Annotated in this window: 7 protein-coding genes (2 of these 7 running past the window's edge); 6 read left to right on the plus strand and 1 reads right to left on the minus strand. The window is 70.2% G+C overall.

The window, feature by feature from the left end; genetic code table 11:
* Positions 1-144: the beginning of a cytochrome P450 gene (locus OWM54_RS01965; RefSeq protein ID WP_223751033.1), read on the minus strand. It extends 1206 nt beyond the left edge of the window; 144 of the gene's 1350 nt are visible here — the first part of the coding sequence; the start codon lies at positions 142-144; its stop codon lies off the left edge, out of view.
* Between the two features lie 378 nt (positions 145-522).
* On the opposite strand from OWM54_RS01965, the gene OWM54_RS01970 reads away from it, so the two are divergent.
* The 6 genes from OWM54_RS01970 to OWM54_RS01995 all read left to right on the plus strand — a co-directional run.
* Positions 523-6987, plus strand: a complete 6465-nt coding sequence (locus OWM54_RS01970; RefSeq protein WP_267696483.1) for a MupA/Atu3671 family FMN-dependent luciferase-like monooxygenase — start codon at positions 523-525, stop codon at positions 6985-6987.
* A gap of 7 nt (positions 6988-6994) precedes the next feature.
* Positions 6995-11575 (plus strand): type I polyketide synthase, encoded by a 4581-nt coding sequence (locus tag OWM54_RS01975; protein ID WP_267696484.1) that lies wholly within the window; start codon positions 6995-6997, stop codon positions 11573-11575.
* Positions 11576-11594: 19 nt separating this feature from the next.
* A complete protein-coding gene (locus OWM54_RS01980) occupies positions 11595-16271 on the plus strand; it encodes a beta-ketoacyl synthase N-terminal-like domain-containing protein (RefSeq protein ID WP_420715307.1) in 4677 nt (1558 codons plus the stop codon).
* Between the two features lie 31 nt (positions 16272-16302).
* Positions 16303-17601, plus strand: coding sequence for a glycosyltransferase (locus OWM54_RS01985; RefSeq protein WP_267696486.1), 1299 nt, complete (start codon positions 16303-16305; stop codon positions 17599-17601).
* Positions 17602-17621: 20 nt separating this feature from the next.
* On the plus strand, positions 17622-21995 hold the full coding sequence (locus tag OWM54_RS01990) for a type I polyketide synthase (RefSeq protein ID WP_267696487.1): 4374 nt from the start codon (positions 17622-17624) through the stop codon (positions 21993-21995).
* A 106-nt stretch (positions 21996-22101) separates the two neighbouring features.
* Positions 22102-57671 carry the 5' portion of a non-ribosomal peptide synthase/polyketide synthase gene (locus OWM54_RS01995; RefSeq protein WP_267696488.1) on the plus strand. 9880 nt of this gene lie beyond the right edge of the window, so 35570 of the gene's 45450 nt are visible here — the first part of the coding sequence; it begins with the start codon at positions 22102-22104; its stop codon lies beyond the right edge, outside the window.

A 57671-nucleotide genomic window follows, 5' to 3' on the forward strand; every position in this document is an offset into this window, starting at 1 on the left:
CGTGTCGAAGCGGACCACGTCGCCATACTTGCGGAACCCCTGGGTGAAGTAACCCAGCGGGTCGTGCTCCTGACGCAGGACATTGAGCCAGACGGGAAGACCCCGGGGGCCGGGGGCGGACGAAGGTGCTTGAGGCGATGCCATGAGGTCTCGCGAGCGAAGTTCTCCAGTTTATCAGAAGAGCCTGACCCCCTGACAAACCAAGGAGTTAGAGCGGTTCGTGGCTGACTAGACATTCCAGATAAAACAAGGGATGAAGGCAGAGGGCATGCTTCACCTTCGACCTAATTTTCCTCACTCACGGCTCCGGACGACGGTGCCGTGCCGGCGTGCGGTAGCGGGCCACTCGCGGCAGAGCCAGGGGCGGATCGGGACAGCGTCCCCCCTGAGGCGCCGCGGCGTTTCGTGTCGTCGCTGTTAGACGCCAGACCCCCACCAGCCACCAGGACGTGAAGCGGTACCGGGACGGCCACGCCCGGGCCCGCGGTACCACCATCGCGAGTCGTCCGCCGGGGAGCACGCATGAAACAGCACCATGAGACGTCCGCGGGGGACTTCCACCACCTCGTGGACCTGCTGTGCCATCGGGCGGGCACCCAGGGCGACGCGCTGCTGTATCGCTTTCTCGAAACGGGAGACGTGGACGGCCCGGTGGAGGAGTGGAGCTACGCCCGGCTGGACGCGCGAGCGCGGGCGCTGGGCGCGCTGCTGCGGGCCTCGGGCTCACCGGGAGACCGTGCGCTCCTGCTGTATCCGCCGGGGATGGAGTTCGTGGCGGGCTTCATGGGCTGCCTGTACGCGGGCGTCGTCGCGGTGCCGTGCTATCCGCCAGACCCGACGCGGCTGGAGCGCACCCTGCCCCGCCTGCGGGCCATCGCGCAGGACTGTGGCGCGCGCTACGTGCTCACCACGAGCTTCATCCTGGAGATGTCGGAGCTGTTCAAGCCGCAGGCGCCGGAGCTCGCCGCGCTGCAGTGGCTGGCCAGCGACGCGGTGCCGGAGTCGATGGCGGCGGACTGGCGGCGGCCGGAGCTGACGGGCGGCACGACGGCGTTCCTCCAGTACACCTCCGGCTCGACGGGCAACCCCAAGGGGGTGATGGTCAGCCACGCCAACATCCTGCACAACGAGGCGCTCATCACCCGGGGCTTCGGGCTGGAGGCGTCGCGCTCGTCGGGGATGGGGTGGCTGCCCATGTTCCACGACATGGGGCTCATCGGGAAGGTGCTCCAGCCGCTGTACCTGGGCTTCCCGTGCACGCTGATGTCGCCCATCTCGTTCCTCCAGCGTCCGCTGCGCTGGCTGGAGGCCATCTCCCACTTCCAGGCGACGTGCAGCGGCGGGCCCAACTTCGCGTACGACCTGTGCGTCCGGAAGGCCACCGACGAGGACCGCGCGAAGCTGAAGCTGGGCAGCTGGGAGCTGGCGTTCAACGGCGCGGAGCCGGTGCGGCGAGAGACGCTGGAGCGCTTCGCGGAAGCCTTCGCGCCTTGTGGTTTCAAGCGCACGGCATTCTACCCCTGCTACGGTCTGGCGGAGGCCACGCTCATCGTCACCGGCGGCACGCAGGGCGAGGCGTTCGTCCACGGCGACTTCTCCGCGGACGCACTGGAGCAGGGTCGCGCGGCGGCGCCCGGGACGGGTGACACGCGGGCGCGGACGCTGGTGGGCTCGGGCGTGAGCGCGGTGGACCAGGAGGTGCTCATCGTCCAGCCGGAGACGCGCGAGCGGCTCGGCGCGAACCAGGTGGGCGAGGTCTGGGTGCGCGGGCCCAGCGTGGCGACGGGCTACTGGGAGCGTCCCGAGGAGACCGCGCACGCGTTCGACGCGCGGCTCGCGTCGGGCGAGGGGCCGTTCCTGCGCACCGGTGACCTGGCCTTCCTCTCGGAGGCGGGGCAGCTGTTCGTCACCGGCCGGCTGAAGGACCTGCTCATCATCCGCGGCCGCAACCTGTATCCCCAGGACCTGGAGCTGGAGACCGAGCGCGCGCATCGCGCCATCCGCGCGGGCTGCTGCGCCGCATTCAGCGTGGAGGTGGAGGGCGAGGAGCGGCTGGTGGTCGCGGCCGAGGTCGACGTGCGCGACGGCTTCGACGCGGGCGTCGTCGTGGCCGCCGTGCGCAAGGCGCTGGCGGAGCAGCATGCCGTCCACGCGCACGCCGTCGTCCTGCTCCAGGCGCGCAGCATCCCGAAGACGTCGAGCGGGAAGATCCAGCGCCGCGCCACGAAGGCGGCCTGGCTCGCGGGTGAGCTCGAAATCGTCGAGGCCTCGGTCGCCGCCGCGGAGCCCTCGCCGAGCGTCCCCGAGTCCACCATCCCGCTCAAGGAGCAGCTGGCCACGGCGGAGGACGGCCAGCGGCTCGCGCTGGTGGAGGACTTCCTGCGCCGGGCCGTGGCGCGCGCGCTGCGGCTGGATGCCTCGACGCTCCCGGGCGACACGGAGCTCGCGGGCCTGGGGCTCGACTCGTTGATGGTGCTGGAGGTGCACGGCCAGCTGGAGTCGGAGCTGGGCGTGGCGCTGCCCGCTGCATTCCTCTGGGTGAGCCCCACGCTGGAGGCCGCGGCCCTGCGGCTCCTGGAGGCGTGGCGTGGCGTCCGGCCCGAGCACTCGCTGGTGGCGCCGCCGCTGAGCGCGGGACCTCGCGAGGGCGAGCATCCCCTCTCCTCCGGTCAGCTCCGCCTGTGGTTCCTGGACCGCCTGGTCCCCGACAGCGCGCTGTACAACCTCCACTTCCAGCTCCGGCTCACCGGTGCGCTGGACACCGGGGCCCTGGCGCGGAGCCTGGATGGGCTCGTCGAGCGTCACCCCGTGCTGGGCGCGGCGTTCCCGGAGGTCGACGGACAGCCCCGGCTGCTGGTGCGCGCCAGCGTGAAGCTGTCGTTCCCCGTCGTGGACCTGCGCTCCATCGCGTCCGAGGCGCGTGACGCGGAGCTGCGCCGTCTGTCGCTGGAGCAGGCGCGTGAGCCCTTCCGGCTGGCCGAGGGCCCCGCGGTGCGCGCGTCCCTGGTGACGCTGGGCGAACATGAGCATGTGCTGCTGATGACGCAGCACCACATCGCCACCGACGGCTGGTCCATCGGCGTGCTCGCGCATGAGCTGGCGGCGCTGTACCGCGCGCAGGTGACGGGCGCGGCCACCGAGCTGCCCACCGTGAAGCTCCAGTACACGGACTTCGCCCGGTGGCAGCAGGGCCTGGGGCCGCTGCTCGACGCGCAGCGCGCATACTGGGGCAAGCAGCTTGCGGGGCTGCCGAGGCTGGAGCTGCCCACCGACTTTCCGCGTCCGCGCGAGCCCGGGTTCCAGGGCGCGCTGCATCACCTCACGCTGGAGCGCTCGCTCGTCGAATCCCTGCGCGCGCTGGGGCGTCGCGAGGGCTGCACGCTCTTCGTCACGCTGACGGCCGCGTGGACGGCGCTGCTGCACCGCTACAGCGGACAGGCCGACTTCGCCGTGGGCACCGTGGTGGCGAACCGCGAGCGTCCGGAGCTGCGCGACGTGGTGGGCTTCTTCGCGCACACGCTGGTGCTGCGCGCGAACCTCTCCGGCACGCCGAGCTTCCGCGAGCTGCTCTCCCGCACGCGGCAGACGTTCCACGAGGCGCTGGCGCACGCGGACCTCCCCTTCGAGGAAGTCGTGGGCGCGGCCCGTGCGCCGAGGGGCGGCGCGGACAATCCGCTGTTCCAGACGGCCCTGCTGCTGGAGGCGCTGCCCCCGACGAACCTGTCGGTGCCCGGCATGCAGTGGCGTCCGGTGCTGCCGGTGCCGGATGGCGCGGTGGAGGGCACGTCGAAGTTCGACCTCCAGCTCTCGCTCGCGGAGGGCGCGGACGGCCTCACCGGCGCGCTCGAGTACCGCACCGACCTGTTCACCCCCGCCACCGTGGCGCGGCTGGCCCGACAGCTGGAGACGCTGCTGCGCGCGGTCGTCGACACCGTGGAGACGCGGGTGGACGACCTGCCGCTGCTCGGCGCGGACGAGTCGCGACGGCTGCTGGTGGACTGGAACGACTTCACGCCCGCGAGCACCGAGGACACCTCCATCCACGCGCAGTTCCGGGCGCAGGTGGCCAGGACTCCCGACGCGGTGGCGGTGGCAGGTGACGACGCGACGCTGACGTACGCGGAGCTGGACGCGCGCTCCAACTCGCTGGCGTGGCACCTGCGCGCCCAGGGCGTCGGCACCGAGACGCGCGTGGGGCTGTGCGTGGAGCGCTCGGCCGCCATGGTGGTGGCGATGCTGGGGGTGCTCAAGGCCGGCGGCGCATACGTGCCGTTGGACCCCGAGTATCCCCGCGAGCGACTGGCGTACATGCTGGAGGACTCGGGCGCGCCGGTGTTGCTCACGCAGACGCACCTGCGCGGCGCCATCCCCACGGGCAGCGCGCGCGTCGTCGCGTTGGAGGACCTGTCCCTGACGGAGGGCACGCAGCGGGACACGCCTCCGCCGTCGACCACGGGCGCGGGGCACCTGGCGTACGTCATCTACACGTCCGGCTCCACGGGCCGCCCCAAGGGCGTCATGGTGCCGCACGGAGGGGTGGCCAACTTCTTCTCGGCCATGGACACGCGCATCGGCCATCCGCCCTCGGGCACGTGGCTGGCCGTGACGAGCATCTCCTTCGACATCTCCGTGTTGGAGCTGCTGTGGACGCTCACGCGCGGCTTCAAGGTGGTGGTCCAGGGCGAGGGCGCGTCCATCAAGGCGCCGGCCCGGGCCTCGGCCGCGCGCGCCACGCCGATGCAGATGAGCCTCTTCTACTTCGCGGACGACGCGGAGGCCTCGGCCGGCGACCGTTACAAGCTGCTGCTGGAGGGCGCGAAGTTCGCGGACCGTCACGGCTTCGCGGCGGTGTGGACGCCGGAGCGTCACTTCCATGCCTTCGGTGGGCTGTATCCCAGCCCGTCCGTGGCGGGCGCGGCCATCGCCGCGGTGACGGAGCGCGTGGCCATCCGCGCGGGCAGCGTGGTGCTGCCGCTGCACCACCCGGTGCGCGTCGCGGAGGAGTGGGCGCTGGTGGACAACCTGTCGCGAGGCCGCGTGGGCATCTCCGTCGCCTCCGGCTGGCACGCGAACGACTTCGTCTTCGCGCCCGAGCGCTACGAGCAGCGCCGCGAGCTGATGCTGGAGGGACTGGACACGGTGCGCCGCCTGTGGCGCGGCGACTCGCTGCGCTTCCCGGGGGGCGCGGGCGCGCAGGTCGACGTCACCCTGCGGCCGCGGCCGGTGCAGCAGGAGCTGCCGGTGTGGCTCACGGCGGCGGGCAACCCCGACACGTTCGTCACCGCGGGGCGCCTGGGCTGCAACGTCCTCACCCACCTGCTGGGGCAGACGTGGGAGGACCTGGAGAAGAAGCTGGCCCTCTACCGTGAGGCCTGGCGCGCGGCGGGACACGCGGGCGACGGACACGTCACGTTGATGCTGCACACGTTCATCGGTGAGGACGTCGCGACGGTGCGCTCGGTGGTGGAGAAGCCCTTCCGGAACTACCTGCGCAGCTCCGCGGACCTGATGCGCGGACTGGGCCGCACGCTGGGCGTGGACCTGGACACCGCCACCGAGGCGGACCTGGACCGGCTGGCCGCGCAGGCCTTCGAGCGCTACTTCGAGACGAGCGGACTGTTCGGCACGCCGCGCTCCGTGCGCGAGCGGATGGAGCAGCTGCGCGCCCTGGGCGTGGACGAGGTGGGCTGCCTCATCGACTTCGGCATCCCCGCGGACACCGTGCTGGCCAGCCTGCCGCTGCTGCACGAGGTGAAGTGCCAGGCGGACCGTGACGGCGCGCGCCAGCGCACCGCGCGCTCCATCCCGCTCAACCTGCGTGAGCACGCGGTGACGCATCTGCAGTGCACGCCCTCGCTGGCGCGCGCCCTGCTCGCGGACTCCGAGTCCACCGAGGCCCTGCGTGGCCTGAAGCGGTGGATGGTGGGCGGCGAGGCCCTCCCCTCCTCCCTGGCGACGTCGCTGCGACAGGTGCTCCCCGAGGACGCGCGGCTGCTCAACATGTACGGCCCCACGGAGACGACCATCTGGTCCTCCACGCACGACGTGCGCGGCGAGTCGGGGCCGGTGGTGTCCATCGGCACGCCGTTCCTCCGGACCCGCTTCTATCTGCTCGACGCGCGGCTGCGGCCCGTGCCCGTGGGCGTGCCGGGCGAGCTCTACATCGGCGGCGCGGGCGTGGTGCGCGGCTACCTGTCGCGTCCGGAGCTGACGGCCGAGCGCTTCGTGCCGGACCTGTTCTCCTCCGAGCCGGGCGCCCGGCTGTACCGCACCGGAGACAGGGCCCGCTGGCGCGACGACGGCACGGTGGAGTTCCTGGGCCGCGTGGACCACCAGCTCAAGGTGCGCGGCTTCCGCATCGAGGCAGGTGAAATCGAGGCGGTGCTCAGCGCACGCCCCGAGGTGCGCGAGGCGGTCGTCGTGGCCCGCGAGGACTCACCGGGCGACGTGCGGCTGGTGGCCTACGTGGTGGCGCGCGACGGGCAGACGGTGGACGCGACGGCGCTGCGCGACGCGGTGGCGCAGAAGCTGCCCGAGCACATGGTGCCCTCCGTGGTGGTGGACCTGCCGGCGCTGCCGCTCACGCCCAACGGCAAGGTGGACCGCAAGGCCCTGCCCGCCCCCAGCGCGACGCGGAGCTCACGCGCGGCCTTCGTGGCGCCGCAGGGTCAGCTCGAGCAGCAGATCGCCGACATCTGGAAGCAGGTGCTCAAGGTCGAGCAGGTCGGCGTGAACGACAACTTCTTCGACCTGGGTGGGCACTCACTGCTCATGGTCCAGGTCCACGCGCGGCTCAGGGCGGTGCTCGGTGGGGAGCTGCCGCTGCTGAAGCTGCTGGAATACCCCACCGTCAGCGCGCTCGCGCGTCACCTGCGCCAGGGCGCCACCACGCCGCAGGCCAATCCGGTGGAGACGGCGCAGGACCGCGCGAAACGCCAGCTCGAGAGCCTGAAGCGACAGCAGCAACGGGCAAGGAAACAGGGATAGGTCCGTCATGGGTCGTCGTCACAAGGTGTACGAGGGTGACTCGGGGCTGGCGGTGGCCATCGTCGGCATGGCCGTGCGTGTGCCCGGCGCCGCGGACGTGGACGCGTTCTGGCGGATGCTGCGCGACGGAGTGGAGGGCATCACCCTCTTCTCCGACGACGCGCTGAAGTCCCTCGGGGTCGACCCGTCGTTCCTGGCCAACCCGAACTTCGTGCGCGCCGGGGCCGTGCTGGAGCGCCCGGGCCGCTTCGATGCGGGCCTCTTCGGCTACGCCCCTCGGGAAGCGGAGCTGCTGGACCCGCAGCACCGCGTCTTCCTCGAGTGCGTGTGGACGGCGATGGAGCACGCCGGCTACTCCACGGGACGGCTCCCGGGCACCTCCACGGGCGTCTTCGCGGGCTCGAGCCTCAGCAGCTACCTGCTCTTCAACCTGCTGTCGCGCGAGGAGTTCCAACGGGCCGAAGACACCTTCCCGGCCATGGTGGCCAACGACAAGGACTTCCTCGCCACGCGCGTCGCCTACCACCTGGACCTGCGCGGCCCGGCGCTGACGGTGCAGACGGGCTGCTCCACGTCGTTGGTGGCCACGCACCTGGCCTGCCAGTCGCTGCTCGGCTACCAGTGCGACATGGCCGTGGCCGGCGGCGTCTCCGTGCACATGCCGCAGCGCACGGGCTACCACTATCAGGAAGGCGGCATCACCTCTCCGGACGGGCACTGCCGCGCGTTCGACGAGCGGGGCCAGGGCACCCTGTTCGGCAGCGGCGCGGGCGTGGTGGTCCTCAAGCGCCTGGCGGACGCGCTGGCGGACGGCGACACCATCCACGCCGTCATCCGTGGCTCGGCCATCAACAACGACGGAGCCCTCAAGGTCGGCTTCACCGCGCCGGGCTTGAGCGGACAGGCGGAGGTCATCGCCCGGGCGCAGAGCCTCGCGGAGACGCCGGCGGACTCCATCACCTACGTGGAGGCGCACGGCACGGCCACGCCGCTGGGCGACCCCATCGAGGTGCAGGCGCTCGACATGGTGTTCCGCCGGAGCACCGACAAGCGCGGCTTCTGCGGGCTCGGCTCGGTGAAGACGAACGTCGGACACCTGGACGCGGCGGCCGGCGTGACGGGCCTGGTGAAGACGGTGCTCGCGCTGGAGCACGCGGAGCTGCCCGCGAGCCTCCACTACGAGAAGCCCAATCCGCGCATCGACTTCGCGAACAGCCCCTTCTACGTCAACACGAAGCTCACGCCCTGGCCCGAGGGGCCGACGCCGCGCCGCGCCGGCGTGAGCTCGTTCGGCATCGGCGGCACCAACGCGCACCTCATCGTGGAGGAGCCGCCGTTCACCCAGCCGGGCGACGCTTCTCGCGCCTGGCAGTCGCTCGTGCTCTCCGCGCGGACGCTGACGGCGCTGGAGGCCCAGACCTCGGCGCTGCTCGCCCACCTGAAGGCGCATCCCGAGCAGCAGCTCGCGGACGTGGCGTGGACGCTGCAGACCGGCCGCAAGGCCCTGGACCTGCGCCGGGTCATCGTGTGCAAGGATCGGGAGGACGCGGTGCGGGTCCTGGAGACGCGGGATCCGCAGCGGTTCTTCACGCACTCGCCCGGCACGACGTCGGCATCGCTGGTCTTCATGTTCCCCGGGGGCGGCGCGCAGTACCCGGACATGGGCCGTGGCCTCTACGACGCCGAGCCCGCGTTCCGCGAGGCGGTGGACCACTGCTGCAAGCTCTTGCGGCCCAAGCTGGGCTTCGACCTGAAGCCCGTGATGTACCCGGACGCGGCCTCGGCGCAGAGCGCGGGCCAGCGCCTCAAGCGCACCTCCCTGGCGCTGCCGGCGCTGTTCACCATCGAGTACGCGACGGTGAAGCTGTGGGAGTCCTGGGGCGTGAAGCCGGAAGCGGTCATCGGCCACAGCCTGGGTGAGTACATGGCGGCGCACCTGGCGGGAATCTTCTCGCTGGAGGACGCGCTCGCGCTGGTGGTGATGCGCGGCAAGCTCTTCGAGGAGCTGCCCGGTGGCGGCATGCTCAGCGTGCCGTTGCCCGAGTCGGAGGTCCGTCCGCTGCTCGGGGAGACGCTGTCCCTGGCGGCGGTGAATGGCCCCGCGCAGTGCGTGGTCGCGGGCACGGTGGAGGCCGTGGAGGCCCTGGCCGCGGAGCTGACCCGCCGCGAGGTGGAGTTCCGTCACATCCCCATCGACGTCGCCGCGCACTCGTACGTGGTGAACCCGATCCTCGACCGCTTCAGCGACTTCATCCGCACCATCAAGCTCAACCCACCGACGAACGTGCTGTTCCTGTCGAACCTCACCGGCACGTGGATCGACCTGGATGACGCGCTGGACCCGTCGTACTGGGTGAAGCATCTGCGGCAGACGGTGCGCTTCGGCGACGGAATCCGCGAGCTGGCCAAGGACCCCGCGCACGTCTACCTGGAGGTCGGTCCGGGCCGGACGCTCAGCACGCTCGCGCGGCTCCAGGTCAACGGCCCCTCCGCGCCGGCGGTGCTCTCGTCCCTGCGCCACCCGCAGGATCCGGTGGCGGACGAGGAGCACCTCACCGCGACGCTCGGGCGACTCTGGGCCGCGGGCGTCGAGGTGAACTGGACGGCCGTGCGCGGCAAGGCGCGGCGGCTGCGCGTCCCGCTGCCGACGTACCCCTTCGAGGGACAGGACTACTGGCTCGCGCCCCAGGCCCCTTCCGCGCGTCGGCGGTCCGCGGCGAACAAGAGCGCGGATGTCTCCAACTGGTTCTATCTGCCGTCCTGGAAGCGCGCCCCGCTGGCGCCGCCGCGCGCCGGGGCCGTCACGCCGAAGGACTGGGTCGTGTTCCTGGACTCCACCGGCGTGGGCTCGGCCCTGGCGATGGCGATGGAGGAGCAGGGACATCGCGTCGCGCGGGTGACTCCGGGCGCGAGGCTCGAGGAGCTGGGCGAGAACCACTTCAGCCTGGACCCGGCGGATGCCGACGAGCCGGGCTTCCTGCTGCTCGCGCTGAAGTCGAAGGACTTCAAGGTGGAGAACATCGTCCACCTGTGGAGCCTGGATTCTCGCGAGGGCGAGCAGGACGCCTTCGGCAACGAGCGCTTCGAGCAGGCCCAGGCGCGAGGGTTCCATCCGCTCCTCCGCCTGACGCGGGCGCTCATGGAGGCGGAGCTCCCCGGCCCCGTGGAGCTGACGGTCGTCGGTCGTCAGGCGCTCGACGTGGAGAGCTCGGATGAAGTCGCCCCCGAGCGCGCCACGCTTCCGGCCCTGTGCAAGGTCATCCCGCAGGAGCACGACTTCCTCTCCTGCCGCTACGTGGACCTGGGCCGTGGCCCGGTGGCGCTCGACACACGGGCGCTGCTGCAGGAGGTGACGAGCACGGCCACGGAGGCTCGCGAGCCCGTCGTCGCCTGGCGCGGGACGACTCGGCTGGTGCAGACGCATGAGCCGGTGCGGCTGGAGGCGGACACCCAGCCCGCGCGGCCCTTCCGTCACCGGGGCGTCTACGTCATCACCGGCGGCCTGGGCGGCGTGGGCCTGATGATCGCCCGCTACCTGGCGCGCCAGCATCAGGCGCGGCTCGTGCTCGTGAGCCGGTGGGGTCTGGAGATGGACCGCGGCGGCCACAAGCGCCACGCGGTGAGGGAGCTGGAGGCGGCGGGCGCCGAGGTGCTGCTGGCTCGCGCGGACGTGGCGGATGACATGCTGCTCAGCGTCGCCATCACCCAGGGGGCGATGCAGTTCGGCGAGGTGCACGGCGTCATCCACGCCGCGGGCCTCGCGGGCGAAGGCGCCGTGGCGCTGCTCTCCGGATTGGATGCCGCCGCGTGCGAGCCCCACTTCCGCGCGAAGGTGCAGGGCACGTACGCGCTGGAGCTGGCGCTGGCGGGCCGTGAGCTCGACTTCGTGATGCTGGTGTCGTCCAACGCCTCGGTGCTCGGGGGCCTGGGGCTCGCGGCGTACGGCGCGGCGAATGCCTTCCTCGACGCGTTCGCGACCTCGCGCTCGAAGCAGGGGCTGACGCGCTGGGTGAGCACGAACTGGGATGGGTGGCCCTCGGTGGACGAGGAGTCCCGTGAGACGAAGACGAGCCTGGACGCATTCGCCATGACGGAGGACGAGGCCGTGGAGGCCTTCCGCCGCGTCGCGGAGTCCTCTCTGGGCGGGCAGGTGGTGGTCTCCACCGGAGACCTGGAGGCGCGCGTGGCGCGCTGGTTGAAGCGCGAGGGTGTGCAGAAGAACCAGGACACCTCGGGCGGCGCGACGCACGAGCGGCCGCAGCTGGGCACCGAGTACGTGGCGCCCACCGGCGACCTGGAGCTGGCGCTGACGAAGGTGTGGCAGGAGCAGCTCGGGCTGTCGCGGCTGGGCATCCATGACAACTTCTTCGACCTGGGCGGCAACTCGCTCCTGTGGCTCAAGATCGTCGGACGGCTGAAGCGGGAGCTGGGGCGCGAGGTCCCCCTCACCTCCGTCTTCGAGGCGCCCACGGTGGCCGCGCTGGCGAAGAAGCTGGGAGCGCTCGGCGCCCCTTCGGACCCGCCCGGGTTCGAGTCGAGTCAGAACCGTGGAGCCGCGCGACGCGAGCGGCGCAGCCGCCGTGAGTGAAGGAGCGGACGCCGTGGACGTGAAGCAGCCGTCAGACATCGACGACGCGGACCTCGCCATCATCGGCATGTCCGGGCGCTTCCCTGGCGCGCGGAGCACGGCCGAGCTGTGGGCGAACCTGCGCGGCGGCGTGGAGTCCATCCGCTTCTTCACGCCCGAGGAGAGCCTCGCCGCAGGCGTCGCTCCGGAGCAGGTGGCGGACCCGGACTTCGTGCGCGCCGCGGCGGTCATGCCCGAACCCGAGTCCTTCGACGCCGCGTTCTTCGACATGCCGCCGCGTGAGGCGGAGCTGACGGACCCGCAGCACCGCGTCTTCCTGGAGGTCTGCTGGGAGGCGCTGGAGCACGCGGGCTACTCGCCGCGCGACTTCCCGGGCGCCATCTCCGTGTACGGCGGCGCCACGCTCAACACGTACCTGCTGATGAACCTGGCGCGCAACCCGCGCGTGCTGGAGTCGGTGGAGCCGGTGCAGGTGAACATCGGCAACGGCACGGACTTCCTGGCCACCCGCGTCTCGTACAAGCTGAACCTCCGCGGCGCGAGCCACGCGGTGCAGAGCGCGTGCTCGACGTCGCTGGTGGCGGTGCACCTGGCCTGCCAGAGCCTGCTCAACGGCGAGTGCGACATGGCGCTCGCGGGCGGCGCCTCCGTCAACGTGAGCTTCCTCCATGGCTATCGGCACGTGGAGGGCGGCATGGCGTCTCCGGATGGACGCTGCCGGCCCTTCGACGCGAAGGCGCGAGGCACGCTGTTCGGCAGCGGCGCGGGCGTGGTGGTGCTCAAGAAGCTGAAGGCCGCGGTGCGCGATGGCGACACCGTGCACGCGGTCATCAAGGGCTCGGCCATCAACAACGACGGCTCGCTCAAGGCGGGCTACACCGCGCCGGGCGTCGAGGGTCAGGCCCAGGTGGTGGCCGAGGCGCTGGCGGCCTCGGGGCTGGAGGCCGACGACATCGGCTACGTGGAGGCGCACGGCACCGCGACGCCGCTGGGTGACCCCATCGAGGTGGAGGCGCTCACCCGCGCCTTCCGCGCGTCCACGCAGCGACGGCGCTACTGCGCGCTCGGCTCGGTGAAGGGCAACCTGGGCCACCTGGACGCGGCGGCCGGCGTGACGGGCCTCATCAAGGCGGCGATGGCGGTGAAGCACGGCGAGCTGCCGCCCAGCCTCCACTATGAGCGGCCCAACCCGGCCATCGACTTCGACAACAGCCCATTCTACGTCAACGCGACGCTCAAGCCATGGCCCGCCACCGCCATGCCTCGCCGCGCCGGGGTGAGCTCGTTCGGCGTGGGCGGCACCAACGCGCACGTCGTCCTGGAGCAGCCGCCGCGTCCGCTCGACAGCGCGACTCCGCGCCGTGCGTGGCAGTTGCTCCCGGTGTCGGCCCGCACGCCCTCCGCGCTGGAGACCAGCGCGCAGCGGTTGGCGGAGGCGCTGAAGAATCTCCCCGACGCGAAGCTCGCGGACGTGGCGTGGACGCTCCAGGCGGGTCGTCAGCGCTTCTCGCACCGCCGCTTCATCCTCGCGCGCGATGCGGGCGACGCGGTGGAGGCGTTGACCCGGACTCCCACCGAGCCGTCAGCCCCCGAAGCCCAGGACAGCGTGGACCGGCCGGTGGCGTTCCTGTTCCCCGGCCAGGGCTCGCAGCACGTGGGCATGGGCCGCGCGCTGTACGACGCGGAGCCCGTGTTCCGGGCCGAGGTGGACCGGTGCGCGGCGCTGCTGGTTCCGCACCTGGGCGGCAAGGACCTGCGCGACGTGCTGTATCCGAAGGCCGGCACACCGGAGGAGAACGAGCGCACGCTGGCGAGGACGGAGCTCACCCAGCCCGCGCTCTTCGTCCTCGAGTACGCCACCGCGCGGCTGTGGATGACCTGGGGCGTGAAGCCCGCCGCGATGCTCGGCCACAGCATCGGTGAGTACGTGGCCGCGTGCCTCGCGGGTGTCTTCTCGTTGGAGCACGCGCTCCAGCTGGTGGCGGCGCGTGGACGGCTGATGCAGTCGCTCCCGTCCGGGGCGATGCTGGCCGTGCCGCTGAGCGAGGACGAGGTGCGTCCCTACCTGGGCACCGAGCTGAGCCTCGCCGCGGTGAACTCGCCCATGCAGTGTGTCGTCTCCGGGCCGCATGAGGCGGTGGAGCGCGTGCGCCGCCTGCTCGAGGAGGCCGGCGTGCGCAGCCACGTGCTCGCCACGTCGCATGCGTTCCACTCGTCGATGATGGACCCCATCCTCGACGCCTTCACCGCTCGCGCGGCGGCCATGCCGCTGCGGCCGCCCACCCTGCCCTTCGTCTCCAACGTCACCGGGACGTGGATCACCACCGAGCAGGCGACGAGCCCGCGTTACTGGGCACAGCACCTGCGCGGCGCGGTGCGCTTCGCCGATGGGCTCCACGCCCTGCTGTCGGACCCGAAGCGCGTGTTGCTCGAATGCGGCCCGGGACAGGTGCTCAGCAGGCTCGCGCGGAGACATCCGGACACCGTCGCGTCGCGCCCGGTGCTCGCGTCCATGCCGACGTCGCAGGACACCGTCGCGCCGGGCGCACCACCGATCGCGTATTCGACGCTGGGCGGCCTCTGGCTCGCGGGCGTCACCATCGACTGGAAGGGCTTCCACGGCGAGGAGCGACGCCAGCGGCTCCCCCTCCCCACCTACCCGTTCGAGCGTCAGCGCTTCTGGGTGGAGCCGGAGACGAGGAGCACGCCGTCCTCCGAAGCGAGGAGCACGCCCGCCGCCACGGAGACCGCGCTCGTCCAGGAGCCGATGGAGCGCTGGTTCCATGTGCCGTCCTGGAAGCGCGCCCCGCTGTCGTCCTCGCTCGTCGCGCGAGGGGCCACGCCTCGCATCTGGCTGGTGTTCGAGGACGAGGCCTCTCCCACCGACGCGCTCCTGGCTGCCGCCCCTGGTGAGGAGCGACGAGTCCTCCGCGTGCGCCCGGGTACGGCCTTCAGTCGCACGGGGGACTCCGAGTTCACCATCGCGCCCGGCTCCCTGTCGGACTTCCGCGCGCTGCTCGGCGCGCTGCGTGACGCGGGCCTGCTGCCCGACGCCGTGCTGCACCTGTGGAGCCTCACGCCCGGGCTGCCCACATCCTTCGCGCAGGCGCAGGCGAGCGGGTACCACTCGCTCGTCGCCCTCGCGCGTGCCCTCGTCGAGCACGCCCCCGAGAAGCCCTGCTCCATCTGGGTGGTGACCAACCACGTCCACGAGGTGACGGGCGACGAAGCCCTCTCGCCGGACAAGGCCACGGTGCTGGGCCCCTGCCAGGTCGTCTCGCAGGAGCAGCCGTTCCTGCGCTTGCGCCACATCGACGTGGTGACGGACGCGGACTTCAAGCTGCCCCCCGCGAGCCTCCAGTCCCTGCGCGCGGAGCTGCGCTCGACGGCCCTGGACACGGTGGTCGCGTTGCGAGGTCCGCACCGCTGGGCCCGCACGCTGGAGCCGCTGCCGCTGCCCGACGCGACGGGCGCGAAGGTCCTCTCGCGCCCGGGTGGCGTGTACCTGCTGGTGAATGGCCTCAGCGGCGTGGGCGCGATGAACGCCCGCGCCCTCGCGGGCATCTCGCCCGGCGCGAAGCTGGTCTGCCTGGAGCCCGCGGACCTGCCGTCACGCGAGCACTGGGACACGCACCTGTCCCAGCACGGCGAGGCGCATCCCTCGTCGCAGCGCATCCGTCGGGCTCGTCAGCTGGAGAGCCTGGGCGCCGAGGTCACCGTCATCTCCGGCGACGTGACGAGGCAGGAGTCCCTGCGCGAAGCGGTGGAGACCGTGCTGGCGCGCTTCGGTGCCGTGCACGGCGTGGTGTACGGGGCCTGGCTGCCGCGCGAGCTGGTGGCGCGGCTCGTCTCCGAGACGGGGCCCGAGGAGAGCGCGTGGCACTTCGATGCGCGCGTGCGGGGACTGGCGCTGCTCGACCAGGTGCTCGGCGAGCGTCCCCTGGACTTCCGCGTGGTGGCGTCCTCCATCTCCTCCGTGCTGGGCGGCATGGCCACCGTCGCGCACACCGCGGCGAGCGCGTGGCAGGACACGTTCGCCCAGGCGACGACTCGCGCGGGGCGGCGCTGGGTGAGCCTGGATTGGGACGTGGTGCGCGTGGAGGACTACGGCGCGCATCCGGGTGCACGCGGAGAGGCCCTGGACCGGCTGGCCATCGCTCCCGAGCAGGGCGCCGAGGCCCTCGCGCGCGTGCTCTCGCAGTCCGAGGGCAGCTGGTGGGTGGTGTCCACGCACGACCCGGTGGCGCGACAGGCCCGCCCCCGCGCCGTCGAGGCGGTGGACTCCGCCACCCCGGCCGCGCGGCCTCAGCATCCCCGGCCATCGAACCTGCGCAGCGCCTATGTCGCGCCCACGACGGAGCTGGAGCGCACGCTCACGGAGCTCTGGCAGCAGACGCTCGGTGTCGCGCCCATCGGCATCCAGGACAACTTCTTCGAGCTGGGCGGTGACTCCCTCATCGCCGTGCAGCTCAGTGATCGGCTCAAGCGGCGCCTGGACATCAGCGTGCCCGCCTCCAGCCTCTACGAAGGCGTCACGGTGAAGGCCCTGGCCGCCCTGCTCCAGCCTCCCGAGGCGGGCACGGTGCAGTCGGAGACGGACGAGCGCGAGTCCACGGTGCAGCGCCGCAAGCAGAACCTCCAGCGGCAGCGCTCCCGGCGGCGCTCCGACAACGAGGAAGTGGAGGACGAGGGCTGAGTCGGCCCGCAGTCGACCCTGCCCGCGCACCATGCGAGTCATCCTCACCAACTTCGGGTCTCTCGGTGACGTCCAGCCCTTCGTGGCCCTGGCCGTCGAGCTCAAGCGCCACGGCCATCAGCCGGTGCTCGCCGCCGCGCCTTCGTACGAGCCCCTGGCGCGACACCACGGCCTGGAATTCACGCCCGTGGGCCCGGACCTGCGGGATGCACAGAGCGGCATCACCCAGGCGATGATGGGCAACCCCGCGGTCGCCCACTCCGCCGGAGGCATGCTCCAGCTCTTCCAGCCGCTCGCCGAGGCCGTGCCCCTCATGCTGGAGGACCTGCGCGCGGCATGCCGCAACGCGGACGTCCTCGTCAGCGGACGCGTGCAGCCCGCCGCCCGCATGGTGCACGACCTCACGCACCTGCCCTTCGTGACGGTGCTCGTGGAGCACAGCGGCAGCGGCGGCGGGAGCCCGGCGTTCCAGGCCGCGGTGCGCGGACTGGTGAACCCGCTGCGCGAGTCCTTGCGACTGCCTCCGCTCGACAATCCGCTGGTGGATGGACTGTCACCGCAGCTGGTCCTCACCGCGCTGAGCCGGCACGTGCGCCCGCCCGCCTCGGACGCGCCGGCGCACCACCACACCGTCGGCTACTGCCTGCTCGACGAGCCGGACTTCACGCCGGACCCGAAGCTGGCCGCGTTCCTGGCGGAGGGCGAGCCGCCGGTGTGCATCACCTTCGGCAGCATGACGCACGCGGACCCGGCGGCGCTGACGGACACGCTGGTGGCCGCCGCCGAGCGCGCGGGACGACGGGCCCTCATCCAGCACGGCTGGAGCGGCCTGGGCCAGCGCGCCCTGCCTCCGACGGCGCACGCGCTGGGACAGGTGCCGCACTCGTGGCTGTTCTCGCGGGTGTCGTGCGTGGTGCACCACGGCGGCGCGGGGACCACGGGCGCGGCGTTCCGCGCGGGCATCCCCCAGGTCGTCGTGCCGCACACCTATGACCAGTTCACCTGGGGCGAGGTCGTCCAGGAGCGCGGCTGCGGTGGACCGGCGATTCCCATCGGCGAGCTGAGCGTGGAGCGACTCGCGGCGGCGCTGCGCGCGACGCACGAGGACACGGGCCTGCGCGCCTCGGCGGCGCGGCTGGGCGAGCAGCTCCGCGAAGAGCATGGAACGACGAAGGCGCGTCACCACATCGAGGACCTGGTCCGTCGGGTGGGGCTCGCCTCGGCCCCGGTGAGCGGGGACGAGGGCGATGAGGACGCGGAAGACGAGGGGCGGCGTCAGCGGCGCAGGAGCGCGCTGAAGCAGCAGCGGGCGAGGAAGGTCGACACTTGAGCGGGACTCGGGAGAGAGACATGGCCACGGATTCGTCCAACGCGGACACCACCGGACTGGAGATCGCCGTCATCGGCATGGCGGGGCGGTTCCCGGGGGCGCGCGACCTGGAGGCCTTCTGGCAGAACCTGCGCGACGGCGTGGAGTCCATCCGGTTCCTGGAGGATGCGGACCTGGAGCCCAGCGCGCTCGACACCGCCGCCGTGCGCTCGGACCCGAACTACGTGAAGGCCGCGGCCGTCCTCGAGGACGCGGACCTGTTCGACGCGGGCTACTTCGGCGTCACCCCCAAGGAAGCGGAGGTGATGGACCCGCAGCAGCGCGTGTTCCTGGAGTGCGCCGTGGAGGCCCTGGAGCACGCGGGCTACGACACCGAGCGCTTCAAGGGCCGCATCGGCGTGTACGCCGGCGCGCGCACGGACACCTACGTCTTCAACCTCTTCTCGAACCCCGCCGCGCTGGGCGGGTTGGACCCGTTCGAGATCGGCCTGGGCAACGACCTGGCCTTCCTCACCACGCGAGTCGCGCACCGGCTCAACCTGCGCGGCCCCGCGTACTCGGTGCACACCGCGTGCTCCACCGCGCTCGTCGCCCTGCACCTGGCCGGACAGGCGCTGCTCGCCGACGAGTGCCGGATGGCCGTCGCGGGCGGCGTGGCCATCAACGTCCCGCAGAACGTGGGCTACCTGTATCAGTACGGCGGCATCGTCTCGCCGGACGGCCACTGCCGCGCGTTCGACGCGAAGGCGGCGGGCACCATCTTCGGCAGCGGCATCGGCCTCGTCGTCCTCAAGCGGCTGGAGGACGCGCTCGCCGACGGCGACACCATCCACGCCGTCATCAAGGGCTCCGCCATCAACAACGACGGCGCCGTGAAGGCCAGCTTCACCGCGCCCAGCGTGCAGGGCCAGGCCACCGTCATCAAGGACGCGCTCGCCGCCGCCGAGGTGTCCGCCGACAGCATCCACTACGTGGAGGCGCACGGCACCGGCACCGCGCTAGGCGACCCCATCGAGATCCGCGCGCTGACGAAGGCCTTCGGCAACAAGACGAAGGGGCGCCGCACCATCCCCATCGGCTCGGTGAAGACGAACGTGGGACACCTGGACGCGGCGGCCGGCAGCGCGAGCCTGCTCAAGGCCATCCTGGCGATGAAGCACCAGCAGCTCCCGCCCAGCCTCCACTTCGAGTCACCCAACCCGCAGATCGACTTCGACAGCGGCCCCTTCTACGTGAACACCACGCTCCAGCCGTGGCCCCGTGGGCGCACGCCCCGGCGCGCGGGCGTGAGCTCGTTCGGCATCGGCGGCACCAACGCACACGTCATCCTCGAGGAGGCACCCGCCACGCCCGCGTCGTCCGTGAGCCGGCCCTGGGAGCTGCTCGTGCTGTCGGCGCGCAGCCACACGGCGCTCGATACGGCGACGGCGCGGCTCGCGCAGCACCTGGAGTCGCAGCCCGGGTTGTCGCTGGCGGACGTGGCCCACACGCTCCAGGTGGGTCGCAAGGCGCACTCGCATCGCCGGGTCCTCGTCGCCCGTGACGTCCAGGACGCCGTGCGCGTGCTGCGCATGGCCGAGCCCCAGCGCGTCCTCACGGCGACGCACGAGACGAGCCAGCGGCCCGTGTCGTTCCTCTTCTCCGATGCCGGCGCGGACACGCCGCTGGAGTCGCTCTACCGCTCGGAGCCGGTGTTCCGCGCGGAGGTGGACGCGTGCGCGAAGCTGCTGCGCTCGCCGTTGGACCTGGACCTGAGCGCCGCGATGTATCCCGAGGACGGCAGCCGTCCCTCGCTCCCCGCCCCGCTGGGCACGATGGCGCGCTTCGTCGAGCAGTACGCGCTGGCGCGGCTGTGGATGGCCTGGGGCCTGGTGCCCGAGTCCATGCTCGGAGAGGGCATCGGCGCCTGGGTCGCGGCGGCGCTCTCGGGCTCGCTCCCGCTGGAGAAGGCCCTGACGATGGCGCTGCTCGGGGACCCGAGCAGTCAGCGTGCGGGCCTGACGGGCTCGGGGCTGAAGGCACCCGAGACGCCGCTGCTCTCCTCCGCGACAGGCGCCTTCGTCACGGACGCCGAGGCCGTGCGCCCGGAGACCTGGCTGGACGCGGCGAGCAACACGTCCCGCCTGGACGATGCGCTGCGCGAGCTGGTGAAGGAGCCCACCCGCGTCGTCCTCACGATGGGGACCCCGGGGGCGCTGGTCGAGCGCGCCCGTGCGTTGGCCGGCACCACGGGCACGCGCGCGATCAGGACCAGCCTCGCGGACTCGCTGCCCGCGCTGGCCTCGGTGCTGAACACCCTGGGCCAGCTCTGGTTGGACGGCGTGGAGGTGGACTGGGACGACGTGAACGAGGACCGTGGCCTTCGCCGCGTGCCGCTGCCCACCTACCCCTTCGAGCGACAGCGCTACTGGGTGGCCCCCGCCGCGCGCGCCGAGTCCACGCAGGCCGTGTCGTCCCAGACGCCGCAAGGAAAGCTCGCGGACGTCGCGGACTGGTTCCATGTCCCCGCGTGGCACCGCACGGCGCCCATCGCCCTGGACCGCAAGGCCCTGCAGGAGCGCCGGTGCTGGGTGCTCTTCGTGGACGGCCTGGGCGTCGGCGAGGCGCTGGCCCGTCGACTGGAGGAGGCCGGGCAGGACGTGGTGCGCGTGCGCCAGGGCGGCGCCTTCATGCGCGACGCGGCGAAGCGCTACGCGCTGGATGCCCGGCTGCGCGGGGACTACGCGACGCTGTGGAAGGACCTGGCCGACCAGGACCTGAGCCCCTCGGTGGTGGTGCACCTGTGGAGCCTGGGCTCCTCGGGCGACGAGCCGTCCAGCCCCGAGCTGTTCCGCAAGGTCCAGGACACGGGCTACTACAGCCTGTTGCACCTGGGGCAGGCGCTCGCGAAGGGCGACACGTCGCGCCCGGTGCGCGTTGAAGTCGTGACGGACCGCGTGCAGGACGTCGCGGGCGAGGGCACGGCGCTCCCCGAGAAGGCCACGCTGCTGGGGCCCTGCAAGGTGATTCCGCAGGAGCAGGAGCACGTCTCCACGCGCTGCCTCGACGTCGTCGCCCCCTCGCCCGGAAGCCCGGCGGTGGAGAAGCTCGCGGAGCGACTGCTCGCCGAGCTGAGCCAGCGCTCGCGTGACGCCGTGGTCGCATGGCGCGGCAGCCTCCGCTACGCGCAGACGCACTCGCCGCTGCGCCTGGAGCCCGCCGGCGAGGCTCCCACGCCGCTGCGTGAGCAGGGCGTGTACCTCATCACGGGCGGCCTCGGCGGGGTCGGCCTGATGCTGGCCGAGCACCTGGCGCGCACGCTCCACGCGCGCATCGCGCTCTTGGGTCGCACGGCGCTGCCCGCGCCCTCCGAGTGGGATTCCTACCTGGCCACGCATCCCGAGGACGATGCCGTGGCGCGCCGCATCCTCCGCGTGCGGGAGCTGGAGCAGGCGGGCGCCCAGGTGATGGTGGTGCACGCGGACGTCGCGGACGCGGCGCGGTTGGAGGCGGCCGTCGCCAAGGTGGAGGCCCGCTTCGGCGCGTTGAACGGCGTGCTCCACTGCGCGGGTGTCACGCAGGGCCCGTCGCTCTACAACCCGCTGACGGACATCGGCCGGAGCGAGTCCGAGACGCAGTTCGGCCCCAAGGTCCATGGCACCTATGCCCTGGAGCAGGTGCTGAGCCGGCGCTCGGCGGACTTCGTGCTGCTCTTCTCGTCCAACGCCGCGGTGCTCGGCGGCCTGGGCTACCTGACGTACGCGTCCTCGAACCTGTTCATGGATGCCTTCGCGCAGGCGCGCGCGGGCCGCACGGGGACGCGCTGGGTGAGCGCGTCGTGGGACCCGTGGCCCGAGGAGACGAAGCACACGAACGTGCGCACCAGCATGGACCAGTACGCCATGACGCCCGCGGAGGGCGCGGAGGCCGTACGCCGACTGGTGACGCTCGGCGTGGATGGTCAGGTGGTGGTCGCCACCGGTGACCTGGCGCAGCGCTGGCGGCTGTGGATTCAGCGGGAGACGTCGCAGCCCACCGCGGGAGCCCGCGCGGCCGGCAAGCCGCGTCGCTCGAAGACGCCCTTCGTCGCGCCCGGCTCCGAGCTGGAGAAGCAGCTCGCGGCGCTCTGGCAGGAGGTCCTCGGCGTCGACTCCGTGGGCCTCAACGACAACTTCTTCGACCTGGGTGGCCACTCGCTCCTGGCCACGCGCGTGGCGGGACGGCTGCGCACCCAGTTCGACCTGGACATTCCCCTGGCGAAGCTCTTCGAGGCCGCCACGGTGGCCTCGCTGGCGAAGCTGGTGGCGGACCATCAGGCGGCGCTGGAAGAGGCCGCCAGTCAGGCCGCGCTCGATGAGCTGGCCAACCTCAGTGACGAAGAAATCGAAGCCGAGCTCGCGCGTCGCTCGCGATAGCCGGCCCTGAACCTTTCATGGACCGGAGAGCCCTGCTCGTCCGGTCCCCTCGAACTTCCCTCCGCCCTGGGCCATCCCCAGCCACCGGAGGACCCGGAGTCCAGCAATGAGCGGTAGTTCCAAGAACCTCGACAAGCTCACTCCCAAGCAGCGCGCGCTGTACGAGTTGCTCCTCAAGGAGAAGAAGGGCCAGCTGCAGGCCTCGTCGGCCCAGGCACTCGAGCGGACCATTCCGCGTCGCGCCAGCACCGAGCCGGCGCCCGCGTCCTTCCCGCAGCAGCGGCTGTGGGTGGTGGATCAGCTCGAGGGCGGCCAGGCGTTCGCCTACAACGTCCACATCACCGTGCAGTTCACCGGCACATTGGACATCCCGCTGCTGGAGCGGTGCGTGAACCAGGTGGTGCGCCGGCACGAGTCGCTGCGCACGGTGTTCGCCGCGCGCGACGACGGGCTCCCCGTGCAGGTCGTCCTGCCGGAGCTGACGCTGAGCATCCCCGTGGAGGACATCTCCGCGCTGGCCAAGGAGGAGCAGGACGCGGAGGTGGAGCGCCGTACCAGCGAGGAGTCCCAGCGCCTGTTCGACCTGGCGAAGGGTCCGCTGCTGCGCGGCAAGGTACTGCGCCTGGGGCCCGACAACCACGTGGCGCTCGTCACCATGCACCACCTGGTGACGGACCGCTGGTCGCTGGGCGTCTTCGTGCGCGAGCTGATGGCGTTCTACGCCGCGGAGGTCACGGGACAATCGCCCGCGATTCCCGAGCTCGCCATCCAGTACTCGGACTTCGCGGAGTGGCAGCGCGAGCGGATGCAGGGCGAGCGGCTGCGCGTCGAGCTCGACTTCTGGAAGCAGCACCTGAAGACGCTGCCCGCGCCGCTGGAGCTGCCCACCGACAGGCCGCGTCCCGTGCGCCAGACGTACCGGGGCTCGCGTCAGTTCGTCACGCTCCCGGTGGCGCTCACACGCGCGCTGAAGGAAGTGAGCCAGCAGGAGGGCGCCACCCTCTTCATGACGTTGCTGGCGACGTTCCAGACGCTGATGCACCGTCACTCGCGGCAGACGGACATCACCGTCGGCTCTCCCATCGCCGGCCGCAACGTGCCGGAGCTGGAGTCGTTGATCGGCTTCTTCGTCAACACGCTGGTGCTGCGCAACGACCTGGGCGGCAACCCCACCTTCCGCGAGCTGCTGCGCCGCGCGAAGGACGTGTGCATGGCGGCGTACGCGCACCAGGAGCTGCCGTTCGAGAAGCTCGTCGAGGAGCTGCAGCCTCCGCGCGACCTGAGCCGTCACCCGCTGTTCCAGGTGATGTTCAGCTTCCAGAACACCCCGCGCCAGGACCTGTCCATGCCGGGACTCCAGTCCACGTATCTGCTCGTGGACCCGGGCTCGGCCAAGTTCGACCTGCTGCTGGAGCTGCGCGAGGACCGGCCGGACGAGATCTTCGGTTGGCTCGAGTACAACACCGACCTCTTCGACGTGACGACGGTCCAGCGGCTGCGTGGGCACTTCTACACGCTGCTCGGCGCGGTGGCCGCCAACCCGGACACCCGTCTGTCCGAGCTGCCGTTGCTCACCCAGGATGAGCACGTCCAGTTGCTCTCCGACTTCCAGGGCGAGCACGTCCGCTACCCCGAGGACGCCACCCTCCACTCCCTCTTCGAGGCCCAGGCCCTCCGCACGCCTCACGCCGAAGCCCTCCGCTTCGAGGGCGCGTCTCTCTCCTACGCTCAGCTCGACGCCCGCTCCAACCAGCTCGCCCACCACCTGCGCTCCCTCGGCGCCCGCCCGGGCCTCCTCGTCGCCGTCTGCCTCGAGCGCTCCCTCGACCTCGTCGTCTCACTCCTCGCCGTCCTCAAGTCCGGCGCCGCCTACGTCCCCCTCGACCCCGCCTACCCGCGCGAGCGTCTCGCCGGCATGCTCGAGGACGCCCAGGCCCCCGTCCTCCTCACCCACTCACGCCTGACCTCCGTCCTGCCTCAGCACGCCTCCCAGGTGCTCTGCCTCGACACCCAGTGGGACGCCGTCTCCCGTCAGTCCTCCGCCTCCCCCGCCCCTCTCGCGGGCCCGGACTCCCTCGCCTACGTCATCTTCACCTCGGGCTCCACCGGCCGCCCCAAGGGCGCCATGAACGCCCACTCCGGTGTCGTCAACCGCCTCCTCTGGATGCAGCAGCAGTACTCCCTCACCGCCCTCGACACCGTCCTCCAGAAGACTCCCTTCAGCTTCGACGTCTCCGTCTGGGAGTTCTTCTGGCCCCTTCTCACCGGCGCTCGCCTCGTCCTCGCCAGGCCCGGCGGACACCAGGACCCCGCCTACCTCGTCCGCCTCCTCTCCGACGAGCGCGTCTCCACCGTCCACTTCGTCCCCTCCATGCTCCGCGCCTTCCTCGAGGAGCCGGGGCTCGACTCCCTCAATCACCTGCGCCGCGTCCTCTGCTCCGGTGAGGCACTCCCCGCGGACCTCGTCCACCGCGCCCACTCGCGCCTTCACCCCTCCTCCGAGCTCCACAACCTCTACGGCCCCACCGAGGCCGCCGTCGACGTCTCCTTCTTCCACTGCGCTCGCGGCTCCTCCCTCTCCTCCATCCCCATCGGCAGGCCCGTCGCCAACACCCGCCTCTACGTCCTCGACTCCCAGGGGCAACCCGCCCCCGTCGGTGTCCCGGGCGAGCTCTTCATCGGCGGTGTCCAGGTCGGCCTCGGCTACTGGCGCTCCCCTCACCTCACCGCAGAGCGCTTCATCCCCGATGCCTTCAGCGATTCTCCCGGCGCGCGCCTCTACCGCACCGGTGACCTCGCTCGCTGGCTCCCCGACGGCACCCTCGAGTACCTCGGCCGCTCCGACTTCCAGGTCAAGCTGCGTGGCTTCCGCATCGAGCTCGGTGAAGTCGAGAACGCGCTGCGTTCGGTTCCGTCCGTCTCCGATGCGGTCGTCACCGTGCGCGACGAGGCGCGTCTCGTCGCCTATCTCGTCTCCACGTCACAGGACGCCTCGGCCCTCCGGGATGCGCTCTCCCAGCGCCTGCCCGAGTACATGGTGCCGTCCGCGTTCGTCTTCCTCGACGCGCTCCCGCTGAGCCCCAGCGGCAAGGTGGACCGCAAGGCGCTCCCCGCGCCTGACTTCGTCCCTGTCGCGCGGGAGTTCGTCGCGCCTCGCACGCCGACGGAGCAGTTGCTTGCGTCCCTGTTCGCCTCGGTCCTCCGGGTCGAGCAGGTCGGTGCCACCGACCACTTCTTCGAGCTGGGTGGACACTCGCTGTTGGGAACGCGGTTGGTTGCGCAGCTGCGCTCCGCCACGGGCGTCACGTTGCCGTTGCGGGACCTCTTCGAGGCGCCGACAGTAGAGCTGCTCGCGAAGCGGCTCGGAGCGCTGTCGCAGGGGGAATCCGACGGCGCGGCGAAGCTGGCGCCTGTCTCTCGGGCGGGTGCGATTCCGCTGTCGTTCGCGCAGCAACGCCTGTGGTTCCTGGATCAGCTCCAGCCCGGCACTGCGTCGTACAACCTGCCCGCGGCGCTGCGACTGGAGGGCTCGCTGGATGTCGCGGCCCTGAGGCAGGCGCTGCGCGCGCTCGTTCAGCGCCATGAGGTGCTGCGCACGCACTTCGTCGTTCGTGATTCACAGCCCCTCCAGGTCATCCGGCCCGAAGCCGAGGTCGAGCTGCCCGTGGTGGAGCTCGCTGGGTTGGATGGACAGCCGCGCGAGGAGGAAGCGCGTCGACTGATGCGCGAAGAGGCGCTCCGTCCGTTCGACCTGGCTCGTGGACCGCTGGTCCGAGCCTCTCTGTTGCGGCTGGATGCGCGACAGCATCTGCTGCTCGTCACCGTCCACCACATCATCTCGGATGGATGGTCCACGGAGATCATGGTCCGTGAGCTGGGGGCCTTCTACCGCCAGTTCTCCGGTGGAGAAGCCGCGCAGCTCGCGTCGCTCCCCATCCAGTACGCGGACTTCTCCGTCTGGCAGCGGCAGTGGCTCGACGGTGAGAGGCTCCGGGGCGAGTTGGATTGGTGGAGGGAACAGCTGACGGGTGCGCCGTCGGCGTTGGAGCTGCCCACGGACAGGCCGCGTCCGGCCGCGCAGACCGAGCGCGGCGCGGTGCTTCCGATCGAACTCTCCGGGAGTCTGAGCAACGCGGTGAAGGCGCTCGCGCAGCGCGAGGGGGCCACACCGTTCATGGTCCTGCTCGCGGCCTGGCAGCTCGTGCTCTCGCGATACTCGGGCCAGGACGACGTCTCCGTGGGCTCGCCCATCGCGAACCGCAACCGCGCGGAGACCGAGGGCCTGGTCGGATTCTTCGTCAACACGCTCGTCCTGCGCTCGCGCATCGACACGCAGCGCACGTTCCGTGAGCTGCTGGGACAGGTGCGTCTGAGCACCCTCGCCGCCTACGAGCACCAGGACGTCCCGTTCGAGAAGCTCGTCGAGGAACTGCAGCCCCAGCGTGACCTGAGCCGCTCGCCCCTGTTCCAGGTCACCCTCACCCTGCAGAACACGCCGAGCGCCACGCTGACGCTCCCCGGCATCACGCTCACGCAGCTTCCGCCGGAGCTGGAGACGTCGAAATTCGACATCAGCTTGCTGCTCGAGGAGGGCTCGGGCGGATTCGCGGGTGTCTTCAACTACAACACCGACCTGTTCGACGCAGCGACCATCGAGGGCCTGTCGCGCCACTTCTCCGTGCTGCTCACCGAGGCAGTCTCCACGCCCGACATGCAGCTCGCGCGGCTTCCGTTGCTCACGTCCGCCGAGAAGCAGCAGGTGCTCTCGACGTGGAACGAGACGGCCCGGGCGTATCCGCGCAGCGCGAGCGTGCATGCGCTGTTCGAACAGCAGGTGGTCCGTTCACCGGAGGCCGTCGCCGTTGTCTCCGGGGATGAGGCTGTCACCTACTCGCAGCTCGACGCGCGCTCCAACCAGCTCGCCCACCACCTGCGCGCCCTGGGTGTCCTCCCCGGCTCTCGCGTCGCGGTTCGCCTCGACCGCTCCACGGACCTCATCGTCTCCCTGCTGGCCATCCTCAAGGCCGGCGCGTCCTACGTCCCCCTCGACAAGGCCTGGCCCTCCGAGCGCCTCTCCTTCGTCCTCCGTGAGTCCGCCGCCGGCGTCCTCATCTCCCACTCCGACGTCGCGGACGACTTGCCTGCCTTTGGCGCCGTCCTCCTCCTCGTCGATGAGGAGGCCTCTCGCATCTCACGTCGGCCCACGACTGCGCTTGTTTCCGAAGTGACGGGCGATGACCTCGCCTACGTCATGTTCACCTCGGGCTCCACCGGCGAGCCCAAGGGTGTCTGTGTTCCCCACCGCGGCGTCACTCGCCTCGTCTCTTCTTCCTTCATCCACTTCGGCGCTTCGGAAGTCTGGCTCCACGCCGCTCCTGTCGCCTTCGACGCCTCCACCCTCGAAATCTGGGGTGCGCTCCTTCATGGCTCGAAGCTTGTCCTCGCGCCTCCCCACTCCCTCTCCCTGGAGGAGTTGGGGGCCGTCCTCTCCCGCGAGAAGGTCTCCTCTCTCTGGCTGACCGCTGCTCTCTTCGAGCAGATGGTTGCCCACCAGCCCGTCGCGCTCTCTGGCGTGCGCCAGTTGCTCGCCGGCGGTGACGTGCTGCCGCCTCACCGCGTCCGTGAGCACCTCGCCCGCCTCCCCGAAGGCCACGTCCTCGTCAACGGCTACGGCCCCACCGAGAACACCACCTTCTCCGCCACTCACTCCCTCCGCCACGGTGACGCTGTCTCCCGCTCCGTCCCCATCGGCTCGCCTCTCTCCAACTCCTCCGCCTTCGTCCTCGACTCCGCCTTCCAGCCGCTGCCTCCTGGCGTCCCGGGCGAGCTCTTCGTCGGTGGCGACGGCCTGGCTTGGGGCTACCTCAACCGCGCGGACCTCACCGCCGAGCGCTTCGTCCCTCACCCCTTCAGCAGCGCCCCCGGTGCTCGCCTCTACCGCACTGGCGACAAGGCTCGCTGGCTCTCTGACGGCACCCTCGAGTTCCTCGGCCGCAACGACTTCCAGGTGAAGATTCGTGGCTTCCGCATCGAGCTCGGCGAAGTCGAGGCCGCTCTGCGCCTCTTCTCCGGCATCCAGGACGCCGTCGTCCTCGCTCGTGAGGACGTCCCCGGTGACAAGCGCCTCGTCGCCTACTTCATCGCCGCAGAAGCGCAGTCCGTCGACACCACCTCGCTCAAGGCCTTCCTCCAGCAGCGACTGCCCGAGTACATGGTGCCCTCGGCTTTCGTTTCGCTGTCGGCCTTCCCCCTCTCCGCCAACGGCAAGCTCGACAGGAAGTCTCTGCCTGCTCCTGACTTCGCCTCGGCCTCTTCCGCCGACGAATTCGTCGAGCCTTCCACTCCCGCACAGGCCCGTCTCGCCTCCATCTTCGCCGACGTCCTCGGCCTGGAGCGCGTCAGCCTCCACGGCGACTTCTTCGAGCTCGGTGGCCACTCCCTCCTCGCCACCCAGGTCGTCTCTCGCATCCGCTCCGCCTTCAGCGTCGAACTGCCCCTCGGTGAGCTCTTCGCCGCGCCCACCGTCGCGCTCCTCGCTCAGCGCCTCGACCAGAACGGCTCCGCTTCCCTCCAGCCTCCTCTCGTCCCTGTCGACCGCTCCCAGCCGCTGCCTCTCTCCTTCGCTCAGCAGCGCCTCTGGTTCCTCGACCAGCTCCAGCCCGGCTCCTCCACCTACAACATCCCCTGGGTCCTCAAGCTCTCTGGCGCACTCGATGTGAACGCGCTGCGCCTCTCCCTCAACTCGCTCATCCAGCGACATGAGGCTTTGCGTACTCGCTTCGCCGTTCACGAGGGTCAGCCCGTCCAGCTCATCGACCGGGACTTCTCTCTGGAACTGCCGGTCACCGACCTCTCCTCGCGCTCGGAACAGGAGCGAGAGGCCGAGGCCCAGCGGTTGGCCTCGCAGGAGGCACTGCGTCCGTTCGACCTCGCGCAGGGGCCCGTGGTCAGGGCGTCACTCGTCCGCCTGACCGCATCGCAGCATCTGCTGCTCGTCACCGTTCACCACATCGCGTCCGACGGCTGGTCCATTGCCGTCATCCTGCGCGAACTCGCAGCCCTCTACCGTCAGTTCTCCGGGGGAGAGGCCGCGCAGCTCGCCCCCCTGCCCATCCAGTACGCCGACTTCTCCGTCTGGCAGCGCCAGTGGCTCCACGGCGACGTCCTCGCCTCTGAGCTCGGCTGGTGGCGTCAGCAGCTCTCGGGCGCCGCTTCCGCGCTCGAGCTGCCCACTGACAAGCCTCGCCCCGCCGTTCAGTCCTACCGCGGCGCCGTGCTCCCCATCGAGCTCTCTCGGGAACTCACTCAGGCCGTCAAGGCCCTGGCCCAGCGCGAGGGCGCCACGCCCTTCATGGTCCTGCTGGCTTCCTTCCAGCTCCTGCTCTCCAAGTACTCTGGACAGGACGACATCTCGGTCGGCTCCCCCGTCGCCAACCGCAACCGCTCCGAGACCGAAGGCCTCATCGGCTTCTTCGTCAACACGCTCGTCTTCCGCGCCCGGATCGATGGCAGGCAGTCCTTCCGCGAACTGCTGGGACAGGTGCGCCTGAACACCCTCGCGGCTTATGAGCATCAGGATGTCCCCTTCGAGAAGCTCGTCGAGGAACTCCAGCCCCAGCGTGACCTGAGCCGCTCCCCGCTCTTCCAGGTCACCCTCACGCTGCAGAACGCACCCGAGGCCGCCCTCGCGCTCTCGGGCCTGGTGCTCGAGCCGGTCCCCGCTGAAATCAACACATCGAAGTATGACTTCAGCCTGTTGTTCGATGAAGGCGACCGGTTCTCGGGCGTCCTCAACTACAACACCGACCTGTTCGAAGCGGCCACCATGCAGGGCCTGCTTCGCCACTTCACCGTGCTGCTCGAGACGGCCGTCTCTCGGCCCGAGCAGTCTCTGAGCACGCTCTCGGCACTGAGTGCTCACGAGAAGCAGCAGGTGCTCTCGACGTGGAACGAGACGGCCCGGGCGTATCCGCGCAGCGCGAGCGTGCATGCGCTGTTCGAGCAGCAGGTGGTCCGTTCGCCGGAGGCCGTCGCCGTTGTCTCCGGGGATGAGGCTGTCACCTACTCGCAGCTCGACACGCGCTCCAATCAGCTCGCCCACCACCTGCGCGCCCTCGGTGTCCTCCCTGGCTCTCGCGTCGCGGTCCGCCTCGACCGCTCCGCTGACCTCATCGTCTCCCTGCTGGCCATCCTCAAGGCCGGCGCGGCCTACGTCCCCCTCGACAAGGCCTGGCCTTCCGAGCGCCTCTCCTTCGTCCTTCGTGAGTCCGGCGCCGGCGTCCTCATCTCCCACTCCGACGTCGCAGACGACTTGCCTGCCTTCGGCGCCGTCCTCCTCCTCGTCGATGAGGAGGCCTCTCGCATCTCACGTCGCCCCACGACTGCGCTGCCCTCTGACGTCTCCGGCGATGACCTCGCCTACGTCATGTTCACCTCAGGCTCCACCGGCGAGCCCAAGGGTGTCTGCGTTCCTCACCGCGGCGTCACTCGCCTCGTCTCTTCTTCCTTCATCCACTTCGGTGCCTCCGAAGTCTGGCTCCACGCCGCTCCCGTCGCCTTCGACGCCTCCACCCTCGAAATCTGGGGGGCCCTGCTCCACGGCTCGAAGCTCGTCCTCGCGCCTCCTCACTCCCTCTCCCTGGAGGAGTTGGGGGCCGTCCTCTCCCGCGAGAAGGTCTCCTCTCTCTGGCTGACCGCGGCTCTCTTCGAGCAGATGGTTGCCCACCAGCCCGTCGCCCTCTCTGGCGTGCGCCAGTTGCTCGCCGGCGGCGACGTGCTGCCTCCTCACCGCGTCCGTGAGCACCTCGCCCGCCTCCCCGAAGGCCACGTCCTCGTCAACGGCTACGGCCCCACCGAGAACACCACCTTCTCCGCCACCCACGCCCTTCGCCACGGTGACGCTGTCTCCCGCTCCGTCCCCATCGGCTCGCCTCTCTCCAACTCCTCCGCCTTCGTCCTCGACTCCTCCTTCCAGCCGCTTCCTCCGGGCGTTCCCGGAGAGCTCTTCGTCGGCGGCGACGGCCTGGCTTGGGGTTACCTCAACCGCGCCGACCTCACCGCCGAGCGCTTCGTCCCTCACCCCTTCAGCAGCTCGCCCGGTGCTCGCCTCTACCGCACTGGCGACAAGGCTCGCTGGCTCTCTGACGGCACCCTCGAGTTCCTCGGCCGCAACGACTTCCAGGTGAAGATTCGTGGCTTCCGCATCGAGCTCGGCGAAGTCGAGGCCGCTCTGCGTCTCTTCTCCGGCATCCAGGACGCCGTCGTCCTCGCTCGTGAGGATGTCCCTGGCGACAAGCGCCTCGTCGCCTACTTCACCTCTGGCGACTCTTCCGTCGATACCACCGCGCTCAAGGGCTTCCTCCAGCAGCGGCTGCCCGAGTACATGGTGCCCTCGGCTTTCGTCTCGCTGTCGGCCTTCCCCCTCTCCGCCAACGGCAAGCTCGACAGGAAGTCTCTGCCTGCTCCTGACTTCGCCTCGGCCTCTTCCGCCGACGAATTCGTCGAGCCTTCCACTCCCGCACAGGCTCGTCTCGCTTCCATCTTCGCCGACGTCCTCGGCCTGGAGCGCGTCAGCCTCCACGGCGACTTCTTCGAGCTCGGTGGCCACTCCCTCCTCGCCACCCAGGTCGTCTCTCGCATCCGCTCCGCCTTCAGCGTCGAACTGCCTCTCGGTGAGCTCTTCGCCGCGCCCACCGTCGCGCTCCTCGCTCAGCGCCTCGACCAGCACGGCTCCGCTTCCCGCCAGCCTCCTCTCCTCCCTGTCGACCGCTCCCAGCCGCTGCCTCTCTCCTTCGCTCAGCAGCGCCTCTGGTTCCTCGACCAGCTCCAGCCCGGCTCCTCCACCTACAACATCCCCTGGGTCCTCAAGCTCTCCGGCGCACTCGACTCCTCCGCTCTCCTCAAGTCCCTCCAGGCTCTGACTCAACGCCACGAGGTCCTTCGCACTCGCTTCTCCACGCACGAAGGACAGCCCGTCCAAATCATCCAGGACGATCTCCGGCTCGAACTGCCTTTGGTGGATCTGCGAGGCATCGCGCCTGCACAGCAGGAGGCCACCACCGAGCGACTCACGCGGGAAGAGGCCTCGCGACCGTTCGACCTGGCCCGAGGGCCACTGGTCCGTGCCTCACTCATCCGCACGGATGACGAGCAGCATCTGCTGCTCGTCACCGTCCACCACATCATCTCGGACGGTTGGTCCATCGCGGTCATGGTCCGCGAGCTGGGTGCGTATTACCGCGAGTACTCGGGCGGAGAGGCCGCGCAGCTCGCCCCCCTGCCCATCCAGTACGCCGACTTCTCCGTCTGGCAGCGCCAGTGGCTCCACGGCGACGTCCTCGCCTCCGAGCTCGACTGGTGGCGTCAGCAGCTCTCGGGCGCCGCTTCCGCGCTCGAGCTGCCCACTGACAAGCCTCGCCCCGCCGTTCAGTCCTACCGCGGCGCCGTGCTCCCCATCGAGCTCTCTCGGGAACTCACTCAGGCCGTCAAGGCCCTGGCCCAGCGCGAGGGCGCCACGCCCTTCATGGTCCTGCTGGCTTCCTTCCAGCTCCTGCTCTCCAAGTACTCTGGACAGGACGACATCTCGGTCGGCTCCCCCGTCGCCAACCGCAACCGCTCCGAGACCGAAGGTCTCATCGGTTTCTTCGTCAATACACTGGTCCTGCGTGCGCGAATCGAAGGACAGCGTTCGTTCCGCGAGCTGTTGGGACAGGTGCGCCTGAGCACGCTCTCCGCCTACGAGCACCAGGACGTTCCCTTCGAGAAGCTCGTCGAGGAACTCCAGCCTCAGCGCGACCTCAGCCGTTCCCCTTTGTTCCAGGTCTCGTTGACCCTGCAGAACGCGCCGGAGTCATCTCTGGCGCTCTCGGGACTCGACATCACGGCGCTGCCAGCCGAGATCAACACGTCGAAGTTCGACTTCAGCCTCTTGTTCACGGAGGCCGAGCAGCTCTCGGGCATCATCAACTACAACACCGATCTGTTCGAAGCGGCCACCATGAAGGGCCTGCTCCGTCACTTCACCGTGTTGCTCGAGGCCGCGGTCACTCGCCCCGATCTGACGCTGGATGACCTGCCCATCATCTCCACGGAGGAGAAGGTACAGGTCCTCACGAGCTGGAGTGGCACTGCCGTCGAGTATCCGCGCAACGCGAGCGTGCATGCGCTGTTCGAACAGCAGGTGCTCCGTTCGCCGGAGGCCGTCGCCGTTGTCTCCGGGGATGAGGCTGTCACCTACTCGCAGCTCGACGCGCGCTCCAACCAGCTCGCCCACCACCTGCGCGCCCTGGGTGTCCTCCCCGGCTCTCGCGTCGCGGTTCGCCTCGACCGCTCCACGGACCTCATCGTCTCCCTGCTGGCCATCCTCAAGGTCGGCGCGGCCTACGTCCCCCTCGACAAGGCATGGCCCTCCGAGCGCCTCTCCTTCGTCCTCCGTGAGTCCGCCGCCGGCGTCCTCATCTCCCACTCCGACGTCGCGGATGACTTGCCGGCCTTCGGCGCCGTCCTCCTCCTCGTCGATGAGGAGGCCTCTCGCATCTCACGTCGCCCCACGACTGCGCTTGCTTCCGAAGTGACAGGCGATGACCTCGCCTACGTCATGTTCACCTCGGGCTCCACCGGCGAGCCCAAGGGTGTCTGCGTCCCTCACCGCGGCGTCACTCGCCTCGTCTCTTCTTCCTTCATCCACTTCGGCGCTTCGGAAGTCTGGCTCCACGCCGCTCCTGTCGCCTTCGACGCCTCCACCCTCGAAATCTGGGGTGCGCTCCTTCATGGCTCGAAGCTTGTCCTCGCGCCTCCCCACTCCCTCTCCCTGGAGGAGTTGGGTGCCGTCCTCTCCCGCGAGAAGGTCTCCTCTCTCTGGCTGACGGCGGCCCTCTTCGAGCAGATGGTTGCCCACCAGCCTTCTGCTTTGGCGGGTGTCCGCCAGTTGCTCGCTGGTGGTGACGTGCTGCCGCCTCACCGCGTCCGTGAGCACCTCGCTCGCCTCCCCGAAGGCCACGTCCTCGTCAACGGCTACGGCCCTACCGAGAACACCACCTTCTCCGCCACTCACTCCCTCCGCCACGGTGACGAAGTCTCCCGCTCCGTCCCCATCGGCTCGCCTCTCTCCAACTCCTCCGCCTTCGTCCTCGACTCCGCCTTCCAGCCGCTTCCTCCGGGCGTCCCGGGCGAGCTCTTCGTCGGTGGTGACGGCCTGGCTTGGGGCTACCTCAACCGCGCCGACCTCACCGCCGAGCGCTTCGTCCCCCATCCCTTCAGCAGCGCCCCCGGTGCTCGCCTCTACCGCACCGGCGACAAGGCTCGCTGGCTCTCCGACGGCACCCTCGAGTTCCTCGGCCGCAACGACTTCCAGGTGAAGATTCGTGGCTTCCGCATCGAGCTGGGTGAAGTCGAGGCCGCTCTGCGCCTCTTCTCCGGCATCCAGGAGGCCGTCGTCCTCGCTCGTGAGGATGTCCCCGGCGACAAGCGCCTCGTCGCCTACTTCACCTCAGGCGACTCTTCCGTCGATACCACCGCGCTCAAGGGTTTCCTCCAGCAACGACTGCCCGAGTACATGGTGCCCTCGGCTTTCGTTTCGCTGTCGGCCTTCCCTCTCTCTGCCAACGGCAAGCTCGACCGCAAGGCACTCCCTGCTCCTGACTTCGCCTCGGCCTCTTCCGCCGACGAATTCGTCGAGCCTTCCACTCCCGCACAGGCTCGTCTCGCTTCCATCTTCGCCGACGTCCTCGGCCTGGAGCGCGTCAGCCTCCACGGCGACTTCTTCGAGCTCGGTGGCCACTCCCTCCTCGCCACCCAGGTCGTCTCTCGCATCCGCTCCGCCTTCAGCGTCGAGCTGCCTCTTGGTGAGCTCTTCGCCGCCCCCACCGTCGCGCTCCTCACTCAGCGTCTGGAGCAGCACGGTTCCGCTTCCCGTCAGCCTCCTCTCGTCCCTGTCGACCGCTCCCAGCCGCTGCCTCTCTCCTTCGCTCAGCAGCGCCTCTGGTTCCTCGACCAGCTCCAGCCCGGCTCCTCCACCTACAACATCCCCTGGGCCCTCAAGCTCTCCGGCTCACTCGATGTCAGCGCGCTGCATCAGTCGCTCAACGCGCTCCTCGCGCGCCACGAGGTGCTCCGCACTCACTTCGCGGTCCACGACGGTCAGCCCGTTCAGGTCATCCGTCCTGATGTTCAGCTCGATCTTCCTGTCGTCGACCTGCGTCGCTTGGATCCGGCCGCTCGCGAGACCGAAGCACAAGCGATGATGCGACAGGAGGCCCAGCACTCCTTCAACCTCGCTCAGGGCCCTCTTGTTCACGCGACCTTGGTGAGGATGAGCGATGAGGAGTACCTCCTCCTCGTCACCGCCCATCACATCATCTCCGACGGTTGGTCCATCTCCGTCATCGCCCGAGAGATCGCGGCCTTCTACCGTCAGTTCTCCAGTGGAGAGGCCGCGCAGCTCGCTCCCCTGCCCATCCAGTACGCCGACTTCTCCGTCTGGCAGCGCCAGTGGCTCCACGGCGACGTCCTCGCCTCGGAGATCGACTGGTGGCGCAAGCAACTCGCCGGCGCTTCCACTTCTCTCGAGCTACCCACGGACAGGCCCCGGCCCGCCATCCAGACGTACGGTGGCGCCGTCGTGCCTGTGGCACTCTCCAAGCACCTCAGCACCCAGGTGAAGGAACTGGCCCAGCGCGAGGGCGCCACGCCCTTCATGGTCTTGCTGGCTTCCTTCCAGCTCCTGCTCTCTCGCTACTCGGGACAGGACGACGTCTCGGTCGGCTCGCCCGTCGCCAACCGAAACCGCTCCGAGACGGAGGGCCTCATCGGCTTCTTCGTCAACACCCTCGTCTTCCGTTCACGCCTGGATGGCAGGCAGTCCTTCCGTGAGCTGCTGGGACAGGTGCGCCTGAACACCCTCGCGGCCTACGAGCACCAGGATGTCCCCTTCGAGAAGCTCGTCGAGGAACTCCAGCCTCAGCGTGACCTCAGCCGTTCGCCCCTGTTCCAGGTCACGCTCACGCTCCAGAACGCACCCGAGGGGGCTCTGACGCTTCCCGGGCTCAGCCTCGACGCCCTCCCGCCCAGCATCGAGACGTCCAAGTACGACTTCAGCCTTCTCCTCGACGAAGGAAGCGAAGGCTTCTCGGGCATCATCAACTACAACACCGATCTGTTCGAAGCGGCCTCGATGGAGCGCCTCGCTCGTCACTACGCGGTGCTCCTCGATGGGCTTCTCACCAGCCCCGACAGACAGCTCGGCCTCGTGTCGATGCTCACACCGGCAGAGAAGCAACTGCTCCCCGCATGGAACGGTGCGCAGTCCGCCTACTCGCGCGATGCCAGCATCCACTCGCTCTTCGAACAGCAGGTGGTCCGTTCACCGGAGGCCGTCGCCGTTGTCTCCGGGGATGAGGCTGTCACCTACTCGCAGCTCGACGCGCGCTCCAACCAGCTCGCCCACCACCTGCGCGCCCTCGGTGTCCTCCCTGGCTCTCGCGTCGCGGTCCGCCTCGACCGCTCCGCTGACCTCATCGTCTCCCTGCTGGCCATCCTCAAGGCCGGCGCGGCCTACGTCCCCCTCGACAAGGCCTGGCCCTCCGAGCGCCTCTCCTTCGTCCTCCGTGAGTCCGCTGCCGGCGTCCTCATCTCCCACTCCGACGTCGCGGACGACTTGCCGGCCTTCGGCGCCGTCCTCCTCCTCGTCGATGAGGAGGCCTCTCGCATCTCACGTCGCCCCACGACTGCGCTTGCTTCCGAAGTGACAGGCGATGACCTCGCCTACGTCATGTTCACCTCGGGCTCCACCGGCGAGCCCAAGGGTGTCTGCGTCCCTCACCGCGGCGTCACTCGCCTCGTCTCTTCTTCCTTCATCCACTTCGGTGCCTCCGAAGTCTGGCTCCACGCCGCTCCCGTCGCCTTCGACGCCTCCACCCTCGAAATCTGGGGTGCGCTCCTTCACGGCTCCAAGCTCGTCCTCGCGCCTCCCCACTCCCTCTCCCTGGAGGAGTTGGGGGCCGTCCTCTCCCGCGAGAAGGTCTCCTCTCTCTGGCTGACCGCGGCTCTCTTCGAGCAGATGGTTGCCCACCAGCCCGTCGCCCTCTCTGGCGTGCGCCAGTTGCTCGCCGGCGGCGACGTGCTGCCTCCTCACCGCGTCCGTGAGCACCTCGCCCGCCTCCCCGAAGGCCACGTCCTCGTCAACGGCTACGGCCCCACCGAGAACACCACCTTCTCCGCCACCCACGCCCTTCGCCACGGTGACGCTGTCTCCCGCTCCGTCCCCATCGGCTCGCCTCTCTCCAACTCCTCCGCCTTCGTCCTCGACTCCTCCTTCCAGCCGCTTCCTCCGGGCGTTCCCGGAGAGCTCTTCGTCGGCGGCGACGGCCTGGCTTGGGGTTACCTCAACCGCGCCGACCTCACCGCCGAGCGCTTCGTCCCTCACCCCTTCAGCAGCTCGCCCGGTGCTCGCCTCTACCGCACTGGCGACAAGGCTCGCTGGCTCTCCGACGGCACCCTCGAGTTCCTCGGCCGCAACGACTTCCAGGTGAAGATTCGTGGCTTCCGCATCGAACTGGGTGAAGCCGAGGCCGCTCTGCGTCTCTTCTCCGGCATCCAGGAGGCCGTCGTCCTCGCTCGTGAGGACGTCCCCGGTGACAAGCGCCTCGTCGCCTACTTCACCTCTGGCGCCTCTTCCGTCGACACCACCTCGCTCAAGGCCTTCCTCCAGCAGCGGCTGCCCGAGTACATGGTGCCCTCGGCTTTCGTCTCGCTGTCGGCCTTCCCCCTCTCCGCCAACGGCAAGCTCGACAGGAAGTCTCTGCCTGCTCCTGACTTCGCCTCGGCCTCTTCCGCCGACGAATTCGTCGAGCCTTCCACTCCCGCACAGGCCCGTCTCGCTTCCATCTTCGCCGACGTCCTCGGCCTGGAGCGCGTCAGCCTCCACGGCGACTTCTTCGAGCTCGGTGGCCACTCCCTCCTCGCCACCCAGGTCGTCTCTCGCATCCGCTCCGTCTTCAGCGTCGAACTGCCCCTCGGTGAGCTCTTCGCCGCGCCCACCGTCGCGCTCCTCGCTCAGCGCCTCGAGCAGCACGGCTCCGCTTCCCGTCAGCCGCCTCTCGTCCCCGTCGACCGCTCCCAGCCGCTGCCTCTCTCCTTCGCTCAGCAGCGTCTCTGGTTCCTCGACCAGCTCCAGCCCGGCTCCTCCACCTACAACATCCCCTGGGCCCTCAAGCTCTCCGGCTCACTCGATGTCAGCGCGCTGCGCCAGTCGCTCAACGCACTCCTCGCTCGCCACGAGGTGCTCCGTACTCACTTCGCGGTCCACGACGGTCAGCCCGTTCAGCTCATTCGTCCTGACGTTCGACTCGATCTGCCTGTCATCGACCTGCGAGGACTGGAGCCCGCGGCTCGCGAAACCGAAGCCGAACGACTGACGCGCGCGGAGGCGCTGTACTCGTTCGACATGTCCCGCGGTCCGCTCGTGCACGCGTCACTGGTGCGACTGAGCGACGAGGACTACCTGCTCCTCGTCACCGCCCACCACATCATCTCGGATGGTTGGTCCATCGCGGTCATCACGCGGGAAATCGCCGCCTTCTACCGCCAGTTCTCCGGTGGAGAAGCCGCGCAGCTCGCGCCCCTGCCCATCCAGTACGCTGACTTCTCCGTCTGGCAGCGCCAGTGGCTCCATGGCGACGTCCTCGCCTCGGAGATCGACTGGTGGCGCAAGCAGCTCGCGGACGCTTCTCCGGCGCTGGAGCTACCCACGGACAGGCCTCGTCCCGCCATCCAGACTTACGGCGGCGCCGTCGTGCCTGTGGCGCTCTCCAAGCACCTCAGCACCCAGGTGAAGGAGCTGGCCCAGCGCGAAGGTGCCACGCCCTTCATGGTCCTGCTGGCCTCCTTCCAGCTCCTGCTCTCTCGCTACTCAGGACAGGACGACATCTCCGTGGGTTCGCCCATCGCGAACCGCAACCGCTCCGAGACGGAGGGCCTCATCGGCTTCTTCGTCAACACCCTCGTCCTGCGCTCACGCATCGACGCGCGGCGTTCATTCCGCGAGCTGCTGGGACAGGTGCGCCTGAACACCCTCGCGGCCTACGAGCACCAGGACATCCCGTTCGAGAAGCTCGTCGAGGAATTGCAGCCGCAGCGCGACCTCAGCCGTTCGCCCCTGTTCCAGGTCACGCTCACGCTTCAGAACGCTCCGGAAGAGGCACTGACGCTCCCTGGAGTCACGCTGGGTGGCGTGCCTCCGAGCATCGAGACGTCCAAGTACGACTTCAGCCTCCTCCTCGAAGAGGGCAAGGACGGCTTCTCCGGCATCATCAACTACAACACCGACCTGTTCGACGCGACCTCGATGGAGCGCCTCGCACAGCACTTCTCGGTGCTCTTGATCGAGGTCGTCTCTTCACCGGAGACGCAGCTCCGCCAGATTCCGCTGCTCACGTCCGCCGAGAAGCAGGCCGTGCTCTCGACGTGGAACAACACCGTCACGGATTACCCGCGCAACGCGAGCGTGCATTCGCTGTTCGAGCAGCAGGTGGCCCGTTCACCCGACGCAGTCGCTGTTGTCTCGGGGAATGAGGCTGTCACCTACTCGCAGCTCGACACGCGCTCCAACCAGCTTGCCCACCACCTGCGCGCACTGGGTGTCCTCCCCGGCTCTCGCGTCGCTGTTCGCCTCGACCGCTCCGCGGACCTCATCGTCTCCCTGCTGGCCATCCTCAAGGCCGGCGCGTCCTACGTCCCTCTCGACAAGGCCTGGCCCTCCGAGCGCCTCTCCTTCGTCCTCCGCGAGTCCGGCGCAGGCGTCCTCGTCTCCCACTCCGACGTCGCAGACGACTTGCCGGCCTTCGGCGCCGTCCTCCTCCTCGTCGATGAAGAGGCCTCTCGCATCTCACGTCGCCCCACGACTGCGCTGCCCTCTGACGTCTCTGGCGACGACCTCGCCTACGTCATGTTCACCTCAGGCTCCACCGGCGAGCCCAAGGGTGTCTGCGTTCCCCACCGTGGCGTCACTCGCCTCGTCTCTTCTTCCTTCATCCACTTCGGTGCCTCCGAAGTCTGGCTCCACGCCGCTCCTGTCGCCTTCGACGCCTCCACCCTCGAAATCTGGGGGGCCCTGCTTCACGGCTCGAAGCTCGTCCTCGCGCCCCCCCACTCCCTCTCCCTGGAGGAGTTGGGTGCTGTCCTCTCCCGCGAGAAGGTCTCCTCTCTCTGGCTGACCGCGGCTCTCTTTGAGCAGATGGTTGCCCACCAGCCTTCTGCTTTGGCGGGCGTGCGCCAGTTGCTCGCCGGTGGTGACGTGCTGCCTCCTCACCGCGTCCGTGAGCACCTCGCCCGCCTCCCCGAAGGCCACGTCCTCGTCAACGGCTACGGCCCCACCGAGAACACCACCTTCTCCGCCACTCACGCCCTCCGCCACGGTGACGAAGTCTCCCGCTCCGTCCCCATCGGCTCGCCTCTCTCCAACTCCTCTGCCTTCGTTCTCGACTCCGCCTTCCAGCCGCTTCCTCCGGGCGTTCCCGGAGAGCTCTTCGTCGGTGGTGACGGCCTGGCTTGGGGCTACCTCAACCGCGCGGACCTCACCGCCGAGCGCTTCGTCCCTCACCCCTTCAGCAGCGCCCCCGGTGCTCGCCTCTACCGCACTGGCGACAAGGCTCGCTGGCTCTCCGACGGCACCCTCGAGTTCCTCGGCCGCAACGACTTCCAGGTGAAGATTCGTGGCTTCCGCATCGAGCTCGGCGAAGTCGAGGCCGCTCTGCGTCTCTTCTCCGGCATCCAGGAGGCCGTCGTCCTCGCTCGTGAGGACGTCCCTGGTGACAAGCGCCTCGTCGCCTACTTCACCGCCGCAGAAGAGCAGTCCGTCGATACCACCGCGCTCAAGGGTTTCCTCCAGCAACGACTGCCCGAGTACATGGTGCCCTCGGCTTTCGTCTCGCTGTCGGCCTTCCCCCTCTCCGCCAACGGCAAGCTCGACCGCAAGTCGCTCCCTGCTCCCGACTTCGCCTTGGCGGCTTCCGCTGACGAATTCGTCGAGCCTTCCACTCCCGCCCAGGCTCGCCTCGCCTCCATCTTCGCCGACGTCCTCGGCCTGGAGCGCGTCAGCCTCCACGGCGACTTCTTCGAGCTGGGTGGCCACTCTCTCCTCGCCACCCAGGTCGTCTCTCGCATCCGCTCCGCCCTCAGCGTCGAGCTGCCTCTCGGTGAGCTCTTCGCCGCCCCCACCGTCGCCCTCCTCGCTCAGCGCCTCGAGCAGCACGGCTCCGCTTCCCGCCAGCCTCCTCTCGTCCCTGTCGACCGCTCCCAGCCGCTGCCTCTCTCCTTCGCTCAGCAGCGCCTCTGGTTCCTCGACCAGCTCCAGCCCGGCTCCTCCACCTACAACATCCCCTGGGCCCTCAAGCTCTCCGGTTCACTCGACGTCAGCGCGCTGCATCAGTCGCTCAACGCGCTCCTCGCGCGCCACGAGGTGCTCCGCACTCACTTCGCGGTCCACGACGGCCAGCCCGTCCAGGTCATCCAGCCGGACTTCGTGCTGGAGATGCCGGTCATCGACCTGTCCGCCCTGCCCGCACAGGAGCGTGAGGCCGAGGCCCAGCGGTTGGCCTCCCAGGAGGCCGTGCGTCCGTTCGACCTGGCTCGGGGCCCCGTGGTCCGTGCCTCACTCGTCCGTCTGGATGCGCGGGAGCACAGGCTGCTCGTCACGATCCACCACATCGCGTCCGACGGCTGGTCCATCTCCGTCATGGTCCGCGAGCTGGCGGCCTTCTATCGCCAGTTCTCCGGCAACGAGCCCACGCAGCTCGCGCCGCTTCCCATCCAGTACGCCGACTTCTCCGTCTGGCAACGCCAGTGGCTGCACGGTGACGTGCTCGAGAAGGAGCTCGGCTGGTGGCGCAATCAGCTCGCGGGGGCTCCCGCCGCCATCGAGCTGCCCACCGACAGGCCTCGTCCCGCCGTCCAGACCTACAACGGCGCGGTCCTTCCGTTCACGCTCTCGACGGAGCTGACGCAGGCGGTGAAGGCGCTCGCGCAGCGGGAGAACGCGACGCCGTTCATGGTGCTGCTCGCTGGCTGGCAGGTCCTCCTGTCGCGCTACTCACGGCAGGACGACATCTCGGTGGGCTCGCCCATCGCCAACCGCAACCGCGCCGAGACGGAGGGCCTCATCGGCTTCTTCGTCAACACGCTGGTCCACCGCGCGCGCATCAACCCCGAGCACTCCTTCCGGGAGCTGCTCACCCACACGCGTGCGTCCACGCTCGCCGCGTTCGAGCACCAGGACATCCCCTTCGAGAAGCTCGTCGAGGAACTCCAGCCGCAGCGCGACCTCAGCCGCTCGCCGCTGTTCCAGGTGTCCTTCGTCTACCAGAACACTCCCGACGAGGACCTCGACCTCCCTGGCCTCGAGCTCGACGTCCTCACCTCCGAACTGCACTCCGCCAAGTTCGACCTCTTCCTCGGTATGAGCGAGGTTGGAGGCAAGCTGCAGGGCGCGCTGGACTACAACTCAGACCTGTTCGACGCCTCCACCGTGGAGCGCATGGCTCGCCACTTCACGAGCCTGCTCACCGAGGCGACCACACACGTCGACCAGCCGCTGCACAGCCTGAAGCTCCTCTCGGCCACCGAGACGCAGACCCTGCTCTCCGACTTCCAGGGCGAGCATGTCCGCTACCCCGAGGACGCCACCCTCCACTCCCTCTTCGAGGCCCAGGCCCTCCGCACGCCTCACGCCGAAGCCCTCCGCTTCGAGGGCGCGTCCCTCTCCTACGCTCAGCTCGACGCCCGCTCCAACCAGCTCGCCCACCACCTGCGCTCTCTCGGCGCCCGCCCGGGCCTGCTCGTCGCCGTCTGCCTCGAGCGCTCCCTCGACCTCGTCGTCTCACTCCTCGCCGTCCTCAAGTCCGGCGCCGCCTACGTCCCCCTCGACCCCGCCTACCCCCGCGAGCGTCTCGCCGGCATGCTCGAGGACGCCCAGGCTCCCGTCCTCCTCACCCACTCACACCTGACCTCCGTCCTGCCTCAGCACGCCTCCCAGGTGCTCTGCCTCGACACCCAGTGGGACGCCGTCTCCCTTCAGTCCTCCGCCTCTCCCTCCCCTCTCGCGGGCCCGGACTCCCTCGCCTACGTCATCTTCACCTCGGGCTCCACCGGCCGCCCCAAGGGCGCCATGAACGCCCACTCCGGTGTCGTCAACCGCCTCCTCTGGATGCAGCAGCAGTACTCCCTCACCGCCCTCGACACCGTCCTCCAGAAGACTCCCTTCAGCTTCGACGTCTCCGTCTGGGAGTTCTTCTGGCCCCTTCTCACCGGCGCTCGCCTCGTCCTCGCCAGGCCCGGCGGACACCAGGACCCCGCCTACCTCGTCCGCCTCCTCTCCGACGAGCGCGTCTCCACCGTCCACTTCGTCCCCTCCATGCTCCGCGCCTTCCTCGAGGAGCCGGGGCTCGACTCCCTCAATCACCTGCGCCGCGTCCTCTGCTCCGGTGAGGCACTCCCCGCGGACCTCGTCCACCGCGCCCACTCGCGCCTTCACCCCTCCTCCGAGCTCCACAACCTCTACGGCCCCACCGAGGCCGCCGTCGACGTCTCCTTCTTCCACTGCGCTCGCGGCTCCTCCCTCTCCTCCATCCCCATCGGCAGGCCCGTCGCCAACACCCGCCTCTACGTCCTCGACTCCCAGGGGCAACCCGCCCCCGTCGGTGTCCCGGGCGAGCTCTTCATCGGCGGTGTCCAGGTCGGCCTCGGCTACTGGCGCTCTCCTCACCTCACCGCAGAGCGCTTCATCCCCGACGCCTTCAGCGACTCTCCCGGCGCGCGCCTCTACCGCACCGGTGACCTCGCTCGCTGGCTCCCCGATGGCACCCTCGAGTACCTCGGCCGCTCCGACTTCCAGGTCAAGCTGCGTGGCTTCCGCATCGAGCTCGGTGAAGTCGAGAACGCGCTGCTCGCGCACCCGTCCGTGCGCGATGCCATCGTCACCGTGCGCGAAGACGTCGCGGGTGACGCACGCCTCGTCGCCTACGTCACGGGCGACGCGGAGTCGCTGACCCAGGCGCAGCTCCGCGCACACCTCGAACCTCGGCTGCCCGAGTACATGGTGCCCTCGGTCTTCATGCACCTGGCGGCCATGCCGCTGACGCCGAGTGGCAAGGCCGACCGCAGGGCACTCCCCGCGCCGGAGCGTCTCGCCACGGCCCGCGAATACACCGCGCCCCGCACGCCGACGGAGCAGCTCCTCGCATCCCTCTTCGCCTCCGTGCTCCACGTCGAGCGCGTCGGCGTCACCGACAGCTTCTTCGAGTTGGGCGGACACTCGCTCCTCGCCACGCAGCTCGTGTCGCGGGTGCGTCAGTCATTCGGCGTCGAGCTGCCGGTGCGGGCGCTCTTCGAGGCCTCCACGGTGGCCCAGCTCGCGACGCGCATCGAGTCCGCGCGTCAGGAGCGTCACGGCCTCCAGCTCCCGCCCTTGGCGCCCGTGCCGCGCACGGGGGAGCTGCCGCTCTCGTTCGCGCAGCAGCGCCTGTGGTTCCTCGACAAGCTCCAGCCGGACAGCCCGTTCTACAACATCCCCAGCGCGCTCCAGCTCGACGGGGCGCTGGACACCGAGGCCCTCACGCGCGCGCTCCGGGAGCTCGTGCGTCGCCACGAGTCGCTGCGCACCAGCTTCCATACTCGCGAGGACGGTGAGCCCGTCCAGCGCATCCATCCGGACGCCACGCTGTCGGTCTCCGTGGTGGACCTGGGCCAGCTGCCCGAGCAGGCACGCGAGGCCGAGGCCCAGAAGCTCGCGACGCTCGAAATCCAGAAGCCCTTCGACCTGACGCGCGCGCCGCTGGTGCGGGCCACGCTGCTGCGGCTCTCCGAGCAGCGTCACGTGCTGCTCGTCACCGTGCACCACATCGTCTCGGACGGTTGGTCCAGCGGCATCTTCGGCCGCGAGGTCGGCGAGCTGTACGCCGCGTTCTCGCGCGGCCTGCCGTCGCCGCTCGCCCCGCTGTCGCTCCAGTACGCCGACTACGCCGCCTGGCAGCGAAGCTGGCTGCGTGATGACGTCCTCGCCCAGCAGGTCGCCTGGTGGCGCGAGCACCTCTCGGGGGCGCCGCATGCCCTGGAGCTGCCCACGGACCGTCCTCGTCCGGCCGTGCAGTCGGCCCACGGCGCCAACCTGCCGGTGAGGCTCGGCGCGGAGCTCACCACCGCACTTCGCACCCTGTGCCAGCGCGAGGGCGTCACGCCCTTCATGGTGTTGTTGTCCGCCTTCAATGTCCTGCTCGCCCGCTACTCGGGTCAGGACGACATCGTCGTGGGCTCGCCCATCGCCAACCGGCAGCGGGCCGAGCTCGAGGGCATCATCGGCTTCTTCGTCAACACGCTCGCGCTCCGGACCCGGACGCGGATGGACATGACGTTCCGCAAGCTGCTCGCCCAGGTGCGAGAGTCCACGCTCGCCGCCTACGAGCACCAGGACGTCCCCTTCGAGAAGCTCATCGAGGAGCTCCAGCCGCAGCGCGACCTCAGCCGCTCGCCGCTCTTCCAGGCCATGCTCGGTCTGCAGACGGCCCGCGCCGAGGGCGTCCCGGCCGGAGCCCCTCGCAGCCTCGAGGTCGACAGCGGAACAGCCAAGTTCGACCTCTCGCTGCTGCTGGTCGACACCGGCGACGACATCCACGGTCTGCTCGAGTTCAACACGGACCTGTTCGACCGGAGCACGGCCCAGCGCATGGGTGAGCACCTCACCCGACTGCTCGCCTCGGCGGTCTCCGACGCGAGCCAGTCGCTCGCCCGACTGCCGCTGCTGAGCACCCACGAGCGTCAGCAGCTCCTCACGGAGTGGAACGACACGGCGCACGCGCCGCACGTGCCCGTGGCCATCCACCACCCCGTGGAGGTCCAGGCCGCGCGGACGCCCGAGGCCATCGCGGTCTCGGACGGCACGACGGCGCTCACCTACGCCCAGCTCGACGCGCGGGCCAACCAGCTCGCGCACGTGCTGCGTCAGCATGGTGTCTTCGCGGGCGCCACGGTCGGCATCTGCCTGGAGAAGTCGCTCGACATGGCGGTGGCGGTCCTCGCCACGCTGAAGGCCGGAGCGGCCTACCTGCCGCTCGACCCGAACTACCCTGCGGAGCGCCTCGCCTTCATGCTGGAGGACTCGGGTACGCGCGTCGTCCTGTCGCACTCCAGCCTCCGGGATTCGCTCCCGGTCGCCGGCTCCGTGCGGAACCTCCTCCTCGATATCGAGGCCGAGGTCATCACCACGAAGCCCACGCACGCGCTCACGGTGACGCTGTCGCCCGATGCGCCCGCGTACGTCATCTACACGTCCGGCTCCACAGGCCGGCCCAAGGGTGTCGCGCTGCCGCATCGAGCGCTGAGCAACCTGTTCACGTGGCAGCTCCGCCAGTCGCGCAAGCCCCAGGCCACGACGCTCCAGTTCGCGTCGCTCAGCTTCGACGTGTCCTGCCAGGAGCTGTTCTCCACGTGGTGGGCGGGTGGAACGCTCGTGCTGCCCACGGGCGGGCTGCGCCAGGACGTGCCCGCGCTGCTCGACTTCATCCAGGCGCAGGGCGTGGAGCGACTGTTCCTCCCGTTCGTCGCGCTCCAGGCCATCGCCGACGCCGTCGCGCACGGCGCCACGCTGCCCGTGTCCCTGCGCGAGGTCGTCACGGCCGGTGAGCAGCTCCAGGTCACTCCCTCGCTCGTGGCCCTCTTCGAGCGGCTGCCCGGGTGCGTGCTCGAGAACCAGTACGGCCCGTCCGAGACGCACGTCGTCTCCGCGCACCGACTCCAGGGTGCGCCCGCGTCCTGGCCGCGCCTGCCGTCCATCGGCGCGCCGCTGCCGCACACGCAGTTGTTCGTGCTGGATGCGATGGGACAGCCGACGCCCATCGGCGTGCCGGGCGAGCTCCACATCGGCGGCGAGCACCTGGCGCTCGGCTACCCGGGCCGTCCAGAGCTGACGGCCGAGAAGTTCGTCCCGCATCCGTTCAGCAAGGCTCCGGGCGCGCGGCTCTACCGCACCGGTGACTCCGCGCGCTGGAAGGCGGACGGCACCGTCGAGTTCCTGGGACGCCTGGACGGTCAGGTGAAGCTGCGAGGCTTCCGCGTCGAGTTGGGCGAGGTCGAGGCCTCGCTGCGTGCGCTCCCGGGAATCCGGGACGCGGCGGCCGTGGTGCGCGAGGACGTGCCCGGCGACAAGCGCTTGGTGGGCTACGTCGTTCCCACGGGGGAGTCCGGCGCCGCGCTGACTCCGGGCGCGCTGCGCTCGGCGCTGCTCGGACAGTTGCCCGAGTACATGGTGCCGTCCGTCTTCCTCACGCTGGACGCGCTCCCGCTGACGCCGAGCGGGAAGATCGCCCGGCGGCTGCTGCCGGCGCCCGACGCGGAGAGCCTGCGCGGAGATGCGACGTTCATCGCGCCCCGCACGCCCGCGGAAGAGAAGCTCGCGGAGCTGTTCGCCGCCGTGCTCAAGCTGCCGCGCGTGGGTGCCACCGACAGCTTCTTCGCGCTGGGTGGACACTCGCTGCTCGCCACGCAGGTCGTCTCGCGCATCCGGGCCGCGTTCAACGTGGAGCTCCCGCTGCGCGAGCTGTTCGAGGCGCCCACCGTCGCGGGCCTCGCCGAGCGCCTGGAGCAGTACGCCGCCGAGACGAAGGTGCCGCCCCTCGTCCCGGCGGACCGGAGCCGGCCGCTGCCGCTGTCCTTCGCACAGCAGCGCCTGTGGTTCCTCGACAAGCTCCAGCCGGACAGCCCGACGTTCAACATGCCCATCGCGCTGCGGCTCGAGGGCGTGGTGGACGTCGAGGCCCTGCGACAGGCCATCACCGAGCTCGTGCGCCGTCACGAGGTGCTGCGCACCACGTTCCAGGAGGGCCCTGTCCAGGTCATCCACGCACCCGCGCCCGTGCCGATGCCCGTCGAGGACCTGTCCTCGCTGACGGGTGAGGCTCGCGAGGCGGAGGTCCAGCGGCGCGTGCTCGCCGAGGCGAAGCGCCCGTTCGACCTGGGCCGAGGCCCCGTGCTGCGCGCGTCGCTGCTGCGGCTGGAGGCCACGCAGCACGTGCTGATGCTGACGCTGCATCACATCGCCACGGACGGCTGGTCCATGGGGCTGCTGGTGCGCGAATCCACCGAGCTCTACGCGTCGTTCGTGACGGGCCAGCCCGCGCGGCTGCCCGAGCTGCCCATCCAGTACGCCGACTACGCGGCGTGGCAGCGTGATTGGCTGCAGGGTGACGCGCTCGAGGCCCAGCTCTCGTGGTGGCGGACGCACCTGTCCGGCGCGGCGCCGCAGCTGGACCTGCCCACCGACTTCCCCCGTCCCGTGGTGCAAGGATTCCAGGGCGCGATGGTGGGCCGAGTCCTGCCGCGCTCGCTGGTGGATTCACTCCAGGCGCTGTGCCGTGAAGAGGGCTCCACGCTGTTCATGGCGTTGCTCGCGGGCTTCCAGGTCGTGCTGTCGCGCTACTCGGGCCAGGAGGACTTCGTCCTCGGCACGGACATCGCGAACCGCAACCGCGCGGAGACCGAGGGCCTCATCGGCTTCTTCATCAATCAGCTCGCCCTGCGCGCGCGGCTGGGTGGAGACCCGTCGTTCCGCGAGCTGCTCTCACGCGTGAAGACGGACACGCTGGGCGCGTACGCGCACCAGGACCTGCCCTTCGAGGAGCTGGTCAAGGACCTCAACCCCGGTCGAGGCCTGGGCTTCGCTCCGCTCTTCCAGGTCAAGCTGGTGCTCCAGAACCAGCCGGACACGGAGCTGGAGGTCCCTGGCCTCACCTTCCGTCCGTTGGGCAGCGGCACGGGCACCGCGCGACTCGACCTCACGCTGTCCATCACCGAGTCCGCGCACGGCCTCTCCTGCTCGGCCGAGTACCGCACGGACCTGTTCACCGCGGAGACCATCGACGGCCTGATTCGCCACCTCGGCAATGTGCTCGAGGCCGCGACGACCAAGCCCTCGGCCCGAATCTCCACGCTCCCCCTCATGCGACAGGAGGAGCAGCAGCGCGTGCTGGTGGAGTGGAACGACTCCGCTCGCGACTTCCCGCGCGAGGCCACCGCGCATTCGCTCTTCGAGGCCCAGGCTCGGCGTACGCCGGAGGCCGAGGCGCTTCGCTTCGAGGGCGAGTCCCTCACCTTCGCGCAGCTCGACTCGCGCGCCAATCAGCTCGCCCACCACCTGCGCTCGCTCGGCGTCAGGCCCGAGGTCCCCGTCGCGCTCTGCCTGGAGCGCTCGCTCGACCTCGTCGTCTCCATGCTCGCCATCCTCAAGGCTGGCGGCGCCTGGGTGCCTCTCGATCCGTCCTACCCCGTCGAGCGACTGTCCTTCATCCTCCGAGACTGCTCCGCGCCCGTCCTCCTCACCACCGAATCCCTGGCCGACGAGCTTCCCGTGTCGACGCAGCAGCTCGTCCTGCTCGACTCGGACTCCCGCTTCATCTCGCGGCAGCCGACGTCGGCACCTGACTCCGGCGCGGTGGCCGACAACCTCGCCTACGTCATCTACACCTCCGGCTCCACCGGCACCCCCAAGGGCACCCTCCTTCAGCACCGCGGCTTCTCCAACACCGCGCTCGCCGCGGGCCGCCGCCACGGCTTCTCTCCCGCCTCTCGCGTCCTCCAGTTCGCTTCCTTCAACTTCGACGCCTCCGTCGCCGAAATCTTCGGCGCCCTCCTCGCCGGCTCCACCCTCGTCCTCGCTCCTCGCGAGCGCCTCATGCCCGGCGCTCCCCTTCGCGACCTGCTCCGCGACGAGTCCATCTCCGCCGTCACCCTCACCCCCTCCGTCCTCGCCCAGCTCCACCCCGAGGACTTCCCCTCTCTCTCCACCCTCATCTCCGCTGGCGAGGCCTGCCCTCCCGAGCTCGTCTCCCGCTGGGGCTCCCGCGTCCGCCTCCTCAACGCCTACGGCCCCACCGAAGTCACCGTCTGCGCCTCCATCTCCCAGCCCCTTCTCCCAGGCCAGACGCCCTCCATCGGCACCCCCTGGGACAACGTCTGCCTCTTCATCCTCGACGCCTCCCTGCGGCCTCTCCCCGTCGGCGTCCCAGGCCAGCTCTGCATCGACTCCGTCGGCCTCGCTCGTGGCTACCTCCACCGCCCCGACCTCACCGCTGAGCGCTTCGTCCCCAACCCCTTCTCCCTCGCCCCCGGCGCCCGCCTCTACCTCACCGGTGACAAGGCCCGCTGGCTCCCCGACGGCACCCTCGAGTTCCTCGGCCGCCTCGACTCCCAGGTGAAGCTGCGCGGCTTCCGCATCGAGCTGGGCGAAGTCGAAGCCGCCCTCCTCCTCCACCCCTCCGTCTCCCAGGCTGTCGCCTCCATCCGCACCGAGCTCTCCGGCGACAAGCGCCTCGTCGCCTACGTCGTCGGTGAGGACGTCGACGTCTCCGTCCTTCGCGACTTCCTCAAGCTGCGCCTGCCCGAGCACATGGTGCCTTCCGCCATTGCACAGCTCGACGCACTCCCCCTCACCCCCAACGGCAAGGTCGACCGCGACGCACTGCCCTCGCCCGACGCGTCCATCGCCGCCCCCGTGCGCGAGTACGTCGCGCCGCGCACGCCCACGGAGATTCGTCTCGCCGCGCTCTGGGCGGAGCTGCTCCACGTCGAGCGCGTCGGCCTCACCGACGACTTCTTCGAGCTCGGTGGCCACTCCCTCCTCGCCACGCAATCGCTGTCTCGACTCCAGGCCACGTTCGGCACCGAGGTGCCGCTGCGTGAGCTGTTCGAGGCGCCCACGGTGGAGAAGCTCGCGGCGCGTGTGGAGGTGCTCGTCCAGGCCGGAGCAACCACTCCTCGCGCACCGGAGCTGACGCCTGTCGCGCGCACGGGCAACCTGCCGCTGTCCTTCGCCCAGCGTCGGCTGTGGTTCCTGGATCAGCTCGAGCCGGGCACCGCTCTCTACAACCTGCCCGCGGCCATCCGGCTGGAAGGCGCGGTCGAGGTCTCCGCGCTGGAGCAGGCCTTCGCCGCGCTCGTGCGACGCCACGAGGCGCTGCGCACCACGTTCCCCGCGAACGCGGATGGCAGTCCGCATCAGGCCATCGCGGAGGAAGCGACGCTGAACGTCGCCCTGGTGGACCTGTCCACGCTCCCCTCCGCGCAGCGTGAGGACGAAGCCCGGCGACTCGCGCTCACCGAGGCACGCAAGCCGTTCGACCTCGCCCGGGGTCCGCTGCTGCGCGTGACGCTCCTCCGTCTGGACGAGCGCCTGCATGTGCTGCTGCTGACGATGCACCACATCGTCTCCGACGGCTGGTCCACGGGTGTGCTCGTGCGCGAGGCCGCGGAGCTGTACAGCGCGGCTCGCGAGGGGCGCACGGCGTCCCTGCCGACGCTGCGCGTGCAGTACGCCGACCATGCGGCGTGGCAGCACCAGTGGCTCGGCGCCGGTGAGCTGGAGCGTCAGCTCACGTACTGGAAGACCCAGCTCGCGGGAGCCAACCACGTGCTGGCGCTCCCCACGGACCGTCCCGTGCCGCCGATGCAGACGCAGGCCGGCGCCACGCATCCCGTGCGGCTGTCCCCGGAGGTCTCCTCCGCCGTGGCGGCCCTGGGGCAGCAGCTCGGCGCCACGCCCTTCATGGTGGTCCTCGCCGCGTTCCAGGCGTTCCTGTACCGCGTCACGGGCCAGGATGACGTGCTCGTGGGTTCGCCGGTGGCGGGTCGCAATCGCCCGGAGACAGAGGGCCTCATCGGCGTGTTCATCAATACGCTCGTGCTGCGTGGCCAGATGTCCGGAGCCATGTCGTTCCGCGCGCTCGTCGAGCAGGCCCGTGAGGCCGCGCTCGGCGCCCTCACGCATCAGGACGTCCCGTTCGAGCACCTGGTGGAGGAGCTGCAGCCCGCGCGCAGCCTGAGCCACTCGCCGCTCTTCCAGGTGATGTTCGCGCTGCAGAACACCCCCGTGCCGTCGCTGACGCTGCCGGAGCTGTCGCTCACGCCGGCGGACGTGGACCCGGGCATCGCGAAGTACTCCCTGTCCCTGGTCCTCCAGGAGACGCCCGCGGGCCTCATGGGCGGCTTCGAGTACAACACGGACCTGTTCGACGCCCGGACGCTCGAGGCGATGACGGGTCAGTTCACCCGCCTGCTGGAGGCCGCGGTCTCCACGCCGGACGTCTCGCTCGCCGCGCTGCCGCTGCTCTCCGCCGAGGAGCGACACCAGCTCCTGGTGCAGTGGAACGACACGCGCTCCGACTTCCCGCGCGACAGCTCCGTCTTCACGTGGTTCCAGGCGCGCGCGGCGCGGTCGCCCGAGGCCGTGGCGCTCGAGTGGACCGGCGGGACGCTCACGTATCGGGAGCTGGAGCGGCGTGCCCTCGCGCTCGCGGAGCTGCTGCGTCAGCGGAACGTGGGCCCCGAGGTGCGCGTGGGTCTGTTCGCGCGCCGCTCGCCGGAGCTGGTCATCGGCGTACTGGGCGTGCTCGCGGCCGGAGGCGTGTGGGTCCCGCTGGATCCCTCCTCTCCGTCCGAGCGCCTCGGCATGATGCTGGAGGACACCACCCCCGCGGTGGTGCTGACCCAGCGCGCGCTGCGTACGGCGCTGCCGTCGACGCGCACGGTCCTCGTCCTCGAGGACCTGGTGGGCGCCGACGCGGTGGCGAGCAGCACGTTCACCGCGCCGGGCCTCACCTCCGAGAACGCGGCCTACGTCCTGTTCACGTCCGGCTCGACGGGTCGCCCCAAGGGCGTGGTGGTCCCGCACCGCGCGCTCGCGCGTCACACGGCCTGGTTCACGAAGAGCCTGGGACTGGGCCCGGCGGACCGCATGCTCCAGAAGACGGCGCCCGGCTTCGACGCCGTGGTGCCGGAGCTGCTCTCCACGCTGGCCAGCGGCGCCACGCTGGTGCTGCCGCCGTCCTCGGCGGACCTGGACATGGACGCGCTCCTGTCCGTGCTCGCGAACCAGCGGGTGACGGTGCTCCAACTCGTCCCGTCTCAGCTCCGCCTCCTGGTGGAGTCCGAGCGACTCGAGCGGGCCTCGGGTCTGCGAGTGCTCGTGTCGGGTGGTGAGGCGCTGTCCGCCGAGCTGGCGCGACGGGTGCGCACGCAGTGGCCCGGGACTCGGTTGGCCAACTGCTACGGCCCCACCGAGACGACCGTCGACGCCACGTCGTGGACGGTGAGCGGGGACATCCAGGGTGCCACCGCGCCCATCGGTGGTCCCATCGCGGACACGCAGGTGTACGTGCTCGATGCGCATGGCCAGCCCGTGCCCGTGGGAGTCACGGGTGAGCTGTTCATCGGAGGCGAGGGCGTGGCCCGGGGCTACATCGGCCAGGCCGCGATGACCGCCGAGCGCTTCGTGCCCGACGCGTTCTCTTCCGTCCCTGGAGCGCGGCTGTACGCCACGGGCGATCAGGTCCGCTGGCGTCGAGACGGCGTGCTGGAGTTCCTCGGCCGCGCGGACGACCAGGTGAAGGTGCGCGGCTTCCGCATCGAGCTGGCGGAGATCGAGTCCGCCCTGCTCGCGCATCCCGAAGTGCGCGAGGCCGTGGTGCTCGTGCGCGAGGACCGTCCCGGCGACAGGCGCATCGTGGGCTACGTCGTGGCGCCCGCCTCGCTCGACACCGCCGCGCTGCGGACGTTCGTCGCACAGCGGCTGCCCGAGTACATGGTCCCATCCTCTCTGCGGGTCCTCGAGGCGCTGCCGCTCACGAGCAACGGCAAGGTGGACCGCAAGGCCCTGCCTGTTCCCGAGCAGACCGGGTCCTTCACGGACGACGCACAGGTCGCGCCAGGAACCCCCACCGAGGAGCTGCTCGCGGGCCTCTTCGCCCAGGTGCTGGGTGTGTCACGTGTCAGCACCACCGCGAGCTTCTTCGAGCTCGGTGGTCACTCGCTGCTCGCCACGCAGCTCGTCTCGCGCGTGCGCTCCGCCTTCCAGGTCGACCTGCCCCTGCGGGACCTCTTCGAGTCGCCGACGGTCCAGGCGCTCGCCCAGCGCATCGACACAGCGCTGAGCACGGGCGCGCGGCTCCAGCGTCCGCCGCTCACCGCGCTGCCTCGCGAGGGAGCTGCGCCGAGGGCGTTCGTCCAGTCCTTCGCCCAGCAGCGGCTGTGGTTCCTCGACCAGTTGGACCCGGGGAGCCCCGCGTACAACATGCCCATCGCGCTGCGGCTCGAGGGTGTCGTGGACACGCGGGCCCTGGAGCGGGCGTTCACGGAGATGGTGCGGCGTCACGAGTCGCTGCGCACCACGTTCCGAGCGGGTCCCGAGCAGGTCGTCCATGCACCGTCGCCGGTGACGGTGCCCGTGGTGGAGGTGTCCTCGCTCGACGAGGGCCAGGTCCAGCGTTGGGTCGATGAGGAGGCGCGTCGTCCATTCGACCTCGCGCGCGGTCCGCTCCTGCGCGCGAAGCTGCTGCGCCTGGGTGAGCAGCGCCACATCCTGCTCCTGACGATGCATCACATCGTCTCGGATGGCTGGTCCATGGGCGTGCTCGTGCGTGAGACGGCGGTGCTCTACGCCGCGTTCCGCGCGGGCCAGCCTTCTCCGCTGCCCGAGCTGTCCATCCAGTACGCCGACTACGCGGCCTGGCAGCGCGCGTGGCTGCAGGGCGAGGCGCTCGAGGCGCAGGTCTCGTGGTGGAAGGAGCACCTCTCCGGGGCACCTCCGTTGCTGGAGCTGCCCACGGACTTCCCGCGCCCGGCGCGTCAGGGCTTCGGTGGCGCCCTGGTGTCGCGCGTGCTGCCGCGCTCGCTCGTCGAGTCGCTCCAGGCGCTGTGCCGTCGTGAGGGCTCCACGCTCTTCATGGCGCTGATGGCGGGCCTCCAGGCCGTCCTGTCCCGCTACTCGGGCCAGGAGGACTTCGTCGTGGGAACGGGTATCGCGAACCGTCACCAGGCCGAGACCGAGGACCTCATCGGATTCTTCATCAACCAGCTCCCGCTGCGCGCGCGGCTGGGTGGCAATCCGTCCTTCCGCGAGCTGCTTGCACGCGTGAGGAAGGACACGCTGGGCGCCTACGCGCACCAGGACCTGCCGTTCGAGGAAGTGGTCAAGGCCGTCAACCCGGAGCGCAACCCCGCGCACGCGCCGCTCTTCCAGGTGGCGCTGGTGCTCCAGAACCAGCCGGACTCGGAGCTGAAGCTCCCCGACCTCACCTTCCACCTGCAGCCCGCCAACACGGGCACCTCGCGGCTGGACCTCACGCTCTCCGCAGCGGAGACGGCACAGGGTCTGTCCTTCGGCGTCGAGTACCGCACGGACCTGTTCACCGCGGAGACCGTGGATGCGCTGATTCGCCACCTGGGGGTCCTGCTCGAGAAGGCCGTGGAGCGACCCGAGGCGCCTGTCGCCTCGCTGTCCCTGCTCACCGAGGCGGAGCAGCAGCGCGTACTGGTGGAGTGGAACGACTCCGCTCGCGACTTCCCGCGCGAGGCCACGGCGCATTCGCTCTTCGAGGCCCAGGCTCGGCGTACGCCGGAGGCCGAGGCGCTTCGCTTCGAGGGCGAGTCCCTCACCTTCGCGCAGCTCGACTCGCGCGCCAATCAGCTCGCCCACCACCTGCGCTCGCTCGGCGTCAGGCCCGAGGTCCCTGTCGCGCTCTGCCTGGAGCGTTCGCTCGACCTCGTCGTCTCCATGCTCGCCATCCTCAAGGCTGGCGGCGCCTGGGTGCCTCTCGATCCGACGTATCCCGCCGAGCGACTGTCCTTCATCCTCCGAGACAGCTCCGCGCCTGTCCTCCTCACCACCGAGGCGCTCGCGAAGCAGCTTCCTGTCTCGACGCAGCGGCGTGTGTTGATCGACTCGGAGGCCGCGAAGATTGCGACCCAGTCGACGTCGGCACCTGACTCCGGCGCGGTGGCCGACAACCTCGCCTACGTCATCTACACCTCCGGCTCCACCGGCACCCCCAAGGGCACCCTCCTTCAGCACCGCGGCTTCTCCAACACCGCGCTCGCCGCGGGCCGCCGCCACGGCTTCTCTCCCGCCTCTCGCGTCCTCCAGTTCGCTTCCTTCAACTTCGACGCCTCCGTCGCCGAAATCTTCGGCGCCCTCCTCGCCGGCTCCACCCTCGTCCTCGCTCCTCGCGAGCGCCTCATGCCCGGCGCTCCCCTTCGCGACCTGCTCCGCGACGAGTCCATCTCCGCCGTCACCCTCACCCCCTCCGTCCTCGCCCAGCTCCACCCCGAGGACTTCCCCTCTCTCTCCACCCTCATCTCCGCTGGCGAGGCCTGCCCTCCCGAGCTCGTCTCCCGCTGGGGCTCCCGCGTCCGCCTCCTCAACGCCTACGGCCCCACCGAAGTCACCGTCTGCGCCTCCATCTCCGAGCCTCTGCTCCCCGGCCAGACGCCCTCCATCGGCACCCCCTGGGACAACGTCCGCCTCTTCATCCTCGACGCCTCCCTGCGTCCTCTCCCCATCGGCGTCCCCGGCCAGCTCTGCATCGACTCCGTCGGCCTCGCTCGTGGCTACCTCCACCGCGCGGACCTCACCGCTGAGCGCTTCGTCCCCAACCCCTTCTCCCTCGTCCCCGGCGCCCGCCTCTACCTCACCGGTGACAAGGCCCGCTGGCTCCCCGACGGCACCCTCGACTTCCTCGGCCGCCTCGACTCCCAGGTGAAGCTGCGCGGCATCCGCATCGAGCTGGGCGAAGTCGAAGCCGCCCTCCTCCTCCACCCCTCCGTCTCCCAGGCTGTCGCCTCCATCCGCACCGAAGCCTCCGGCGACAAGCGCCTCGTCGCCTACGTCGTCGGTGAGGACGTCGACGTCTCCGTCCTTCGCGACTTCCTCAAGCTGCGCCTGCCCGAGCACATGGTGCCTTCCGCCATTGCACAGCTCGACGCACTCCCCCTCACCCCCAACGGCAAGGTCGACCGCGACGCGCTCCCGGCGCTCGACACACAGACCTCTGCTCGGGACTACGTCGCGCCGCGCACGCCCACGGAGATTCGTCTCGCCGCGCTCTGGGCGGAGCTGCTCCACGTCGAGCGCGTCGGCCTCACCGACGACTTCTTCGAGCTCGGTGGCCACTCCCTCCTCGCCACGCAGCTCGTCTCCCGCATCCGCGCGAGCTTCGGCGTGGAACTCGCGCTGAGAGACCTGTTCTCCGTGCCGACCATCGAAGCGCTCGCCCAGCGCGTCGACGAGGCCATCCTCGCGGGCAAGAGCGTCCAGCTCCCGCCGCTGGTCCCGGTGTCGCGTGAGAACGGACCGCTGCCGCTGTCGTTCGCGCAGCAGCGGCTCTGGTTCCTCGACCGCTTCCAGCCGGACAGCGCCTTCTACAACATCCCCTCCGCGCTCCGGCTCGACACGATGGTGGACCTCGACGCGCTCATCCGCGCGCTCCAGGAGCTGGTCCACCGTCACGAGGCGCTGCGCACCAGCTTCCACACCCGCGAGGACGGTGAGCCCTACCAGCACGTCCATCCGCGCGTGGAGCTCTCCGTCCCCGTCGTGGACCTGAGCCGCATGCCGGAGTCCGCGCGCGAGGCCGAGGCCCTGAAGCTGGCCACCGCCGAGGCGCAGAAGCCGTTCGACCTGACGCGCGTCCCGCTGCTGCGCACCACGCTGCTGAAGCTGGCCCCCGAGCAGCACGTGCTGCTCGTCACGGTGCACCACATCGTCTCGGACGGTTGGTCCAGCGGCATCCTCTCGCGCGAGGTCGGCGCGCTGTACTCCGCCTTCAACCAGGGTCTGCCTTCACCGCTGGCGCCCCTGCCGCTCCAGTA

Source organism: Myxococcus sp. MISCRS1, from assembly GCF_026626605.1.
GTDB lineage: Bacteria > Myxococcota > Myxococcia > Myxococcales > Myxococcaceae > Myxococcus > Myxococcus fulvus.

What these genes read in the sequence shown, in the direction of transcription:
- OWM54_RS01985 (WP_267696486.1), top strand. Translation starts at nt 16,303, where the DNA reads ATGCGAGTCATCCTCACCAACTTCGGGTCTCTCGGTGACGTCCAGCCC.
- OWM54_RS01970 (WP_267696483.1), top strand. Translation starts at nt 523, where the DNA reads ATGAAACAGCACCATGAGACGTCCGCGGGGGACTTCCACCACCTCGTG.
- OWM54_RS01990 (WP_267696487.1), top strand. Translation starts at nt 17,622, where the DNA reads ATGGCCACGGATTCGTCCAACGCGGACACCACCGGACTGGAGATCGCC.
- OWM54_RS01975 (WP_267696484.1), top strand. Translation starts at nt 6,995, where the DNA reads ATGGGTCGTCGTCACAAGGTGTACGAGGGTGACTCGGGGCTGGCGGTG.